This window comes from Ekhidna sp. ABH4_415, from assembly GCF_056161305.1.
The window spans coordinates 1-57,671 of the sequence record NZ_JBSWYW010000011.1 but is presented as its reverse complement, the minus strand read 5'-3'; the positions used below and the strand labels follow the sequence as shown (position 1 = coordinate 57,671).

General features: G+C 41.2%; 51 protein-coding genes (1 of these 51 running past the window's edge). 27 read left to right on the top strand and 24 right to left on the bottom strand.

Annotated features, from left to right (window positions below; all coding sequences use genetic code 11):
* Window positions 1-921, top strand: the 3' portion of a protein-coding gene (locus ACXAH9_RS16795; protein WP_474896007.1) for an ABC transporter ATP-binding protein. The gene continues 819 nt to the left of window position 1, outside the view; 921 of the gene's 1,740 nt are visible here — the last part of the coding sequence; its start codon lies off the left edge, out of view; the stop codon is at window positions 919-921.
* 170 nt (window positions 922-1,091) lie between these two features.
* Complete coding sequence (locus tag ACXAH9_RS16790; RefSeq protein ID WP_474896006.1) at window positions 1,092-1,295, top strand: YgaP family membrane protein; 204 nt, start codon at window positions 1,092-1,094, stop codon at window positions 1,293-1,295.
* Window positions 1,296-1,298: 3 nt separating this feature from the next.
* Here ACXAH9_RS16790 and ACXAH9_RS16785 read toward each other — a convergent pair whose 3' ends face one another.
* Together ACXAH9_RS16785 and ACXAH9_RS16780 are read right to left on the bottom strand one after the other, a co-directional pair.
* The gene (locus ACXAH9_RS16785) at window positions 1,299-1,994 is read right to left on the bottom strand and encodes a LytR/AlgR family response regulator transcription factor (RefSeq protein WP_474896005.1); all 696 of its coding nucleotides are present in this window, start codon (window positions 1,992-1,994) and stop codon (window positions 1,299-1,301) included.
* On the bottom strand, window positions 1,991-3,025 hold the full coding sequence (locus ACXAH9_RS16780) for a sensor histidine kinase (protein WP_474896004.1): 1,035 nt from the start codon (window positions 3,023-3,025) through the stop codon (window positions 1,991-1,993). Before ACXAH9_RS16780 ends, ACXAH9_RS16785 begins: the two co-directional genes overlap by 4 nt.
* A gap of 204 nt (window positions 3,026-3,229) precedes the next feature.
* Here ACXAH9_RS16780 and ACXAH9_RS16775 point away from each other — a divergent pair, with 204 nt between their 5' ends.
* On the top strand, window positions 3,230-4,930 hold the full coding sequence (locus tag ACXAH9_RS16775; protein ID WP_474896003.1) for a serine hydrolase domain-containing protein: 1,701 nt from the start codon (window positions 3,230-3,232) through the stop codon (window positions 4,928-4,930).
* The gene (locus ACXAH9_RS16770; RefSeq protein ID WP_474896002.1) at window positions 4,923-5,774 is read left to right on the top strand and encodes a CPBP family intramembrane glutamic endopeptidase; all 852 of its coding nucleotides are present in this window, start codon (window positions 4,923-4,925) and stop codon (window positions 5,772-5,774) included. Before ACXAH9_RS16775 ends, ACXAH9_RS16770 begins: the two co-directional genes overlap by 8 nt.
* Window positions 5,775-5,909: 135 nt before the next feature.
* Here the strand turns inward: ACXAH9_RS16770 and ACXAH9_RS16765 are convergent, their stop codons facing one another.
* Complete coding sequence (locus ACXAH9_RS16765; RefSeq protein ID WP_474896001.1) at window positions 5,910-8,507, bottom strand: ABC transporter permease; 2,598 nt, start codon at window positions 8,505-8,507, stop codon at window positions 5,910-5,912.
* Window positions 8,500-8,838, bottom strand: coding sequence for a PadR family transcriptional regulator (locus tag ACXAH9_RS16760; protein ID WP_474896000.1), 339 nt, complete (start codon window positions 8,836-8,838; stop codon window positions 8,500-8,502). The genes ACXAH9_RS16765 and ACXAH9_RS16760 overlap by 8 nt, the downstream gene beginning before the upstream one ends.
* Before the next feature lie 115 nt (window positions 8,839-8,953).
* Here ACXAH9_RS16760 and arfB point away from each other — a divergent pair, with 115 nt between their 5' ends.
* Window positions 8,954-9,361 carry an alternative ribosome rescue aminoacyl-tRNA hydrolase ArfB gene (gene arfB, locus ACXAH9_RS16755; protein WP_474895999.1) on the top strand — a complete coding sequence of 136 codons (408 nt, stop codon included), beginning with the start codon at window positions 8,954-8,956 and terminating at the stop codon, window positions 9,359-9,361.
* A gap of 256 nt (window positions 9,362-9,617) precedes the next feature.
* Window positions 9,618-10,478: a DUF6089 family protein gene (locus tag ACXAH9_RS16750; protein WP_474895998.1), complete on the top strand. Its 861-nt coding sequence runs from the start codon at window positions 9,618-9,620 to the stop codon at window positions 10,476-10,478.
* Here ACXAH9_RS16750 and ACXAH9_RS16745 read toward each other — a convergent pair.
* Window positions 10,469-11,578, bottom strand: a complete 1,110-nt coding sequence (locus ACXAH9_RS16745) for a DegT/DnrJ/EryC1/StrS family aminotransferase (protein ID WP_474895997.1) — start codon at window positions 11,576-11,578, stop codon at window positions 10,469-10,471. The genes ACXAH9_RS16750 and ACXAH9_RS16745 overlap by 10 nt on opposite strands.
* Window positions 11,575-12,177, bottom strand: coding sequence for a sugar transferase (locus tag ACXAH9_RS16740; protein WP_474895996.1), 603 nt, complete (start codon window positions 12,175-12,177; stop codon window positions 11,575-11,577). Before ACXAH9_RS16740 ends, ACXAH9_RS16745 begins: the two co-directional genes overlap by 4 nt.
* A gap of 100 nt (window positions 12,178-12,277) precedes the next feature.
* On the opposite strand from ACXAH9_RS16740, the gene ACXAH9_RS16735 reads away from it, so the two are divergent.
* Both ACXAH9_RS16735 and ACXAH9_RS16730 read left to right on the top strand, forming a co-directional pair.
* Complete coding sequence (locus ACXAH9_RS16735) at window positions 12,278-14,716, top strand: penicillin acylase family protein (RefSeq protein ID WP_474895995.1); 2,439 nt, start codon at window positions 12,278-12,280, stop codon at window positions 14,714-14,716.
* A complete protein-coding gene (locus ACXAH9_RS16730) occupies window positions 14,716-15,087 on the top strand; it encodes a hypothetical protein (RefSeq protein ID WP_474895994.1) in 372 nt (123 codons plus the stop codon). The genes ACXAH9_RS16735 and ACXAH9_RS16730 overlap by 1 nt, the downstream gene beginning before the upstream one ends.
* 2 nt (window positions 15,088-15,089) lie before the next feature.
* Here the strand turns inward: ACXAH9_RS16730 and ACXAH9_RS16725 are convergent, their stop codons facing one another.
* Window positions 15,090-15,521: a DUF4920 domain-containing protein gene (locus ACXAH9_RS16725; RefSeq protein WP_474895993.1), complete on the bottom strand. Its 432-nt coding sequence runs from the start codon at window positions 15,519-15,521 to the stop codon at window positions 15,090-15,092.
* A gap of 215 nt (window positions 15,522-15,736) precedes the next feature.
* Here ACXAH9_RS16725 and ACXAH9_RS16720 point away from each other — a divergent pair, with 215 nt between their 5' ends.
* The gene (locus ACXAH9_RS16720) at window positions 15,737-15,916 is read left to right on the top strand and encodes a hypothetical protein (protein ID WP_474895992.1); all 180 of its coding nucleotides are present in this window, start codon (window positions 15,737-15,739) and stop codon (window positions 15,914-15,916) included.
* Between the two features lie 93 nt (window positions 15,917-16,009).
* On the top strand, window positions 16,010-17,254 hold the full coding sequence (locus ACXAH9_RS16715; protein ID WP_474895991.1) for a tetratricopeptide repeat protein: 1,245 nt from the start codon (window positions 16,010-16,012) through the stop codon (window positions 17,252-17,254).
* On the opposite strand, the gene ACXAH9_RS16710 is transcribed toward ACXAH9_RS16715, so the two are convergent.
* Entirely contained in the window at window positions 17,251-17,664 is a 414-nt protein-coding gene (locus ACXAH9_RS16710; RefSeq protein WP_474895990.1) for a hypothetical protein, read from the bottom strand. The two genes, ACXAH9_RS16715 and ACXAH9_RS16710, sit on opposite strands and share 4 nt — an antisense overlap.
* 260 nt (window positions 17,665-17,924) lie before the next feature.
* Window positions 17,925-18,932 (bottom strand): quinone oxidoreductase family protein, encoded by a 1,008-nt coding sequence (locus tag ACXAH9_RS16705; RefSeq protein WP_474895989.1) that lies wholly within the window; start codon window positions 18,930-18,932, stop codon window positions 17,925-17,927.
* A gap of 85 nt (window positions 18,933-19,017) precedes the next feature.
* Here ACXAH9_RS16705 and ACXAH9_RS16700 point away from each other — a divergent pair, with 85 nt between their 5' ends.
* Both ACXAH9_RS16700 and arsS read left to right on the top strand, forming a co-directional pair.
* Entirely contained in the window at window positions 19,018-19,353 is a 336-nt protein-coding gene (locus tag ACXAH9_RS16700; protein WP_474895988.1) for an arsenosugar biosynthesis-associated peroxidase-like protein, read from the top strand.
* Window position 19,354: 1 nt separating this feature from the next.
* Entirely contained in the window at window positions 19,355-20,392 is a 1,038-nt protein-coding gene (gene arsS, locus ACXAH9_RS16695) for an arsenosugar biosynthesis radical SAM (seleno)protein ArsS (protein ID WP_474895987.1), read from the top strand.
* Window positions 20,393-20,467: 75 nt separating this feature from the next.
* On the opposite strand, the gene ACXAH9_RS16690 is transcribed toward arsS, so the two are convergent.
* Window positions 20,468-21,094, bottom strand: a complete 627-nt coding sequence (locus ACXAH9_RS16690; protein ID WP_474895986.1) for a pentapeptide repeat-containing protein — start codon at window positions 21,092-21,094, stop codon at window positions 20,468-20,470.
* Between the two features lie 417 nt (window positions 21,095-21,511).
* Window positions 21,512-22,384: a hypothetical protein gene (locus tag ACXAH9_RS16685; protein WP_474895985.1), complete on the bottom strand. Its 873-nt coding sequence runs from the start codon at window positions 22,382-22,384 to the stop codon at window positions 21,512-21,514.
* A 576-nt stretch (window positions 22,385-22,960) separates the two neighbouring features.
* Here ACXAH9_RS16685 and ACXAH9_RS16680 point away from each other — a divergent pair.
* Window positions 22,961-23,284: an HPF/RaiA family ribosome-associated protein gene (locus tag ACXAH9_RS16680; RefSeq protein ID WP_474895984.1), complete on the top strand. Its 324-nt coding sequence runs from the start codon at window positions 22,961-22,963 to the stop codon at window positions 23,282-23,284.
* Window positions 23,285-23,341: 57 nt separating this feature from the next.
* Here ACXAH9_RS16680 and ACXAH9_RS16675 read toward each other — a convergent pair whose 3' ends face one another.
* Window positions 23,342-26,206, bottom strand: coding sequence for a PD-(D/E)XK nuclease family protein (locus ACXAH9_RS16675; protein ID WP_474895983.1), 2,865 nt, complete (start codon window positions 26,204-26,206; stop codon window positions 23,342-23,344).
* Between the two features lie 272 nt (window positions 26,207-26,478).
* On the opposite strand from ACXAH9_RS16675, the gene ACXAH9_RS16670 reads away from it, so the two are divergent.
* From ACXAH9_RS16670 to ACXAH9_RS16640, 7 genes are all read left to right on the top strand, one after another.
* Window positions 26,479-27,696 carry a hypothetical protein gene (locus ACXAH9_RS16670; RefSeq protein WP_474895982.1) on the top strand — a complete coding sequence of 406 codons (1,218 nt, stop codon included), beginning with the start codon at window positions 26,479-26,481 and terminating at the stop codon, window positions 27,694-27,696.
* A 252-nt stretch (window positions 27,697-27,948) separates the two neighbouring features.
* Complete coding sequence (locus tag ACXAH9_RS16665; protein ID WP_474895981.1) at window positions 27,949-29,136, top strand: DEAD/DEAH box helicase; 1,188 nt, start codon at window positions 27,949-27,951, stop codon at window positions 29,134-29,136.
* An 18-nt stretch (window positions 29,137-29,154) separates the two neighbouring features.
* Window positions 29,155-29,367 carry a cold-shock protein gene (locus ACXAH9_RS16660; RefSeq protein ID WP_349562451.1) on the top strand — a complete coding sequence of 71 codons (213 nt, stop codon included), beginning with the start codon at window positions 29,155-29,157 and terminating at the stop codon, window positions 29,365-29,367.
* A gap of 2 nt (window positions 29,368-29,369) precedes the next feature.
* Window positions 29,370-29,711 carry a hypothetical protein gene (locus ACXAH9_RS16655; protein ID WP_474895980.1) on the top strand — a complete coding sequence of 114 codons (342 nt, stop codon included), beginning with the start codon at window positions 29,370-29,372 and terminating at the stop codon, window positions 29,709-29,711.
* A 91-nt stretch (window positions 29,712-29,802) separates the two neighbouring features.
* Window positions 29,803-30,024 carry a VanZ family protein gene (locus ACXAH9_RS16650; protein ID WP_474896038.1) on the top strand — a complete coding sequence of 74 codons (222 nt, stop codon included), beginning with the start codon at window positions 29,803-29,805 and terminating at the stop codon, window positions 30,022-30,024.
* 226 nt (window positions 30,025-30,250) lie between these two features.
* Entirely contained in the window at window positions 30,251-30,904 is a 654-nt protein-coding gene (locus tag ACXAH9_RS16645) for a DUF4386 domain-containing protein (protein WP_474895979.1), read from the top strand.
* A 263-nt stretch (window positions 30,905-31,167) separates the two neighbouring features.
* Window positions 31,168-32,262: an alpha/beta hydrolase family protein gene (locus ACXAH9_RS16640; RefSeq protein ID WP_474895978.1), complete on the top strand. Its 1,095-nt coding sequence runs from the start codon at window positions 31,168-31,170 to the stop codon at window positions 32,260-32,262.
* Between the two features lie 144 nt (window positions 32,263-32,406).
* On the opposite strand, the gene ACXAH9_RS16635 is transcribed toward ACXAH9_RS16640, so the two are convergent.
* Complete coding sequence (locus ACXAH9_RS16635) at window positions 32,407-35,523, bottom strand: UvrD-helicase domain-containing protein (RefSeq protein WP_474895977.1); 3,117 nt, start codon at window positions 35,521-35,523, stop codon at window positions 32,407-32,409.
* 223 nt (window positions 35,524-35,746) lie between these two features.
* Between ACXAH9_RS16635 and ACXAH9_RS16630 the strand changes: the two genes are divergently transcribed.
* The 7 genes from ACXAH9_RS16630 to ACXAH9_RS16600 all read left to right on the top strand — a co-directional run bounded on the left by ACXAH9_RS16630 (window position 35,747) and on the right by ACXAH9_RS16600 (window position 42,055).
* Window positions 35,747-36,106: a TonB family protein gene (locus ACXAH9_RS16630; RefSeq protein WP_474895976.1), complete on the top strand. Its 360-nt coding sequence runs from the start codon at window positions 35,747-35,749 to the stop codon at window positions 36,104-36,106.
* A gap of 198 nt (window positions 36,107-36,304) precedes the next feature.
* Complete coding sequence (locus ACXAH9_RS16625) at window positions 36,305-36,688, top strand: PadR family transcriptional regulator (protein ID WP_474895975.1); 384 nt, start codon at window positions 36,305-36,307, stop codon at window positions 36,686-36,688.
* Window positions 36,640-39,327 carry an FtsX-like permease family protein gene (locus ACXAH9_RS16620; protein WP_474895974.1) on the top strand — a complete coding sequence of 896 codons (2,688 nt, stop codon included), beginning with the start codon at window positions 36,640-36,642 and terminating at the stop codon, window positions 39,325-39,327. Before ACXAH9_RS16625 ends, ACXAH9_RS16620 begins: the two co-directional genes overlap by 49 nt.
* A gap of 80 nt (window positions 39,328-39,407) precedes the next feature.
* Window positions 39,408-40,100 (top strand): CoA transferase subunit A, encoded by a 693-nt coding sequence (locus tag ACXAH9_RS16615; protein WP_474895973.1) that lies wholly within the window; start codon window positions 39,408-39,410, stop codon window positions 40,098-40,100.
* Window positions 40,101-40,128: 28 nt separating this feature from the next.
* Window positions 40,129-40,536, top strand: a complete 408-nt coding sequence (locus ACXAH9_RS16610) for a four helix bundle protein (protein ID WP_474895972.1) — start codon at window positions 40,129-40,131, stop codon at window positions 40,534-40,536.
* Window positions 40,537-40,538: 2 nt separating this feature from the next.
* Window positions 40,539-41,195 carry a 3-oxoacid CoA-transferase subunit B gene (locus tag ACXAH9_RS16605; protein WP_350205081.1) on the top strand — a complete coding sequence of 219 codons (657 nt, stop codon included), beginning with the start codon at window positions 40,539-40,541 and terminating at the stop codon, window positions 41,193-41,195.
* A 35-nt stretch (window positions 41,196-41,230) separates the two neighbouring features.
* Complete coding sequence (locus ACXAH9_RS16600; RefSeq protein WP_474895971.1) at window positions 41,231-42,055, top strand: CvfB family protein; 825 nt, start codon at window positions 41,231-41,233, stop codon at window positions 42,053-42,055.
* A 50-nt stretch (window positions 42,056-42,105) separates the two neighbouring features.
* On the opposite strand, the gene ACXAH9_RS16595 is transcribed toward ACXAH9_RS16600, so the two are convergent.
* The 11 genes from ACXAH9_RS16595 to ACXAH9_RS16545 all read right to left on the bottom strand — a co-directional run.
* Window positions 42,106-42,594, bottom strand: coding sequence for a hypothetical protein (locus ACXAH9_RS16595; protein WP_474895970.1), 489 nt, complete (start codon window positions 42,592-42,594; stop codon window positions 42,106-42,108).
* 136 nt (window positions 42,595-42,730) lie between these two features.
* Window positions 42,731-43,087, bottom strand: a complete 357-nt coding sequence (locus ACXAH9_RS16590) for a sll1863 family stress response protein (RefSeq protein ID WP_474895969.1) — start codon at window positions 43,085-43,087, stop codon at window positions 42,731-42,733.
* A gap of 37 nt (window positions 43,088-43,124) precedes the next feature.
* Window positions 43,125-44,054, bottom strand: coding sequence for a mechanosensitive ion channel family protein (locus ACXAH9_RS16585; RefSeq protein ID WP_474895968.1), 930 nt, complete (start codon window positions 44,052-44,054; stop codon window positions 43,125-43,127).
* Between the two features lie 182 nt (window positions 44,055-44,236).
* Complete coding sequence (locus tag ACXAH9_RS16580; RefSeq protein WP_474895967.1) at window positions 44,237-44,449, bottom strand: response regulator transcription factor; 213 nt, start codon at window positions 44,447-44,449, stop codon at window positions 44,237-44,239.
* 102 nt (window positions 44,450-44,551) lie between these two features.
* Window positions 44,552-46,132 (bottom strand): 7TM diverse intracellular signaling domain-containing protein, encoded by a 1,581-nt coding sequence (locus tag ACXAH9_RS16575; RefSeq protein ID WP_474895966.1) that lies wholly within the window; start codon window positions 46,130-46,132, stop codon window positions 44,552-44,554.
* A 106-nt stretch (window positions 46,133-46,238) separates the two neighbouring features.
* Window positions 46,239-49,346, bottom strand: a complete 3,108-nt coding sequence (locus ACXAH9_RS16570; RefSeq protein WP_474895965.1) for a ligand-binding sensor domain-containing protein — start codon at window positions 49,344-49,346, stop codon at window positions 46,239-46,241.
* The gene (locus ACXAH9_RS16565; protein WP_474895964.1) at window positions 49,336-50,313 is read right to left on the bottom strand and encodes a hypothetical protein; all 978 of its coding nucleotides are present in this window, start codon (window positions 50,311-50,313) and stop codon (window positions 49,336-49,338) included. Before ACXAH9_RS16565 ends, ACXAH9_RS16570 begins: the two co-directional genes overlap by 11 nt.
* Before the next feature lie 2 nt (window positions 50,314-50,315).
* On the bottom strand, window positions 50,316-51,581 hold the full coding sequence (locus tag ACXAH9_RS16560) for a PKD domain-containing protein (protein WP_474895963.1): 1,266 nt from the start codon (window positions 51,579-51,581) through the stop codon (window positions 50,316-50,318).
* Window positions 51,562-53,718, bottom strand: coding sequence for an OmpA family protein (locus ACXAH9_RS16555; RefSeq protein ID WP_474895962.1), 2,157 nt, complete (start codon window positions 53,716-53,718; stop codon window positions 51,562-51,564). The genes ACXAH9_RS16560 and ACXAH9_RS16555 overlap by 20 nt, the downstream gene beginning before the upstream one ends.
* Window positions 53,715-54,629 carry a PorP/SprF family type IX secretion system membrane protein gene (locus ACXAH9_RS16550; RefSeq protein ID WP_474895961.1) on the bottom strand — a complete coding sequence of 305 codons (915 nt, stop codon included), beginning with the start codon at window positions 54,627-54,629 and terminating at the stop codon, window positions 53,715-53,717. The genes ACXAH9_RS16555 and ACXAH9_RS16550 overlap by 4 nt, the downstream gene beginning before the upstream one ends.
* Window positions 54,629-57,671 (bottom strand): Ig-like domain-containing protein (locus tag ACXAH9_RS16545; protein ID WP_474895960.1); only part of this gene is annotated, 3,043 nt, incomplete at its 5' end. The genes ACXAH9_RS16545 and ACXAH9_RS16550, both read right to left, overlap by 1 nt.

Below are 57,671 nucleotides of genomic sequence, written 5' to 3'. Positions count from 1 at the left end.
AATGAACTTACATCGGGCGAGTTAATATCCTTCATCTCTCTGCTCGCCTTCATGATTGCTCCGATCGTTCAGATGAGCAACATTGGCAGTCAACTCACTGAAGCATTTGCCGGACTTGACCGGACAGAAGAGATCATGAAGATGGATCCGGAGGATATGACCGAAGATCGTCCAATCATGCTGGAGGAAGTCAAGGGTGATATCAAATTCATTGACGTTTCGTTTTCCTATGAAGAAGGTAAAGAGGTACTTAAAAACATATCATTTCATGCCCCTCCGGGTTCAGTCACTGCATTGGTTGGTAGCTCAGGCTCAGGTAAATCAACCACCGCAAGTTTGGCAGCAACGTTTCTAAGTGCCAAAAAAGGAATTGTTTCGATTGATGGATATGACATTACGAAAGTAAACCTCTCGAGTTATCGAAAGCATTTGGGTGTCGTGCTTCAGGATGACTTTCTATTCGAAGGTACTATTAGGGAAAACATTCTTTTCCCACGTCCTGATGCCTCAGAAGCTGAATTGCTCGATGCAGTTAAAGGTGCCTATGTTAATGAATTCACCGATCGATTTGAGGACGGTCTGGATACCGTAATTGGCGAACGTGGAGTGAAACTCTCCGGAGGACAAAAACAGCGAATTTCCATCGCACGCGCATTATTGGCAAATCCTAAGATTATCATCCTGGATGAGGCGACTTCTAATCTGGATACTGAAAGCGAAACCTATATCCAAAAGAGTTTGGATGGGCTGATGAAAGACCGAACCACGTTTGTGATTGCGCACCGTCTGAGTACCATCAAAAAAGCAGATCAGATATTGGTTATTGAAGACGGTGAAATCGTCGAGCGAGGCACACATGATGAGTTGATATCCAAAAAGGGTCGCTACTTCGATCTGTATACGTATCAAAGCAGAATTTAATTAGCTTCTGACCTGACATAAATCAGATTTTTAAATGCATTTCCTGTCTACGTTTGAATTGTGAGCAGGGAGAAACTAGCAAAACTTATCGGCGTATGCATTTTATGCGTCACTATCGTATATGGTATTACCCTGATCACAGAATTTTTATCAAACTAAATATCAATGAGATGAAAAAGAACATGGGATCAGTGGATCGGGTTATTAGAGTGATACTTGCCGCAATTATGTCATACCTCTATTTCACTAATGTGATCACAGGTACATTAGGACTAGTATTGATCATATTGGCAGGCGTATTTGTTCTTACCAGCTTCATCAGTTTCTGCCCGTTATATGCTCCTTTTGGAATTAAAACCTGTAAGACTCAGTAGAGACTAATTTGAAAATTTCTCTAAGACTTCCTTTCGATAAGATGATCCTATCGGAATAGCCTTGTCACCTACCTGCAGTTGGTATGCCTCTACTTTATTCACTTTTGAAGTGGCTACTGCGTACGAACGGTGTGTTTGAATGAACCGATCGTCAACTTTGCTCAAAGCGTCTTTCATCGTGCAAAGGACCATGATAGATTCCTCACCGGTCACAAACTTGGTGTAGTTGCCATCTGCTTCCAGGTACAAAAGATCTTCCAAGTTGATCCGATGAATAGTGGTGCCACTTTTGACAGAGATCACCTTGTCATGGTTTAGTGATGGAGCTGTAGGTGCCGATTCCACGCGCTTTCCAACTGTGCCAGCTTTATTCACTGATTTCAGAAATCGACTAAAGGATATCGGCTTCATCAGGTAATCCAGCGCATCTACTGAGTAGCTTTTGACGGCATATTCACTGTAAGCAGTGGTGAATATAACCTGCGGCTTTTGCGTGAGAGATTCCAACAATTCAAACCCATTCAGGCTCTGCATATTGATATCCAGAAAGATCAGATCTACCTTATTCTTTTCGAGGAAGTCTGCCGCCTGAACCGGATCAGTAAACGATGCTACCATTTCCAGTTTCTCTACCTTCTCGGCATGCAACTCAATGACCTTGAGCGCATGTACTTCGTCATCTATGGCAACACACTTCATAATGAATTCAAAATAACTAATCTAACCCGAAATAAGTCATCGCTCTCGTTCACACTCAGTGAATGTTTATCATTGTAAATTAGGCTCAATCGCTTCTTCACATTGTTTAACCCCACTCCACTGGAAGGAATGGTTTCTGTTCGCTCAGCCTTTTGATTCTTTACTTCAAACACAAAATGACCTTCCTCAAGGGCAATTCGAATCTCAATCGTGGTTTTGGCGTGATTGGAAACACCGTATTTAAAGGCATTCTCCACAAACGGAATCAATAGCATCGGAGCAATGTAGAAATTAGATATAGTTTCAGGATGATCGAATTGAACCTTAACCTGCTTATTGAAGCGCAGCTGCTGCAGATAAAGGTAATCGCTGATGTATTGAATCTCTTCCTGTAGTGCGACCTTATCCTCCCCTGTTTTATCAAAGACATATCGCATCATTTCGGACAATACACTGATCCCTTCGGCGGTTTTCTCATCTCCGGATTGCAGCGACATGGAATAGAGATTATTAAGTGCATTAAACAGGAAATGGGGATTGATCTGACTTTTCAATACATCCAATTCCGAACGCAGTTGATGTTCATTGATCTTTCGCTTGGTACGTTCATTGGCAAACCAGTCTTTGGAAAACCGATAGGCAAAAGCAACAATCACAACCAAAACATGTGTGAATAGCACCATCACCACCAACTCAGACCAAATACCACTATCTATCGAATTTCCACTTGAACGATAAAAAGTAGAGTCAATCAATACCTCCACTGTAGAAACGAATGAAAATAAAACGATCAGCCGGATGATAAATATTCCCGTGCCCCTTTTCAATGTGATCGGGATCAGATAAAAGGCAATACCGTAGAAGAGAATCAGATTAAACACCGTACCCAAAACGGATGGCCACAGCAATGAGCCATCCCCAGAATTGAAGACACCAAACGTCAGGTCAAATGCAGGATAATTGAGAAGCAATAGCCCCAGTACAATCACCAACACATGGATTAGCCACTCAAATGGTTTGATTTCTTTCATTTCCAGCCAAAAATAAGCGGTATCTACTTCTGAATAGTCTTTGGTTGATCAGTACTTACTCACTCTTGACGAACACCCTTAAAAACTACACGAACGCTTTCATCAATTACTTTTCAATGTTCATCACGAATACTTGATGGCTGGTGTATCTCATTTTATTGGGTCAGGAATTCAGCCGAACCTTGGATTAAACTCATAAAAACGATGAAAAAATCCATCCTATTCTTATTGCTCATTGCTTCACAGATGTTGCTACAGGCACAGTCTGATATGGAAGCCATTCGCTCAGAATTTAAGGAGCGTATTACCAAAACCATGAAAAAAAGTAAAGTGGTTGGCGCCTCAGTTGCCGTTGTTTCCTCTGAAGGAATTCTTTGGGTCGACAACTTCGGATATGAAGATGTCGAAAATGAAAAACCAGTCACCGATGAAACCATCTTTGGAATTGGATCAGTAACCAAAGTATTGACTTCAACTGCGGTCATGCAACTAGCTGAGCGAGATAAAATTGACATTGATAACCCATTGAGTCAATATTTGCCTTCTTTCCGGATGCAAGATAACAGCGATGGAGTCACACCTAGAAATGTGATGACTCACCACTCCGGCTTACCTTCTGACATCTTCAAGGGTATGTTCAGTGAACAACCGGAAGATTACAAGTGCCTGGTCAATTACATCAACGATGAGTACATGGCCGGACCACCCAATCAGATTCGGACTTATTCAAATCCCGGCTATACCCTACTCGGGCATATGATTGCTGAGGTCAGCGGCATGGAGTATCCGGAATATATTGAATCAAGTATCCTTCAACCGCTCGGAATGAACAACACAGAATTCAACGCATTGGAAAAAGCAAGCAAGACCTACGATGGAAAAGGAAAAAGCCAATCAGATGTGAATTTGAGGGACACTCCTGCAGGTGGATTATTCACTTCCTCAAAGGATCTTTCTAAATTCTTACAAGCATTCATGAGTGAATCTAAAGATTTATTAAAGCCTGATACCTATCAGCAAATACTGGAGCAGCAGCACAAAGACACTCCGTTGGATTTTGGTGACCGATACGCGCTGGGGTGGAGCATGACGAGTCGTCCGCATGCCGGTGACATCTATTACCACACAGGTACCACGCTTTACTTCAATGCTGCGATGGCCTTCTCTCCTACAGCTGATGTTGGTGTGATCATTCTCACCAATTCTGCCAGAGGGCGAAGTGTATACCGGGAAGTGCACAACATCATCGATAAGGTGGCGGAAAGCAAAGGGCTGGCGCGAGCAGAACAGAAATCGACAGAGTTAGGAGCAAAAGATCGAATAAAGGTAGCATCAGAAGAACTGGATCAATACACAGGCATTTATGCCGCACCAGGAGCGTATATTGATGTTTATCGCAAAAACAAAAAGCTGTTTATGAAACTGCAAGGCTTGCGATTGGAGTTGATTCCTGTAGAAAACAACCAATTCATTCCGAAGGTAATTCTTCTGCATCTCATCCCTATTCGGTTGGGTGATCAACGAGTGATGTTTGAGGAAGTGGACGGCTACCCGCTCATGACCAGCCTGGAGGAAGGTAATCCTAAAGAGCTGATTGCCGCTCGATTTGAAAAGCAAGAAGTACCGGAGGCATGGAAATCAAGAACGGGGGACTATGAGATCATCAATCCCCTGCCGGGAGAAATTCCATTCTTCGGAGACTTCAGCATTGCTGAAAAAGATGATTTAATGGTCTTCTCCTTCAAGACAACTACTGACGGTCAGAACATCGAAATGGTGATGGATTTCATAAGTGATGACCGAGCGAAAGTAGCCGGACTGGGCAGATACGGTGGGCAGTCCATCACCTATAAAGATGGAATCATCAAAGCATTTGGAAACGAACTAAAGAAGATCAATGAATAAGCTAAAACAACTCAGCAAAAAAGGATGGCAGTTTGTAGGACTTACTGTTGTTCTATCTGCCATCCCCTACTTCTTCATCATTACTGATGGAGATACAGGCTCTAGTTGGACGCTCCTCCTAATGTGGATGCCCGGACTGGCAGCCATCATCCTTCGACTGGTTCATAAAGAAGGACTGTTTAGTAATTTGGTTTGGAATCCACTCAAAGGGTGGAAATGGATATTACTGGCTGCATTCATTCCGTTTACGATCGAGATTCTGACAATCATCCTCAGTGTGTTGACAGGTGCAGCAGAGCTGAAACAAGGATTCATTACACTGGAAGATGGTCAGGTTGGTTTGAAAGGTATGGCCATGCTAATGGGTGCTTCCGCACAGCCTTGGTATGTGTTCATTCCCAATTTCATCCTCTCCTATTTTGTAGGAATGCTTTTGTATAGCCTGTTCATTGCCTTTGGTGAAGAGTTGGGTTGGAGAGGCTACCTACAAAAAGAATGGGCATCAACAAACTCATTAGTTGGATTCCTGATGATCGGTGTGATCTGGGGTTGGTGGCACCTTCCCGGTATCCTATTAGGCCATAATTATCCGGATTATCCGGTGCTAGGCGGAATTGTATTGATGCCGATGGTGACGATCTTATTCTCGATTGCTTTTGGTGTGGCTTTCAATAAGCAACGTGTGATCTGGGTACCGGTGATCTTCCATGGAGCTGTTAACATTAGCGCAGAGATTTCCAATGTAGGATTAGTAGAAGAAACCATGAATCGTCCATTGAACGATGTGATATGGACCGGACTTTGGGTAATCGCGGCGTTTGTCGTTTGGGTTAAAAGGAGGTGACGGAGGTCACCTCTTTGTTTATTCTTTCGAAGCGATTACATGATTTAGTATAGATGGTTCACTCCGCTGCGCTGCGTTCAGAATGACAAGTTCCATAAATAAATGAGTGCGTGTCACCCTGAGCCTGTCGAAGGGTTACTCATTCCTTATACTCTCCGTCGGATCTGAAATAGCAGCACCATAGGTTTTGAAAGCAACTGTGATCAATGCAATCACGACTGCCAGCAGTCCACCAACAACAAACACATACCAATAGTCGAGGATATTGATCCGGTATGCATAACCTCCCAACCATTGGCTGATGAAGTACCAGGCTACTGGGATAGCCACTACAGAAGCAACTATCACTAACCAAACAAACTCTCTCGATATCAATCCGATGATTTGTTGTGCAGTGGCACCAAGCACCTTTCGAATGCCTAGCTCCTTTTGTCTCCTCTGAGCTGAGTAGGTAGCTAGACCAAAAATTCCTAAGCAGGCTAGAAAGATCGAAAGCCCTGAAAATGTACTGAAGACCCGTGCTTGTTTCTGCTCATTTTCATACAATTCCGCTAATCGATCGTCCATAAACTGATACGACATAGGAAATCCGGGAGCCAGTTCTTCAAACGTCTGATCGATGAATAGCAATCCCTCTTTGACATTTTGCATATTCATTTTTACCAACATCTTTCGGTGAAATCCACCCGACAATATTGCTAATGGCTCTATTGCATCTTTCAAAGTATTGAAGTGATAGTCTGCTGCCACGCCTATCACGGGAGCATCGCTGATGTCCCAGTTGGGCATGGTCACCTTCCTACCTATTACCTCATCAGGAGTTAGTCCAAGTTCTGTCACCGCGCGCTCGTTAATGATCACACGATAATCTTCATCGGAAGTAATCTCTTTTGAAAAATTTCGACCCGCTATGATGTCAATACCAAGCAAGTCAAAATACTCCGTATCAGTAAACAGGGTGCGCATTCTATATGGTTCATTTAAGCCGGTCACCTGAAAGCTAGATGCGTCATGAAAACCTCCGGGTTCTCCCGAAACCTGCGTTACTCCATGAATGTTGGCATTCGCCATCAGTCGATCCTTCAACTGCTCACGTTGACTTCTTATTTCGCTATTGTTGAGATCTACCAGTACCAGCGCTTCTTTGTTGAAGCCGAGATCTTTCGCGTTGAGGTATTGGGTTTGTACTCCAATGAGAATGGACGCTACAATCAAAAAGATTGAAATGGCAAACTGCGTTACTACCAGCGCTTTTCTAAGTCCCACTCTTTTTCCTGATGAAAGCTTCCCTCCTCTTAGGATACTCACTGGTTTAAATCCCGAAAGCAACATGGCAGGATACACCCCGGCACACAGTAGTATAATGGCGGTCAACCCGAGAAAGAATAGTATGACATTTATATCAAACCATTGAAGTGTCACATCCAGACCGAAGTAATTATTGAAAGCAGGATTAAGCAGTTCGCATAATCCCACGGACAAAATCAATGATAGCAACAATATCAAAAATGACTCTGACAAAAACTGAACAATCAATCGAGATTTACCTCCTCCTAGCACCTTACGCACACCTACTTCCTTGGCACGCATAAATGACTGTGCAATGGAGAGGTTGACATAATTGAAACAGGCGATGAACAAAATAGCTATGGCCACCGCTGAAAGGGTAAGAATGGATGAAAGGTTTCCATGCTTAGCCGGATCATAGCGCGTCTCATCATTGAAGTAGACATCTGTTAGTGGCTCAAGTTCCAGATCAATTCGCTTACCAGATCGGGCAAAGTCCTCTCCCAGGTATTTATCAATGAATGGGACCAGGTTATCCGTTACATTTTGTGCTCGCTGAGGGCTCGGGATTTTAACATAGGTCATCAGGCCATTATTCCACCATCCGCCAAACCACTCAAATCGCTCCATTAATCCGATGGAGAAAGCCATACTAAAGTCGATGTGTGTTTCTCCCGGCAGCTCATCCATAATGCCGGATACAATAAACTCAAACTCATTATCAACCTCGAGCACCTGTCCCATTGGATCCTCATCCCCGAAGTACTTTTTAGCTGATGCCTGTGTGAGAACTACTGCATTTACTGTCGAGAGGACTGTTTCAGGATTTCCTGTTTTCAATGGATATGAAAAGAACTCGAAGAAGTTCTGATCTGCGAATAATAAATTATCCTCAACAAATCGCCTTTCACCTACAGCCACTAGCCCCTCCTCAGGTAATACTCTCACGGTTGCAGTTATATCTGAAGGAAAATCTGTTTTAAGAGCCTCCGCATAGGGTACGGATGTCACTCCAATCCGATAAGGGGTTCCATTCATTTCTGAAACTCTTATAACACGATAGATTTGGTCTTTATCCGCATGGAAATCGTCTGTTGTGACTTCTCCGACTAAGTAGAAATACAGAAAAATGGTGGCAACCAATCCCATGGAAAAACCAAAGATGCTAATAAGGGAGGTTGATTTATTTCGATAAAGGTTCCGAAATGTGAGGATTGGATTGAAAATTAACATAGGTCCAGCGTTTGAGTTTTTGAATGATTTCAGTGTAGATGGTCGCAGGTAGGTTAACACCTGATACCAATATTTTAGTCCTTTAAAATTCGATTGGCTAAGAATGGTATAATATTCATGAAGGTTACCTTCAACCTCCTCCACCAACTCACTTTTACATAACCAGCGAACCAGTTTCAATGAAAGTTTCGGTGGTTGGAGATCCTTAGGCATGACTGAATTTTAATTCGACTGCCGGCACCTGATTCCACAGATTGGCCCGCATTTCCTTTACTTCATTTAGTGCCAACTTTCCTGCAGCAGTCAGTTCATAAATACGCTTTCTTCTTCCACCTCTTTCATTAGTGGCTCCACCCATCTCTGATTTTAAGAAATCTTTTTGCTCCAAGCGAGCAAGCGTGGTATGTAGTGCCCCCATAGAAATGGAACGATTAACCTGATTTTTAATCTCATCCTTGATACGAAGCATGTATGCTTCTTCCTGTAAGATGAGCACGACAAGCAATAGCAGCTCTTCAAATTCTCCTAGATTGGTTCCCTTCATGTCTATTAGTTTCTATTTTGCAGACTAATATACGAAAGGAATAATTTATTTGTTTCGATAAAGTAGAAAGAAATAAAATATAGGATCTAAATAATCCAAATATTGTTAATGTGATATGAGTCGTATAACAGCAAGCCAAATAAGAAAAGAAGTAGAAATCTCGACTGCCCGAAGTGGGGGTCCAGGTGGTCAAAACGTAAATAAAGTAGAAACGAAAGTCATCCTGCGATGGAATGTTGGAAAATCAGCGGTTATGTCCGACCTGCAAAAGCAAATGGTCCGTACAGCTCATTCAAGCAAACTCACGAAAGAAGATGACCTAATCGTCACAGCAGATGGCAAACGATCACAACTCAAAAACAAAGAAATCGCCTTCAAAAAGCTGGATCGGATGCTTGCCAAAGCTTTCACTAAAAAGAAGAAACGAAAGCCCACACAACCTACTAAAGCTGCAAAAAGGAAACGCCTAGAGTCCAAGAAAAAGCATAGTGAGAAGAAGAAATGGAGGCAAAAGCCTGTTTGAACTGAAAATAAGCATAATACTTAAATAATTATAAGATTTTACCCCAGCATAACAAGGTGAGGCTCTTTCGTAATATTGTATAAGTATTTGCTAGTTATGGCAACATTAATTTTCTCATTAATATTAGTAGCCGTGTTTGTGACGTTAGAACAAACATGGTTTACACGCAAAAGCAAACGATTAGGGTGATTATTTGTAGAAATTGTTTTCCGACCAGCACTGGTCGGAAACTTTTCTGCAATATTTTTGAGTCCTAATGAGAACGCTCCTCACTTTAGCTCTGCTCTTCTGCTGCCTCGCAGCTAGTTCCCAAAACTTTTTGTCCTGGCAATACAACGACCGATACTTCTCTCTATCAGTAGGTACGGGTACTTCCACCTATTTTGGTGAGCTCAATCAACGGAACAGCATCAATGACGACCTTTCTCAATTTAGTTTCGGAGTAGAAGCCCGTTTATTAAACCGGGTGGGGGCGCGAATAGAGGGTTCTTTTTTTACGCTATCCGGTGATGATAAAAATGCCCCGGACAGTACTTTTCAAAGGCAAAGAAATCTCTCGTTCCAATCGAGAAACATGCATTTCCAATTTCATGCAATCTATTACCTGAAGCCCTACCAAGGTGATTATTATAAGCGATGGACGTTTGACCCCTACCTATTTACAGGGGTTGGCTATATGAAATTCACCCCTACTGCTGAGCTAGGTGGAGAGCGCTATAAGCTTAGAGAAGCTCGTACGGAAGGTGTTGATTATAAAAAGTGGGTAACGACCATTCCTGTTGGTATCGGGGGGAAATTCAAAGTGAATGAGTTTCTGAATGTCAATCTGGAAATCTCCTACCATTATGCTTTCACTGACTATCTGGATGATGTCTCCAACACTTATGCTTCGGAATTTACAAATTCCACCGCTGAATTGCTGGCCGACCGAAAAGATGAGGTGGGTGTAGTTAACCCTGAATTCTATGATCAAATTCAACCCGGGGCAAGAAGAGGTGACCCGGATACCAATGATAGTTTCCTTCAAATAAGCTTAAAGGCTGAAATTTTTCTTCCTCCTGATCTATTTTCCAGAAAAAACAAGGCCATTATTAAGAAGCCCTCAGCCTACGACTGAAACCATTTTTTCACTGTGGCTATCACATCGTCCTGCTCATCAGTAGTCAGCCCAGTACCTGAAGGTAAGCAAATGCCTTTTTCAAATATTTCTTCACATACTCCACTTCCATGAAAGGCATAATCATCATACACCTTATGTAAATGAAGCGGTTTCCATAACCTGCGCGACTCGATGTTTTGATTATCCAAAAATTGGATTAAGTCCATAATGTTCCTGGTGGAATCATTTAGGGTGCAGGTAGTCAACCACCTGTTAGAAAAGCTGTTAGTGGGTTCCTCCAGAAATTCAAAATAGCTATTTAGCGCATCTTTGTACCGATCAAAAATCGCTCTTTTCTTTTCAATGAAAGATTCAAGCTGCTTCAACTGACCTATCCCAATACCAGCCAGAACATTACTCAGCCGGTAATTGTATCCTACTTCCTTATGATCATACGTTAGTTGGCCACTATTCGCTTGAGTTGCAAGATGAATGGCTCTGTTTTTTTCTTCAGCATGGCATATAAATGCTCCACCCCCACTAGTTGAGATAATTTTGTTTCCGTTGAAAGATAAAATGCCATAGTCACCGAAAACACCCACTTCTTGATTCTTCAATCGAGCTCCTAAGGCTTCAGCTGCATCTTCTATAACGATGATATTGTGTTCTTTAGCTATTCGGATTATTTCATTCATCTGGGCAGGCATCCCATATAAGTGCGTGACTATTAGTGCTTTGGGTATTTTTGTACAATTAACCAGATATTCAGCCAATACCTCCGGATCCAGGTTCCAGGTTTCCTCTTCACTATCAATAAAAATCGGGATAGCTCCCTGGTACAACACAACATTCGCACAAGCTGCAAACGTAAATGAACTAACAAGCACATGATCATTTACTCCAACCCTTGCCATAATCAATGCCAGATGCAAAGCTGAAGTACCAGAGTTGAGAGCAACCACCTCTCTACCCTTATATTTCTTAGCAAGTTCAGATTCAAACGCATTAATAGACGGGCCTACTGGTGCTATCCATCCACTGGCCAGAGATTTTAAGACCTCTTCCTGTTCCTTCTCTCCCACATTGGGTGGAGATAAATATATGCGTTGATCTTTCACCTTTTTTGTGCGTATTCACTAAAGGTAATGGTCTTTTCATCTTTGTATGAAGTCAAATCCCTTTTAAAAACTTCAAGAAATGTTTTTAGCAAAATTTTCATATCCAGCTTGAATGAGATGTTATTCACATAAAAAATATCCAGCTTCATTCGTTCTTCCCAGTTTATCGAATTTCTACCATTTACCTGTGCGAATCCGGTGACCCCCGGTAAGACCAGATGTCTTGTTTTCTCTTCGTCATTATAGTGCTTAAGGTACTCAACTAATAGTGGCCTGGGACCCACAAGAGACATATCTCCCTTCAGAACATTTAACAATTGAGGCAATTCATCCAGTGAATAAGAGCGAATTAATCGGCCTAACCGAGTCATGGACTTTTCATCAAAGTCAGTTCTAAACGTACGGAATTTCAAAAGCTTAAATTTAGATTCATTCCTACCTACTCTTGTGTGCAAAAACAATGGTGATCGCATAAAGTGAAACGATAAAACTACGGCGATAATAATTTGAAACGGCAATGAAACGAGCAGGAAAATCAGCGCAAACAATCGATCGAAAACAGGCTTGATCCCTCTCTCATAAAATTTACTGCGCCTCATAATGCTAAAAATAGGCATTACCCTATTTATTTGATATTTTTCACCTCAAATTAGTTTTTATCAATCAGTAAGAAATAGCCGAACAGGCTCCATCGGTTTCATGAAAACATTTCGTTTCGTCATCTCCTTCAGTATCGCCTTAGCCATTGGAATCGCATTAAACACCAAAATAGGTGCCATTCCTCCCCTAGGTAAATTTCTTAGCCCCTTCCACGGGTTTTGGCAAAACGCAGAAAATGTTGCAATCGATATAGAGTCAGAATCAGTGGAGGGATTATCCGATAGCGTGAATGTTTATTTTGATGAGCTACTAATCCCTCATGTTTTTGCCAGTAATGAAAAAGATCTTTTCTTCACTCAGGGATATGTTACCGCCTACCATCGTCTGTGGCAAATGGAATTTCAACTCTACTCAGCAGCCGGAAGGTTAGCAGAAATCCTGGGGCAAGAAATTGGAAATACCAGCCTGGTTGATATCGATCGCAGGATGCGTCGCATTGGACTAATGCATGGTGCCAGAAAATCTGAAGAGTTGTTTAAAAAGGAAGAGCCGGAGGTTTACAAACTTATTCAATCATATAGTGCTGGTGTTAATGCCTACATCGAATCCTTGTCCTATGCAGACTTACCAATTGAGTACAAGCTGTTAGATTATGAACCTGAGGAATGGACACCATTGAAATGCTTCCTGTTAATTGCAAACATGAACAATATGCTATCTCGGGGTGAGCGTGATCTGGAACACACAAATGCACTAAAAAAATGGGGCCGTGAGGTGTTCGAAATACTCTATCCGGAAAGACCCGATGTAGTAGATCCGGTTATTCCAGTCGGTACTGCATTTGATTTTGATCCAATTGTTGTTGAGAAACCGGATGTGACCTTTCCACTCTATTTCACTGATCCTATGATCGAAAATCCAAATCCAGATAATGGTAGCAACAGCTTTGTGGTTAATGGAGAGAAAACGGCAAACGGCAAAGTAATTCTGGCAAATGAACCGGATTTGAGTCTTAACCTTCCAAGCATCTGGTACATTATGCAATTGAATAGTCCTACGCTCAATGTCATGGGTGCCACTTTACCGGGAGGTCCGGGTGTCACCATCGGCTTTAATGATTCGATCGCCTGGGGTAACACCAATGCTAAGAGAGATTTGGTTGACTGGTACTACATCCAGTTTAAAGATGACTCCAGGGAGGAATACCTCTACAATGATAATTGGGTGCCTACCAAAAAGGTAATAGAGGAGATCAAAGTTCGAGGATCATTCAGCTATTATGATACCATCATTTATACCCATCACGGTCCGGTGGTTTATGATCGAAATTTCACAAATGATCGAAGTGAGATTACAAACCTGGCAATGAAATGGATCGCACATGATGCGAGTAAAGAGATAAAAGCTCTTTATTTAGGTAATAAGGCAGAAAACTATGACGAATTTGTTGAATCATTCAGCTATTTCAGTGGGCCACCACAAAACTATTCGTTTGCTGCGGCAAACGGCGACATTGCCCTGTGGATCAATGGAAAGTTTCCTGTGAAATGGGAAGAGCAAGGGAAATTCTTGATGGATGGAAGTAATATCGATCATGAATGGAAAACATATATGCCCAGATCGCACAATCTTCACGTGAAAAATCCACCTCGAAATTTTGTCAGCTCAGCCAACCAACATGCTGCGGACACCCTATACCCTTACTATCAATATGATTATAACTATGAGTATTACAGAGGTAGACGGATCAATGATCGTCTACGAGTGATGGATGAAATCACGGTGGAAGATATGATGAATTTGCAGCATGACAACTTTAATTACAATGCATCAGAGGCATTATCCATGATGCTGGATAGCCTAGATTCAGCTTCATTTACTGATAGAGAGTGGGATTATTACAATAAACTGGCTGGTTGGGATTACTTCAATAATCCGGATTTACAGGCTCCAACTATCTATGAAGTTTGGTGGAGAAAACTGAATAGCAAGCTTTGGGACGAGATTGACAGTAGCGAAGTGGCGGTTTACAGACCCAATTGGTATACCACGGTTGAGATATTAAAAAGTGAAAGAGACTTTTTTATGATTGATAATCAATCCACTTCTGTAACGGAATCTAGAGGTGACCTAATCCGACAAACATTTAAGGAAACGATTGAGAGCCTGGAAGAATACCTTGAAGAAGAAGGCAACTCGCTGCTCTGGTATCAGTATAAGAATACGACAATCAGACACTTGCTAAGAATTAAACCTTTCAATGAAGGAAAAGTAAAGATTGGCGGGAATCGTCATATTGTAAATGCAGCTTCCAGCTCTCACGGCCCTTCCTGGAGAATGATTGTGGAACTCGGCGGTGGAGAAGTGAATGCCTGGGGTGTTTACCCGGGAAGTCAGTCTGGAAATCCGGGAAATCCTACCTATGGCCATTTGATTGATGATTGGGCAAGCGGTGAATATCATGAACTATTATTTGAGCGATCACTTTCTCCAAATCAACCAGAAATAACACATAGCATTACACTTAAATCGAAATAATGAAGCTAATAATCCGACTGATCGTAATAGGCGCACTTACGTATTTTCTGTCACCATTTTTTACCTGGTGGACGGCTATGGTGGTGGCTTTTCTGGTATGCTACATTTCCCCTTCCTCAGGATTGAATGCTTTTGTAGCGGGATTTCTGGGAGTGGGCCTGGTCTGGATGGGGCATGCATGGAACATAGATGTGCTTAATGAATCAGCATTCAGCACCAAGGTGGCTGAAATCATGCAAGTCAGCGACCCGATTTTGTTGGTTTTTGCGACGGGGCTTATAGGAGGGCTGGCCGGAGGATTTGCTTCTCTCTCCGGCACCAGCTTTAGATCACTATTTATTAAGCCAAAACAGAGGAGTCTGTATAGCTGAATTTAGCCTTCTTTTACAAGAACTCCATTTGCCACAAAGCTGATGGAGTTTCTCATCGATTCATCATACTCCTTTCCCCCATCTTCTGCGTAGTGTCGTGCTTCATCCTCATCCAGTATTTCTTTCTTTGCTATTCCTTCAATGATTACCTCACTCCCGCTTATGTCCTTTGGGACAAAAAAGCCATAATCTTTAAATGTTACCCGGATGTTAGCCCCTTTATCATTTTTGAGGGTCATCCAGCAACCTTTCATTTGACAAACCTCTTCAATAGTACCACGCACTTTAAACTCCTGATCTTCTTCATTTACTTTAGATAGAAAAGAATCTGTATTCAAAGCATTGTCTGAGGTAATCTCAGCACCATGACTTGAAAACTTTTCTGCTGGGGCCGTGCAGGCAATAGCTATAAGTGCAATAACAAAATATTTCATGCGTATGATTTTTTATTTCAGCGAATATAAATCCCTTATGAGCTAAAACAATTCTCTATCAATAATCAATATTACAAATAATTTTGTTTACACATAACTGTCTTATAATCAAAACGTTACCGCGACAAAAATAATTTATTAAAAAAATATAATAGTTATGTGTAAAATAATTTTTTTTTCTATATTTGAATCATCATTAAAAACCTTATTGAGTTATGAAAAGAAAACTATTTACAGCCCTCGTAATTGTTGGAGCAATGGCATTCACTGCTTGTTCAGAAGATGCAGCTATGGAAGAACTAATTCAAGATACTGAGCTAAATTCACAGCTTACAGACCCAGATGGTGATGGAGGTGATGATCCAGATGATCCAACTGGCGGAAGCATCAGTTAATGTAAGCAATGGCTATATTTGACGAAAGATTCCTAAAACGCTGAGTAATTTCAGCGTTTTTTTTTATCATTGTTGTAAGAACAGTTATTAGGAATGGTCAAGCACCTGTTGCTTTTTACTTATTTACTCTCAACTTTGTCGGTGTTTTCTTTTTCATTAAAAGAAAAGGAACTTCAATCAATCTATTCCCTAACAAAAACCAACATTGATTCTGCCTATTCGGTATCCTATGATTATTTGAACAGATGCAATGAAGAAAATGACTATTACGGAATAGTCAAACTCAATTATTTGCTAGGTTTTATGCATTATAGAGATAATGACATTGGTAAATCTGTTCTGCACTACCTGGAAGCTATACGATATAGTGATAAAGCGACTTACGAAGGTGTTATAAATGACAAAATATCTGTCAGAAAAAATCTCGCTCACATATATCGGATATATAAGGTTAATGACCTAGCCGTTAATTATTATCTGGAAGCAATACAGATTGCAGAGGAAATTAATGATCAAAATAATATTGTAGCTTCCAAATTCAATCTCGCTCTCACTTACATTGAGAATGAACAAACCGATCTAGCTATTTCAACTTTCGAAGAAATTTTTGAGCTTTCATCGACGGAAAGAAAGAAACGTATTCTTAATGAAATTGGATTAATCCATTGGAAGTCTGGTGACCTGGAAAAGGCTAAGAATTATTTTTCAGAATTACTTAATGATGATGGGAGCTTTATACTTTACACAGCCAAAGCACTACATAACTTAGGCGAAATTGAATATGAACTAGGTAACAGTATTGAAGCAATTAGATTAATTGAAAGCTCAATTGAGTTAAAAAATGAAATAGAAGAAGTGGATAAAAGAAGCTTATTTATTTCATATAAGGCATTGGGTGACTTCTTATTTCAAACAGGCTCCTTCAAAGAAGCAAAAAAGGCATACGCTTATGCTGAACCTTTGGTCTCATCTGTACAAAATGAAGTTTTTTCATATGAGCTATTCAGATCTTTATCACAATTAAACTATGAACTTGGTAATCAACCTGAAGCAAGGGAATATAGCTCGATATACTCCAACAGTGTAGACAGTTATTTGGAGATGCAGCTAAAAATTCAAGAGACTGATAAGCAGTATAACATAGACCTGATTACCAAAAGATATATGGATGAAGTTGCCAGGCAAGAACGAATCGCTTCCATCCTGTTTTACTCCAAATTAATTTCAGGAACATTACTTGCACTTCTACTATTCTCAGTAGGATACAACTGGTATCAGAAAGTGAGATTGAGAAGGAGTATCGTAAGGGAGTTGGTAGATCTGAAGATTATCGATTAAACCTTCAATTTTAGCTTTTCTTTCAAAACATTTAGCATACCCTCCTGGCGTTCATGCAATAGAATGAGTTTATTCTTTTGCTCAGACGCCTCATCCATCAAAAAAGAAACTAATTCTTCCAATTCAAGTACTTCATGAGAGTCAGGTTGCTCCAGTCGCATCTTTACAAATAGCTCCTTAATACGCGCCTGGAGATTTACATGTGTAGGTGCAAATTCCTTGGAGGTAACAATATCATCGTTCCACATCGATCCCTCTCCCTTGATTAGCCAATCTGCATTTAGCTTGTCATAGGTTTTAAGGATATTGTGAATAAGGTCGTAGCTTGGCTTGCTTCTTCTTCCTTTGATAATATTAAAAATGACCGTTACACTTACCTCCAAACTTTCAGAAAATGAGGTTGGATTCATATCAAGAACCCTAATCAATTTATGTATCCGATCATTTATCATGTGATAAAAATAATGAATTGTTTTAAATCTTAAAAAAAAGAAGGGATCCCGGCGGGGAACCCTTCATCATTAAGAACCAGCTATGGAAAATAGATACTCACTATCTATACTCGAATTTATAAGCTTTTAATTACCTAACAAAGGTTTTTTCAATTTTTTTTATCAATTGATAATACCAAAGAGGTATTGGGAATAATTCAACATTTTTCTACGAACAATTAGAACCGGACGACTAACTTTCCAACTGATTCACGTGATTCCATATATGCATGAGCTTCAGGTAGTTGCGAGAAATCGAAAACCTTCCCCACAACAGGTTTCAGTTTATGCTCTTTTACAAATGTGAAAAGCTCATCCCAAATTTCCGCTGTTAATGCTTCGTTTTCTGTCAAATAACCAATGTGTGACGCGAATACTCCCTTGCTCTCAGTAGCCATTTTCATCATGTTTACCTTCGGTGCATCCAGGTATGTTTTTACCCAGGAAAAGGGATTCCAGATTTTAAGATTCATGCTTGCAAACCCAATGACAACTAAGCGACCAAAAGAATCAAGCAGTTTCATACTCTTCTTGAACACCTCCCCACCTACGGTTTCCAAAACACAATTAACCTTACCTCCATCATTTATTATCTCCTGATAAAAGTCCTTTTCCCTGTAGTTTATTGGAATTCCTCCTAGCTCTTTAATTAAATCCAATTTATAATCTCTACTTGCTGTCCCATAAACCTTACACCCTAATGCTTTCCCTATCTGTACCGCAGCGGTCCCTACACCACCGGCAGCCGCTTGTATCAAAATGCGCTCACCTGACTCTACTCTGCAAAGTTTTTTTAGAGCCACCCAGGCGGTCATAAAATTCACGATATATGCTGCATTTTCTTCAGGAGTGAATTCATCAAAAGCAGGAAAGCATAGGTGTTCTGGAGCGCAAACATATTCTGCATATGAACCATACTGCTGACCTACAATCACCTTATCTCCTATTTTGTATTTCTTAGCGTTCTCTCCTAGCTCAACTACTTCACCAAAGCATTCCATTCCCATAACGTAGGGTTTTTTGGGTGCCCAGCTGTACTGCCCCTTGCGCGAAAGTATCTCTGCATAGTTGATCCCTATTGTTTCCACTTTCACCTTTACTTGACTAGAATCCGGTGAGGGCTCAGAGATATTTTCGATCTTTAAAATCTGAGGTTTACCTGTTTTTCGTAATTGATATGCTTTCATACGTAATGATTATGACGTTTGGCCTGATTTGTAAAAACGCAGGCAATTTAATGTTTTAACTTCACGAGTATAACTAACAGCAAAAATGAAAGAGACTTATTATAACAGAGAAGATCTAAAAAAATTCGGTAAGGTTTCTGAATGGCAGAAAGAACTTGGTGACAAATTCTTTGATTACTACAGTAGTGTATTTGAAGAAGGGGCCCTGACCGCAAGAGAGAAGTCGCTGATTGCTCTCGCAGTGGCCCATGCCATCCAATGCCCATACTGTATCGATGCATATACGGATGATCTGCTGAAAAAAGGGGTGGACGAAGAACAAATGATGGAAGCACTGCACGTAACAACAGCGATTAGGGGTGGTGCTTCATTGGTACATGGTGTACAAATGATGAACCAGGTGAATGACAAATTGATGTAATATGTTAAAGTCGCTAAAAAGGCAAAACCACAAACTATCCTCTCCAGAGGGACAAATCGAGGTGTTGGAAGATGTTGATTCAATCAATATCACAAAATTTGAAGATAGGGTTTCGGATATCGGTTTATTTCCTTTGAAGCCTACCAACATAGAGATTTTTCAAGTGAACGTTGGAAAGATGTGCAACCAGGTGTGTGCGCATTGTCATGTAGATGCAGGACCAGACCGAAAGGAGATCATGACCAGGGAAACAATGCAGCAATGCTTGGATGCAATTCGAGACACGGATATAAAAATAGTAGATCTAACGGGAGGTGCTCCGGAAATGAACCCCGATTTTAGATGGTTTGTAGAGCAGATTACTGCTATGGGTAAGCAGGTAATCGTCCGTTGTAACCTTACCATTATCCTGGCCAATCCTAAATACAATGACCTGCCTGACTTCTTTAAAAAACACCAGGTAAACGTTGTGTCAAGTCTACCCTATTTTACAGCTAAAAGAACAGATGCTCAACGGGGTGATGGGGTTTTTGATAAGTCGATCAAAGCACTCCGAATGCTCAATGCAGTAGGGTATGGCAAAGCAGGTGCGGACCTAAAACTTGATCTGGTATATAATCCTGCAGGGGCTTTCTTGCCTGGAGATCAGGCCTCTCTTACTGCTCAATTCAAAAGAAAGTTACGTGAATATGAAATTGAATTTAATGACTTATTTGCAATTACCAACCTGCCGGTAAGCCGATTCTTAGAGTATCTGGTAAAAACGGAGAAGTACGAGGATTATATGAATGAACTGGTCAATGCATTCAATCCAGCTGCAGCAGAGGGGGTCATGTGTAGAAACACGCTTAGTGTAAGCTGGGATGGATATTTATATGATTGCGACTTCAATCAAATGCTGGAGCTCAAAGTCAATGCACCCAGTCACATCAGCCAGTTTGATATTGCAGCTCTGGAAAAGCGTGAGATCATTCTCAATCAACATTGCTATGGATGTACCGCAGGTGCCGGATCCAGCTGTGGTGGTGCCACTACATAAAAAAAGTCCATCCTTAATAAGACAGACTTTATAGTAGAGTCACGAGTTGGTATTCGTGTATATATGAAGAGAGAATTAGTTTCTCGAATTCACCAGGTAGTTTGTAAAGCTTTTCCCATTGATCCTGGTATACTTTGCATCAATATCATCACCGACTTCCAGCCCGGCTATATCAAAATCACCGCGTGCTTTCAGGTATTTAATGTTCCATGATTCTTCAAATACGGTATTTTTGAAACTCACACCTTCATCAAATTGAGCATACTTAAATGTAGCGTCATCATCAAAACGAGTGCTGGAAAAATCTGCTCGTTCATCAAATTTGGCATATTTAAAGGTGGTCTTTCTTTGGAAGTCAGCCCCTGAAAAATCAGCAACATCATCGAAATCAGAGTATTTAAACATAGCATTTTCCTCGAATGTGCAGTTAGCAAAAACAACCTCTTTGTCAAAATCTGCTACGAAAGTGTATCCGGATTTATCATCATGAATGTAGGCTAGTACATCACCTGTGAACGTGCAATTTCTAAATGATATTGCTACATCAATGGATTCTTCTACCGTATTAGAATTACCATTATTCCACCACCTGGATTTACGGGGAAGTTCCGTGAGTTTTTCTTTCATGTAAGTGAAGTCCAGCTCACCAACTATCGTCTTATTTTCATATGATATTTCTTTTCCCTCCCTTATGTCTTCCATGATCTGAGAAGTTTTAACAGCGTTTTGAGCAAATCCGCGAAGAAGAAAAAGACTAAAAAGAATCAGCATGGCGATTCTAATTTTTGTGGATTGAGAAGCTGAGAGTTCCATATTTTTTACAAGTGTTTGATTATATGATGCGATACATTTCAAAAAGTTGCATCGTCACTAATAATACTCCGGTAAAAGACAATGGTTACTCCAGACGAGAGATCGGCAAATATGAAAACTGAGTGGGGTCTATATAAGCCAAAAGGCGAGGGACGCTCGCCTTTGGGTTGGTGTGGCCTTGAAATCCGTAAATCACAAGGTCCAAGCTAACCACCTGATGGACTTAGTTGTTATTACTAAACCCGAAATTAAGTTAACATTTTACCGCTAGTAATCAAAGCAAGTGATGGAGATTATTTTTCCACATCAGGATTTTTCCTGCTCATCCAGTGACCTGCCAATCTCCTTGATCACGTCATCCAAACTCGTGGCAGAAACTTTTACTATATCCAACAGTTCATCAGCAGTAATCTGATCTGTCTTATCTTCTAAGTGCTGGATCGCTCCCAATATATTCGCCAATGGAGCACGAACCATGTGTGAATTCATGAAAGCATATTTCTTTAGTTTCTTGTTTCGTTCTTCTATATCCTTCGTTCGCTCTCTCACTACCTTTTCAAGTGACCCGTTCATAGCTTTGAGCTGACTTATCAACTCTATCACTTCCCTATTTTTTGACCTTAATCTACTGTATGCTTTACCAAGCAGATTGTAGAGCAATGAAAAGCAAGCAACTAGTGTGATAGTAAATATGGTTCCGGCGAATGCATAAGGTAGATAAGGTATGTTGGCCTCATAGGCATTACCCATTGTCTTAAAACCATAAACAGTATCAACACAAATGGTAACAAGAATAACTACGAGCCAAATATGCGAGGTGCGAAGATTTCCAAAAATAAATGCCAACAGAGGGATAGAAACCATCCAATAGATAAAGACATGAAACACACCAGGTAGTAAAAAGAAACTTATCTGAAACATCACATATAAAACGCCTAACTGCATATTTCCTATGAGGCGGGTGTTCACTCCTCTTTTGGCCAGTATGAGCAAAATCACATTGATAACAAGCTGTGTGAGTATGAGTGGTAGAGATGTTGCCTTTAAATCAACAATGTATTCTCCTAAAGCGATCAGTCCGGTAAGAATAGTGAGAATTAAAATAGTAATAAACTGTACTCCTTCAGATTTCGGTACTCGATAATCTTTCAGGAGCCAATCCTTGAGTCTTTCATGCATAGTCTCCATAGCTGATGGTAGATGCCAATATATAGAGAATATTAAAAAGCGCCCAAAAAACAATTTGATAAGCACCATTAAAAAAGTCTTCACCAAATAGATGAAGACTTAGTTCAAATAAATTAAGTATGAAGAGATTTTTAGCAAGTAATCATACCTGCTTTTAATATTTAGAAATTGGATTCTCAAAGTAGTGTTTCTGCATATGCTCTTAAGATGAACATACCGATCAAAACCAGCATCCCTATCCGTATTTTTATCGAAGTAGATTTAGACATTTCCATGGCGGTGGATCGTTTTATTTTGTGATTTACAATGCAAAGATGAATCACATAACGGGAAAGTTGCAAGCATGTTTCTACTATTCATAAATTCTTAATAAAGTTAGAATAACAAAATATTCGTTTAACAAAATGTAAATATCAACTTATCCACAATATTTTATTCTTAATTAAATGTTAACATTCAAAGCATTTGGCAAACGTCTTTTAAGACAAAATCTAATATTCCTTCACGCAGATACATCCTTTTTTATATTTATCTGAACACTTCGACGAATTGATGGATTATATAGATATGGATATACAAGTAACTCCCGTAAACTTCAATGCAAGTCAGGATTTAATTAGTCATATGAAAGACTACTTCAAAAAGCTGACTAAATACAATGATCAAATCACCTCTATGGATGTTTTTATGGAATCCATCAGTGATGATAAAGTTGACAAATTAGTGAAGCTAAAAGTTTTGGCTCCAGGGCATGAGCTCTACTTACAAAGCAACAAAGGAGACTTTGTAACAGCAGCGCAGGACGCTTATGATCGAATGAAAAGGCAATTGATTGATCAGAAAGAAAGGGATAAAGAAAATCACCAAGACAGGCCAGACAAAGTGTATTAAAAGAAAACCCTTGCCATCTTTGGCAGGGGTAATTCATTTGATGGATTTTTACAGAATCTACCTCCCACAAATACCCTTAAAATCACAGAATATACAGCGCCTTTCATCTTCCGTTTGATCAAATGACTGAGCCGTGTCAAAAATTTCAGCCAATAGTTCGGAGAGTTTCGATTCGAAAGTTTCCAGGTAAGGACGTGCATCTATGAGTGGATTGCCCCCTAGCGTCAGTCGGTAATCAAAGTCGGGCTGGAAAAGCTCCTGCATATTCAATAGACCCGGGATCACGGCATGGTTATCTCCATTATTCGAAGTGTAGAGCATGGCATAGAACAGCGTTTGAAAGCCGGCTTTATTTCTCCCCTTTTTCCATGTAGTGCCAGGTGTAGGATCGAAAACCTTTTCAATGCTTTCAATTTCCTTGGCGTCTTTTCCGCTTTTATAATCGATCACGCGCACAGCCCCATCTTTCTGATCGACCCGATCAATATCCGCTCCTAATCGAATGTTGTATGTCTGCCCATTGGATTGAATTGGCAGGTTCGTCTCGTACTTACCCTCTAAACTCAAAATGGAAAACGGCGCATAGCTTTCATCCATGTCGATGATCTTATTCACAAATTTTCTGATGAGGTCCGCCATCACCACATTTCGGTCTTTGAGCTCAAACTTTCGCTTCTCTCCCATTCCGAAATGTTTTCTAAAAGCCTTCTCTATCGCACCGTCTACAGAATTTCGAATCTTGAAGAAGTCATTTTCTGTCACCACACCATCAGGCTTTCCCTCGATCGCATCTTGATATAGGAACTCGAGCGTTCGGTGCAGTACGTTTCCAAAGTTTCGCTTGTCTAATTCATCACTCAACTCATCCCCGGAGAAGAGCCTGAGCACATACTTAAAGTAGAATTGTAGCTTACAGTTGTAATAGACATTCAAAGCAGAGGCCGATAGCTTCTTTTGATCTTTCGGTGGTACTACATCCGTGTAGATGGATAATCGATCTAACACCTCCTGGGTCTTCTCTATGGAAATAGGTAATCGTTCCTTTACCTGGATGGAATTTGAGAGTTTCTTGCGTTTGATAGTAAGCTTACTTTCCTGCTCTAGCTGTCGGATAAACCGACTTACCTCTCCGCTCATTCCAAAATCTGCATACATGTTATAGTAGAAAGAAAGTCGCTCCGATCGCTGGAATAATCGATAAAACAAATAGGCATAGATGGCATCCTGCACTTCAAAGGTTGGGAGATCAAAGGCTTTTCTGATACGATATGGAATGAACGATCCATCGCGCTGAGCAGCAGGAAAAATATCCTCATTCATATTCAGCATGAATACATGCTTGAAATCCAGGTTTCTTGTTTCCAATACCCCCATCACCTGTAAGCCCTCTACCGGCTCCCCACTAAAAGGAATTTTAACGGATCGAGTAGCTTTTCTAAATAGACCCTTAAATGTTTTCAAATCTACCTTTTCCGTCTGCTTTTCCAGGATTTGATTCAAGCGGCTCAACAACTGCTGAAAGTGATAGAGATACTCCCGCTCCAGACCAAAACGCTCTACAACCTGCTGGCCAAGTACCTCTACAATACTAATTAGGTAGGCTGCATAATTCTCCGTTTCGTTTACCTGTCTGAAAATGGTGTTTAGCACCGTAGATCCTACCTCCAGTATATCCTTTTGAAAAACCCGTACTTGATTCTTCTTTTTTATGTCTTTGATGAGTTTATCGAGCGGATTCTTTTCCTCCTTGTAGAGGTATGGATGGCTGAGGATGTCTAAGGTAGGTTTATAGTAAAAGGATAGCCCATTCTCTGCTGACAGTTGCATATGCTCTTGAACCTCAAGAGACGCCTCCAGTAAACCAAACAATGGAGTTTCCTTTAGCGGATACCCCATGGTGACATTCAACTTTTCCACCTGCTCTGGAATAGCATTCAACACCGGAAAAAGCATATAGTCCTGAGGGAGAATTATGACAATCTCCTCAAGGGACACTCCCCGGTCAACCAACTCTGCTACCTGCTCCCCGATTGCTTTGGCCTGACCAATTTCAAGAGATACTCCAGTAACATTTACTTGCTTCTCCTGATTTATGGTGGTGGGTATTTCCTTCGGAAAACGCTTCCCAAGAATCGGATCTTTTTGATACTGACGCAGAAATCCTCCAGCCTCCTGTACCTCGTTCTCCAAATAATATGAATCAATATCCCAAAGCACTTCTGCTTCATGCTCTGCCACAAAGTGCTTGATCAATATTTCCTCGACAGGGGTTAGCGCATTGAAACCGGCAAAGATTACCGGGCCATCGATCGACAATTGATCACGCTCGATACTTCCTACCAACTCACGGTAAATGTGCGAAGTATATCCTATTCCATCTTTGGTAAGTCGTTCTTTAAAGCTCTCATAGACTGGGGCTAGAATCTTCCAGGTCTCAACAAACTGCTCCTGCGACTTAGTGGCAGATGGGAAAAACTCCTGCCAGAACTTCTGGATCAATCGCTCCTGTTCTTCATCGAGGAAGTAGAAATCTTCGGCAATCTGTCGGTCACTCTTGATGTGATGAAACAACTGCTTTGGATTGACCAGGTAATGATCCACTTCTTCAAAATCACGCAACAGCATTTCTCCCCAGAAGTAAAATGTTTCAAACCCTTCACTACCAGGTTGATGTTCCTTAAACGCTTCGTAGAGTTCAAATACCAGTGCAAGTGTATCTGCCTTTTTAATCTTCGAAAACCGAAAAAGAAAATCCTCCAAACTAAGTACCGTAGGCGACCATACCGGTTTATCCACTTTCTTGGAAAGGTGTTTCTTTAGAAAAAGACCTGCTCTACGGTTAGGAAATACCACCGTGCACTCACCTAAATGACTGGTATGATTGGTGAGTAAGTGATCAGCAACTTCTGAAAGAAACGTCATGCGGCAAGGTTAGTAAATTCTCTATAAACTTGATTGCACTGAATAGTGTGGTACCTGAAGATTCCGGAATAAATCCGGCAAACTTGTAACCCTGGCTATCCCGGCCTTGTGCCGGGATCTTCTATAAAAAGTGAATGAGTCAGCAAATCGAAGAATGGTTGACTTCTATCTGATAAGTTTATTAATAGAATTTTCCGCATATCTCAAGGCTATTTACATCCTGTTAGTAGAATCATCATTTCAATTGAGTTATTCTTACGTTAGATTGAAATATGAATAAAATCCTAATTACTCTTATAATCATTCTATTATTGCCACTTTTTACTACTGCTCAGGATATTGACAGCCTTCTTACGGCAGAAATGTTTTCATTCAAAGACACCAGTCGGATCGTTTTGAAGAACGGAAGGAGCATGGTTTTTAAACACATTGAAAAAGACAATCCGGAAAAGGTTATTCAGATACTCAACTATATGGATAGAAAGCTAAACCGTTCGATCTATCCTGTCTTTACCAATAATGAACAAACACTGCTGAATTTTTACATCGGAAATTATTCCCCATCACTAAATCAACCCACCACCCGTCCTCATGATCGATTTTATGGCAGAGGTTGCGGATGGAGTGTTTCCTACACCGATTTCGAATTCGGTGAGGGCTATCCGGATGTAGACTACCGCTACCCTATTACACTCGATGAAATAATCTCGATGAAGGATGAGTACATCCTTGACCAGATCGACAACTCCGAACAAAGAGCAGATGATAAAGAATTTCTAACGCTATATTTTAAATACTATATAGATCGATGGGAAGACCATTCCATGGAAGCCGTTAAGTTTCTAAATGCCTATCCTGCATACAGGCACAATTATTTTATCAAGAGAAACATCAGAAAATGGTACGTAAGAGGTGATGAATCATGGAGTCTATACCTGGGCGGAGGATCGCCATTCTTTTCAGATGGCATCAATGAAACAATAAATTATAGAGGGTCCTTTACTTATGGTGCTGATGGCTATTTTAATCGTTGGTCAGTTGGTTTTCACGGCATGTCAAATTATGGAAACATCGAACAACCTTTTAATCACAAAGGAGAAACATTTTCAATCGATTGGAATATCTATACGCTCAATTATACTATCAATGTCGGCTTTTCCATTCTGGATTTTGACTTTTTACGTGTCACTCCTTCTATAGATTTCGGCGGAATTTATACCGGTATTCCGACCTCAAAAGAAGAGGAATATGGGGCTGACCCGTCCGTTGGAGCAATTGCGTATGGCTATGGTGGAGCAATTGATATTTTCCCATTCATCACTGCAGGTGGCTTCTATAATAACGTATTGCATCGTGTGGGTATCCGCTTGCATGGAGGTCGACTGTATAACCGTTTAGACCAAAAAGTCACCACTTTGACTGGTCACCAAGATTATTTTAGTATCTCTTTGATTTACGACTTTGGCGAGATGGTGATAGACATGAATTAATGTCTGCTCAAAATAATATTTGGTAAATTCCATTCAATTATGATAAACAATCACTACATTTGCAGCTCAATTCTCAAGCATCTCGCTTAGCAATCCTTTCTAAAGAGTATTTCTAATAGTTATCGGCTTTTGAATGACACGGGGATGTCCCCAGATTTTATAAAGCCGAAAAGCAATCCTTTATCCGTTCGGATAATTATGCCTCGATTTTATCATCTGAGTAAAATCCCCTTTACAGAGAGATAAAATTATATGCATAAAACACACACAAGAAAAAAGAGAAACTTCTCAAAAGGTAAGGGAAGACCATCTCGAAGGAGACAGCAAAGCACTCAAAAAGTGGACGTTTCCAGGTTTACCAATAAAGGAGCTGTAAACAATGAGCGTAAAGCTTATGTCAACCAGCACACCTTCGATGATTTTGAGTTAGATTCTCAATTGGTGTTCAAGATTAAAGACAAAGGGTTTAAAAACCCATCCGAGATACAGGACAAAGCGATCCTTCCGGCACTAGAGGGCAAAGACATTGTAGGAATAGCGGGTACGGGGACAGGCAAAACGTCTGCATTCCTCATCCCAATTATCCAACACATGATGGAGCACAAGCAGGATAACTATGCACTAATCATCGCTCCAACACGAGAACTGGCCACCCAGATCAACGATGAATTTCTATCACTGGCAAGAGGGTTGAATATCTTTTCTACCTGCCTGATTGGAGGATCATCCGTTGGAGAAAACATCAAAGCACTGAGAAGAAAGAATCACTTCATTATTGGTACACCGGGACGAATCCAGGACATGATGAAACGAAAGATTCTGAAACTGAATGACTTTAATGTTTTGATATTGGACGAATTTGATCGTATGTTGGACATGGGCTTCTCTAAGGAGATTCAGGAAATCAACAGACAGATGGTATCCAAAGATCAAACATTGTTATTCTCAGCAACGCTTGACCCTACTCAAAAGAAATTGGTTGAGGAAATGACCAATGATCCGGTTCATGTGAAGGCTGAGCAGGCGACACAAGATACCAATGCCATAGAGCAGGAAGTAAGACATGTTAAAGGACAGGATAAGATTCAGATGGTAAAAGGTCTGATCGATGGGGAACTAAAGACCCGTACAATTCTGTTCTCTGAGACCAAGCGTAAAGCTGACAAGATCTCTCAACTATTATGCAAGGCCGGAATTGCGGCTGATGCTATCCATGGAGATAAGTCCCAGCGGGCTAGAGAGATTGCATTACGCAAATTCAAGCGTGGACAAGTGCACGTGCTGGTAGCTACCGATGTAGTAGCCAGGGGTATCGACGTGAAAGATGTGGAGCTCGTGATCAACTATGAGGCTCCCCGAAACTACACCGACTATGTTCACCGAATAGGCAGAACGGGCCGAGCAGGAAAGACCGGCCGTGCTGTAACGTTAATCGATTAATTCACTTAAAAAGAATGTATGGCAAGATCCCAGAACAGTTTTATCAAAAACCAGAAAGCACAGAAAAAGAAGAAAAAGCGTCAGGAAAAGCTCCAGAAGAAAATTGACAAGAAGGAGCAGGAAACCAGCGGCAAGCTGGATGACATGATCGCTTATGTAGATGAATTTGGAAACATACTGGACGAGCCGCCTGAAGAACCTAAAGAGAAAAAAGAAAAGAAAAACGATTGATTATGGTAAGAACTGCAACATACGAAGGGAAATACACACACCTATGGCAAAAGTACAAGCCGGTACTTTTGAAACTGATGGTGGAGGCTCAAAATGAACCTCAAACCTACCAGTTTCAGCAGCATGAGTTTTCTGATTTGAACAACCAGAAGCGCACCGGCTATACCTTTAAAATGGAGGTATTCAAAAATCAAAAACAAAACAAGCTAAGCTCCAGTGTAGCCACTGATCTTTTGAGCATCCTGCAGTCTTCAGAGAAATCTGATGAGCTGACACAGGAAACCAAGTATCAGTTTCAGATGGATAAGAAGTTTGTGCTTGAGGTATCTCGGGTAGAGGATTAACCCTTACACAATACGTATTAAAAAAACTCCTTCTCAGCAATGGGAAGGAGTTTTTATTTATCTCTAAAAACCCAACCATTGGCCAGGCTAAATATCTTCCACGAATTCAAAATTAAAACCTGCCCTCCAGGCAATTCTGCTAGCCTTCTTTATTGGAGTAATGGATGAGAGCATTCAACTCTTCTTACCTCATCTGGTATTTGATGTTCAAGATATTCTTTTTAATGGGATGGTCATCGTGATGGCTATAGTGGGCAGTAGCACGCTGAGCTGGGTACGAAGACGATTCAGTGGAAATCCAAAGGGACATTAATACCCACGATTCCAAGCTCCTCACCAAAAATCACGGGGCTCACTTGGCGATGGACGGGATTTGATTTTGGCTAGTTCAATGCCTCGTTTCGTGTCCTCACGAAACGAAAACCTCTCGTCCTCGTTTGAAACGAGGATGACTATCGATGGAGTCGGTTAGGATGTTAAACACGATGCAACCTTTCCACTCATATAATCATCAAACCTGTAAATAACCTACATCCGCAATGGCTAACCAAAATATCATTCGTGTCATTGGAGTTTTATTCATTCTTCAACTTCTTACAGCCATCATAAGCTACAGTGTCATCTTGGAGCCCCTATTACATAGGGCTGATTTCTTAAATTATTTATCTAATAAATCAGCCATGGTCAACTTTGCTGTTTTTTTGGATCTTTCAGTTGGCTTAATGGTATTTGGGATTGCTATTCTGCTGTACCCCATCCTTAAAATGCACAACGAACGTATTGCATTATGGTATGTGGGATTGAGGCTAAACGAATTGGTCTGCTTTGTGCTAGCTGGAGTAATGTTGCTTGCTTTACTGAATATCAGTCGAAAGTACTCCCCTGAAGAGGCTTCATTATTAGACACCCTTGCGTACTACATTAGAAATGCAAGAGGAAGAGTACAAGACATCAGCCTGGTGATTTACTGTTTTGGTACGTTTACACTGTATTACCTTTTTTTCTCACACAAGTTGGTTCCACGATTTCTATCTGTTTGGGGTATGATTGCAGTGCTTTTATTACTAACTGAGATCACTGCTAATATTTTCAATACTTCAGCTGGAGGCATGTTGATTATGATGCCCATGGGTTTACAAGAATTGTTTTTGGGTGGGTGGTTGATTGTAAAAGGAATGAATTTGGAAGTTTAAGAATCCTTAAGCACACTATGATGCTTCTCCCAGCCTTGGTTCGTATCCTCTCGAATCAAATACCTAAAGTCCAATATACAAGTAAACGCATCCTCTGACTATTTTTTAAAACTTATATAACGTACGTAAGTATGTGTCATATTAATGATGGTAGCAATTGGGAGAAGAACTGGTAACTGAAGTCGTGAATGCAACCCTTCTGAAATTCTACAGTCCTTAGTGCAAAATAATTTTCCCCACGTGTTAGTCAAAAATCGAACAATATGATCAAGAGAAAATCAATTGCACTTACAACAATTATAATTAGCTCCTTATTATTTGTAATCCCAAAAGTGTTCAGCCAAACACTATCGGAACCATTTGAATTTCAGTACGAGAACAAGACATTAAGAGGATTGATTGAAAAACCACATGACCAAGAGTCTAAAGCCATTATAATCATCATACCCGGGTATGGCAGAACTGATTTTGTTGAAGGCCACTGGTATTCTTCCCTAAGGGAGAAATTGGTATCATCTGGATTAACCGTGGTTTTTTGGGATAAAATGGGATGTGGCGATAGCGACGGTGAGTTTGACATTAATCAACCCGTGGAAAATTCAGCCGATGAGGCGATTGCGGCAATTCAGGAAATCAAAAGTTTAAAAATTTCCGGATCTGAAAAGATAGGATTTTGGGGCATAAGTCGAGCAGGTTGGATTGTTCCATTAATCAATGAACAATTTCCAATTGACTTTTGGATTTCTGTCAGTGGTACAGATGACAAGGAAAACTTTGGTTACCTCCTGAAATCAAATTTAATTATTGAAGGAAAAAGTAAAGAAGTAGCTGCTAAATTATTTGAGGCATGGATGCTCGGACATAAAATATTTAGTACGCAAGGCAAGATTGAAGATTATGTGAGTGCAATTCGCCCATTAAGACTTGATAGTCTTAGCCGAAAGTTATTTGGGTACTCAAACGTTTCTATGATTACCGAAGAGGACAAGATAGAATACCTACAAGAACAGAAGCAATACACAAGTAAAGGACACTTTGATGTAGAAAGCGGATTATGGGCTTACATAGATGATTTTGAAAAATCATTGCTAAAGGTAAATGCCCCAGTTTTAGCATTGTTTGGAGCGAATGATTCACAAGTTGATTGGCGCAAAACGAAAAAATTATATGAAGAAACAATTGGAGTTAATCCAGATTCAAAATTAACCGTAAAAGTTTTCGAAAACTGTAACCATAATTTGCAAAAGTGTATCACATGTGGATGGCATGAAGATTTATCAGCTTTAAAATGGCAAGCTTGTGATAATTATTATGAAACTATGGAAGCGTGGCTAATGGAAACCAAAATTATAGAATAACTACCCTTCCGCTAGCACTCCTCTCGTCCTCGTTTGTAACGAGGATGAAGTAAACCTCCCACGGTTTGCGTCCTCATGAATTGAAAACCTAAAATCCAATATGATGCAGCCTCATACCCCGGCCCAGAGCCGGAATCTACCACCTTAAACTTCGCTTACCTCCCCAGACTTCAAATACAGGAGATACCCCTCCACCTCATAGCCCATCTCAGATAGCAATGCGGCGTATTTTTTAAGCTGTCGGTTATCTTCACTCTTCGGTCGGCCGGATTTAAAGTCAATCACGGTGGCTTTGTTGCCATCTATCACCACCCGATCCATGCGTTTGGTATCCCCATCTTTTGGTAGCACCACCACTTCGGTTTTCACTTCTCCTTTTCCACTGAACCAGCCTTTGATTGTTTCGTCTTTCCAGAGATTATTTATCAATGTTTCATATCGCTTGCGATCTTCCCGTGTAATCTGCATCGCTCGCTCATATCTGTCCAGCACATCTGCCGTCTGCTCCCAGTGGATGATCTCTGAAAGGATTTGATGCAATAGGATACCTTCATTTCGCTGCTTCTCCACCTCATCGTCATAGTACGCCTTTCCGGTCTTACGTACGGTCAGCTTCTTACTCCACTTGAAAGTCGGATAACCTTTCAGCACCATCAATTCATCTTTGTTCTCGCGATGCTTGATCGGCAGTGTTGCTTTGTGGAAGACATTAGCAGCAGCATTCCACCCTTCCGGCTGCTCCTGATCGAAGTACTTGAACAATAGCTTTGAGGCTGTACCAAACATGCCCTCCTGCTTTTTAGGAGGTGGCTCGCAGAAGGCATACATCCCATTTTCCGCTCGGGTGAAAGCCACATAAAGCACGTTTAAACTTTCCAGGTGCCACTTAGCAAAATCTTTTTTGTAGCTCTGAGAGAAGTGCGTCTTGTCCAGCTCGGACTTGTAGTCCACCGGCACAGCCTCGTTGATTGCATAAGGCGAGGTATACCAGGCAGGCTGGGTCATAGCATCAAAGCGATAATTACAAAACGGCACAATCACGATTGGGTACTGCAATCCTTTCGACTTGTGTGAGGTAATCACCTCCACCGCATCCAATGCTCCAGTCAACTGTACTGAGCGTTTCTTGCTTTCATCTTCCCACCACTCCAGAAACAATCGCAAATCAGAACGATGATTTTTGCTGTATTCCAGTACCGCATCCTGAAAAGCCTGCAAATAGGCATACTCAGAAGATACTTTGTCCAGCTCAAACGAACGGATCAACACCTCAGTTAACTCAAGGATGGGAAGATGCAAGAGGTGTTGTTTGTATTTGGTAAAGCTGGTGGGTAAGCCTCCCTTTGCCAGCTTTGAAAAATCGGTGTGCGATTCAAAGTGCTTGCTTTTGCTATCCTGCTGGTAACGAAACACCAAATCAGCCAGAATGCTGTCATCCTCCGGATGGATCAGGTGTTTGAAAGCAGAAAGTAACATTTGCACCACGGATGAGTTGGCTAGCAACATTCCCTCCGCAGAGATCACCTCCACCCGGGTTTCGTTATTTCTTCTATACTCTAGTACATGACTCACAATATCGGAGGCATCCTTATTCGATCGAACCAATATTGCAATGTCGTTCAGTTGATGTCCATCTTTCAGCAGCTGTTCGATGACTTCCATTGTTCGTTCCATCGCTCGTTGCTTCCATTCTCCCCTTTCGGTATCCAAAAATTCTACCTGCACCAATCCTTCAACGTTCTGATGTTTTGGAGCTACATTTTGTCTTACATCCTGATAGGTGGAAAGGATCGTATCACGTTCTTCGTCTGTGATGGCATCCCCCATCTCGTTTACCATGATCTCAGGGAGCTTGGAAAACAGCTCATTATTAAACTCCACTACATTTCTTGCACTTCGCCAGTTCGTGCTCTTTGAAGGGTCTACCTGTGCTGGCAGGTCCTGTTGCACTCCTTTTAATAATAGCGTTGGGTCGCCCCCCCTCCAGCCGTAGATGGATTGTTTCGCATCACCAACAATTACGTTTTCATTGCCGTTTGCCAGACTCTCTTCGAGGAGTGGCTTGAAATTGTTCCACTGAAACTGGGAAGTATCCTGAAATTCATCGATGAGGAAGTGAGCATAGCGGGTACCCACCTTTTCATATATAAAAGGTGAACCGGAATCGTCGATGATCTGGGAAAGGAAATCCGGCAGATCAGAGATCATAATCACCTCCTCTTCCCTTTTGTATTCTTGTAGTTGCTTAGATAGGTTAGTAATGAGACCAACGGTGAAAAGGTGCCGAAGAATCACTTTGGCGGTGAGGTAGTCTTTCTCATTTTCCTCCACATATTGAATAACCTTATTCAGCAGCGGCATACCCTGTTGATCCGCAAACTGCATAATCAGATCGCGTTTGGAACTGGTCTTCGTTGACCAGGCTGCCGCATCTTCACTGGCGTTGGTTAGCGTTTTGTTGATGGAAAAGTCCCCAGCCATCAGACGTTCAAAGAAATTCGGAATGGTCCGTTTCTTCCCTCCGGTAAATTCGTCCAACCCGATTCCGGAATTTCCCACCTGCTCAAAGAATTCCTGACCGTGTTTCTTAAGCGTATTTTCAAAGGTGATTTTCTTCTTCAGCAACTCACTCTTGAGCTCTTTAACCTTCTCACGCGCATGCTCATCCTCGAACTGTTCCTTTGGAAGTTTCTTAAATTCCTCCTTGAATAGCTGTCGGGCCAGCTCACTTACATCATCCTTAAATTCATAGCTGCTGCCATCCATTACCTTACTCATGGAAAAGTCTAACAGCCAATCGCGTAGTTGTTTGTTTTCTTCAACTCCCTGAAAAACATGAGAAGTGATGAACTCAGCTACTTTTTCCGTGTCCAGCTCTATCCCAAAACTACCCTGAAGTCCAATCTCTCGTGAAAAAGTTCGTATCACCCGATGAAAAAAGGTATCGATGGTAGTGATATTGAAGTACCCATAATGATGGAGCAAATGCGTAAGGGATTCCTTAGCAGCTTGTTGAATTTGATCCGCTGGTTTTCCGAGTTCTTCTTCAAACACTGGAATGAGCTCATGATCCCCTTTGGAAATATCTATCAGGAACTCCAATACTCGCTCCTTCATCTCTTCAGCAGCTCGGTTGGTAAAAGTAACTGCAAGAATTCGTTGATAGTAATCCGAGCTTCTTAAGGCCAGCTTCAGATATTCCTTGGCTAACGTATAGGTTTTCCCGGAACCCGCAGATGATCGGTAGATCGTGAGAGACATAACACGAAAATAACTTCATGATAGATTATCTGTGGCCTGATCGTTTAATAGTTATCCACAAAAAGGGCATTTAAACCATTCTAAGAGCTAATTCATCGATAAAGAATCCCAATATTATCTTAATGTTAACAAAAAGTTATCGAAATTTTGATTTTGCGTAAACATTAGATAACATTACATCCTTATTAGCTTAATATTTAGGAAACATTAAACGAGGGAGACTATGAAAAAGCAACTTTTAATTCTAGCAATGGTATTTTGTGTAATAGGTGTACAAGCTAGTAATGGCGATGGAAAAGCAGTAAACCCAAAGCCAATGAATTACAAGGAAGTAGTCTCCAACATTGAATATCCGCTTGTATGCAAAGAAAAAGGCATTGAAGGACAAGTTTTGGTTACTTTAAAAATCAACAAGGAAGGAAAAGTGATTAACCACCGATTCGAAAAATATCCATGCACTGACTTGAGAAATGCGGTAAAAGATATATTACCAAAGCTTAACTTTGAGCCGGCCAAAAATTCAAATGGGGATGCAGTTGTTGGAAGAATTGCAGTTCCTGTTAACTTTAAGCTAACAATCTAATTTAAGTAATTAAGTTAGATCAATTTGTAGACCGCCCTGATTAGTTGGGGCGGTTTTTTTGTGCCCTATCAGTTCTTCCGATCATCAGTCGTCCTACCACTTGAAGTGGTGGGACGACTTGTTTTAAACCTTTTAATATTATTTACGTTTAGAAATTTTATCATTTAATTTACATTTAGAAATTAAATATTGAACTAAATGAAAGAGTATCAACTGGGTGAATTTGAAGAGATCGTGCTGCTCACCGTAGCTATTCTCCATGACGATGCGTATGGGGTATCCATTAAGGAAGAAATAGAAAAACGTCTAAATCGCAAGGTAAGTGTAAGCGCACTCCAATCCGCACTAAGGAGGATGGAGAAGAAAGACTACCTAAGATCTGAGCTTGGAGAAGCTACAGCTATTCGTGGTGGAAAGAGAAAACGCTATTTTAAGGTTACGAAAACGGGGAAAGCAGCACTGGACTATACCAAAGAAACGCGCATGAAGCTTTGGTCTGCCATCCCTGATGTATCATACGAATACTCAAAAGCATGGATAAGCAGCGGCATACTCCCCCATCCTGGTCAACTAAATTCTTAGCATGGTTTCTAAAAGAAGACTACTATGAGGATGTGCAAGGAGATCTGGAAGAGGAGTATCAACTATTAATTAAAAGCAAAGGACTAAGCAGGGCCAGGAGGTGGTACAACTGGCAAATCATTCGGCTTTTTAAGCCAGACATGGCTAAGAAAATAGAAGCTCAAAACTCAATTGAAAAGGAAACGACTATGTTTAAAAACTACTTCAAAATTGGACTAAGAAACCTCTGGAAATACAAATCCAGTACGGTTATCAACGGTATCGGATTATCAACAGGTATTGCAGCATTTGTGCTCATAGCCTTATTTGTGAAAGATGAACTGAGTTATGACAAGCATCATGAGCATGCCGAAAATACCTATCGGGTAACGGTTAAAAACTACACTGCAGAAGGTGACGTAAGCAGGCATTGGGCATTTGCCTCTGCAGGACATGCAAGTCGCTTGAAAGAAGATTACAGTGAAATTACTCACGCTACTCGCTTCTTTCCATGGGCCTTTCCAGATCTGAAATATGGAGATCAGGAATTTCTGGGAGAGCCTGTCATCTTTTGCGATGAGGACGCTTTCGACATTTTCAGCTTTGAATTTCTGGCAGGCTCAGCAGAGAATGCATTTCCGGATATCTATTCCCTGGTGCTCACACGTTCGAGTGCGATAAAGATTTTCGGCAATGATTGGGAGGAAAAGAACATTATAGGTGAAACGGTCAATTTGGAGAGAGATGGACAGGGTGCGCCGTTTAAGGTGACCGCAGTGATGGAAGACATGCCAGAGCAACAACATTTCCATTTTGACTACCTCGCTCCTATCCGCTTTGTAGAAATGATCATGGGAGAAGATGCTGCAAACAATGTTGGTGGCAATTATAACTGGATGACGTTTATTCGAACAAGTCCAGATGCAAACATTCCAGCTTTGACTTCCTCTGCAAATGATGAATTTTGGGATAAATACATCGGTGAGTTCCAATCCGGGGTAAAGGCCAGGGATTATTATGATTTTGTTTTTCAGCCTTTACTGGATATACATCTAAAGTCCAATTTGGAGGGTGAATATGAAACAAACGGATCCATTGATCAGGTGTATATTTTTAGTATTATCGGCTTTCTTGTACTTCTGGTTGCTTGTGTTAACTACATGAACATTGCCACCTCCCATTACTCTCGCAGAATGAAGGAGGTTGGAGTAAGGAAAGTAATAGGAGCATTTAAGTCATCACTGGTAAAGCAATTTCTATCTGAGTCCCTTTTAATCGTACTGATATCTCTGCCTTTGGCGGTGCTGCTTATCATTTGGGCTTTACCATACCTGAATAATTTTATGGGCAAGGAATTGGTTTTTAATCCACTCACACAACCAGACATACTTTTCGGATTGCCCACTTTGATGCTGCTTGTTGGCATTATCGCCGGACTTTACCCTGCACTTTTCCTATCTAAGATAAATCTTGTACAGGCATTGAAGGGTGAGCAATCGATGAATGCAAACAAATGGAATTTCAGATCCATTTTAGTCACTTTCCAATACATCGTAACGATCGGGTTGATTTTCGCTATTGGAGTAATTGAAAGCCAAATGAATTTCATTAGAAACTCAGATCCGGGATTTGATCGGAAGTATATGGTGAGTATGTTTTTACCTCGAGGAGATTATCAAAACGAAACCCTACGAAACGAATTACTTAAGCATCCTAATATTCTGAAAGCGTCGTTTTCATCTCGCATTCCTACCGGGAGGCTGGCCGATAGCTGGGGATCCAGATTTTTTAAAGGAGACTCTGCCATAGCAACCAGTTTCCGTCTGCCAGTGGTTACTGTAGACAAATACTTTCTGGATACCTATGGAATAGACATTCTGGCAGGAGATAATTTCAGAGAAGGGATGGAAACCAACTTACAGGAAGACACGATAGTGACCGGATATTATATAGTAAATATGGCTGCCGTAAAGGCACTCGGCTTTAACGATCCATCAGAAGCTGTCGGGCAAAAACTGGGGTACGGGCCCTCAGAAGGAAGAATTGTGGGCGTAATGGAAGATTTTCATTTTGAGTCTCTGTACAGTCCAATTGTACCAACCTTATTCTTAACCCGAGATCGTTATCGAAGAGTGAGCTTAAAGTTGGCAGGAGAAAACATCAGAGAATCGCTCGACCACATTGAAAACGTGCATGCACGATTTGATCCGGAGGGAGAAGCCAACTATCGATTTGTAGACGATATGTTCAATGAGCAATATCAGAAGGAAGAACGCCTTGCAACCATGATCAAAGTTTTTGCTGTAATAGCCATCCTAATAGGCTGCCTCGGATTAGTCGGTATGGTTGGCTTCATCATTGAAACTAAGATCAAAGAAATAGGTGTGAGAAAAGTACTTGGAGCTTCTACAGGTAGTATCTGGATGATCATAAGCAACCGTTTCCTGATTCTTATTGGCATAGCATTCTTTATTGGCTTGCCTATCACCTACTGGTTTATGAGCGACTGGTTGGAAAGTTTTGTCTATCGCACTTCCATTTCAATTATGTTAATCATATTGCCTGTTATTGGAGCAGTGGTTCTGACATTAATAGCTATTGCTTACCAAACAATTAGGGCTACCCGGGTTAACCCTGTGGAGTGTTTGAAAGACGAATGATTTAGACTGAAAAATCAAAGAAGCCATCTGCTTTTTACAGATGGCTTTTTTTATTTGCACATTCGCAATAACTTCAAACCATGATTGACAAAGTAGTAGCCAATGCGGAAGAAGCCATCCGCGGAATTGAAGACAATATGACCCTGATGCTTGGCGGGTTCGGGCTTTGTGGTATCCCCGAAAACTCCATTGGTTCTTTAGTAAAGTCAAACATTAAAGGCCTGACCTGTATATCGAACAATGCTGGCGTTGATGATTTTGGCCTTGGACTTTTACTTCAGAAAAAGCAAATCAAGAAAATGATCTCATCTTATGTAGGTGAGAATGCAGAGTTTGAACGGCAAATGTTGAGCGGAGAGCTGGAGGTAGATTTGATCCCTCAGGGATCATTGGCTGAGCGATGCAGAGCGGGTGGTGCCGGCATTCCGGCGTTCTTCACGCCTGCAGGTTATGGTACGGAGGTGGCCGAAGGAAAAGAAGTGCGAGAATTCAACGGAAAGCCTCATATTCTGGAGTCAGCTCTTACTGCAGATTTTGCAATCGTAAAAGCCTGGAAGGGTGACAGAGCCGGCAACCTGATTTATAAAGGGACAGCCAGAAACTTTAACCCACCAATGGCTATGGCCGGTAAGATAACCATCGCAGAAGTAGAAGAGTTGGTTGAGCCCGGAGAGCTTGATCCTAACTTCATCCACACTCCGGGAATCTTCGTTCAGCGGATCTTCCAGGGTGAGAAATACGAAAAACGAATTGAACAACGAACTACTCGATGATTCGATTTGAGAATGAAACAATTTGAAAATGAGGAATGATAGAGAGAATATAATAGTTAATCTGAGTTTTCAATTTGCTTTGAAAATAATATCTCTATCAGAGTCATTGGAGAATGAGAAAAAATATGTGATCGCGAGGCAATTAATCAAGTCTGGAACTTCGATTGGAGCAAATGTAAGAGAAGCTCAAAATGCAGAAAGTAAAGCAGATTTTATTCACAAATTAAAGATTGCAGCAAAAGAGGCTGACGAAACTGAATACTGGCTTCTTCTGTGTCAGGAATCTGATAATTATCCAGATACTGAAGAACTAAGGGCCGAACTCAAATCAATTATTAAAGTATTATCAAAAATAATAGGTTCTTCTAAACGCAATCGCACAAATCGTAGCGTTAGTATATCATCAAATCACAAAATCGTAAAATCTTCAAATTGAAAATTATGCTTGATAAGGACGGAATTGCAAAGAGAATCGCACAAGAACTAAGAGACGGCTGGTATGTAAACCTGGGAATAGGTATTCCTACCTTGGTGGCCAATTACATTCCCGAGGGAATCAGTGTGGAATTCCAATCGGAAAACGGTTTGCTTGGCATGGGGGGATTCCCTACCGAAGAGCAGGTAGACGCAGATTTGATCAACGCCGGCAAACAAACAGTAACAACATTGCCAGGTGCCTCCATCTTCGATTCTGCCACATCATTTGCTATGATTCGTGGACAGCACGTTCAGCTTACAGTACTTGGTGCTATGGAAGTAGCTGATAACGGAGACATTGCAAATTGGAAGATTCCAGGTAAGATGGTGAAAGGTATGGGTGGGGCAATGGATCTGGTAGCTTCTGCAGAAAACATCATCGTAGCAATGATGCACACCAACCGGGCAGGTGAATCCAAACTTTTGAAAGAATGTACCCTTCCCATAACAGGAGTAAAGTGTGTGAGAAAAATTGTTACGAATATGGCCGTTCTTGATGTAACTCCGGAAGGGTTTAAACTCATTGAGCGTGCACCCGGCGTTTCCGTAGATGAAATCAAAAACGCTACAGCTGGAAGATTGGTTGTAGAAGGAGATGTACCCGAAATGAAAATTTAAGTTCTACAGAGACAAGTTCGCTTACCTTTGCAGATATGTATGTAGGCGAATATCAAACACTCATGGTGGATCGATTAACAGATCCGGGAGCATATCTGACCGATGGAACTACGGATGTTCTTTTACCTACCAGATATATTCCAAATGGCACAAAAAAGGGGGACAAACTCAACGTATTCGTCTATCGTGACTCTGAAGACCGTATCATTTGTACCACGCAAAAACCCTATGCTCAAGTCAACCAATTTGCCTACCTGAAAGTAACTGACACCAGCAATGTGGGAGCGTTTTTGGATTGGGGAATAGATAAGGATTTACTCGTCCCTTTTCGTGAGCAAAAAAACAAACTTAAGCAGGGTCAGTGGTGTCTGGTGTATCTATATCTGGATGGCAAGACAGATCGAATAGCTGCCACTGCTAAGGTGGCTAAATATTTTGATGAGGACATCACTGTTGAAGTAGGTGAAGAAGTTGACCTGTTGGTTGCCAACACTACAGACCTGGGAGTGAACGTGGTGGTTAACAATAAACACAAAGGGCTAATTTTTGAAAACGACCTCTTTCATGATGTGCTGGAAGGTGATCGCATCAAAGGCTATGTGAAAACCATTCGAACGGATGGCAAACTGGACATCAGTCTTCGCAAAGAGGGCCTTGAAAACCTGGAGGTAGGTGCGCAACAGATATTAGATGAGCTAAAGAAAAATGAAGGCTACCTCCCAATACACGACAAAAGTGATCCTGAGGAAATACAGTCTCTACTTCAGATGAGTAAGAAGAACTTTAAGCGATCTGTAGGAATATTATACAAGAAGAGACTTGTAGCACTTGAAAAAGATGGCATTAGAATAACTAACTAAAAAAGCCTCACCGAATGGCAAGGCTTCATAGTCTTTGCAGAGTTGCTAACTTATTCTTCAGTTTCGTCAGCTTCCTTTGCTGCAGATTGCTCTTCCTTCAATCCGTCGTAAACAGCCTGATATCTGGCTTTTAGGTCAGCGTCACCTTTCATGGCTTTTCTTAGTCTGTTGTAAAGACCAGCTCCAATGTCTTCTTTGATTTTACCTACGTAAACATCTTTGAAGGAAGTTGTCATCGAATCATAGTTTACCTGGATCCGCTCGAAGGCAACTAACTCCTCATCCGTTACTTCAATTTCCTGCAGCTTGACAGAGTCACCTTTTGCTGACTTGATCTTCACGAATCGAGCTGCTTCCAATGTTTCATCATTGTTGATCCAGTCGTTGTAGGTCTCGGTCATTCGTTCTTTCTCCATTTCTGCCCACACCATCACAGTGGCATATTTCGTTAGTTCTTCATCAGTGAATGAAACCTCTTCCTGGGCTTTCGCCAGTCCCATACCTGCTACTAAACATACCAACAGTACTACTTTCTTCATCTTATTCTAGGGTTTGATTTTTCTAAAAAAGGCAAGTATATAAAAAGGAATTTTATGAAATCAACCTCTCAATAGAACATTTTGAAATGCATAAAAAAAGCCGACTAAAATGTCGGCTCCTAAAATTTTATAGATTTTAATTTTTGAACTTACCAAAGAGGTATGCAAATCCATCCCGTATTCCGGTATAAGCAGTCTCCGTTTCCTCACGGATTTCTTTTACTTTCTCAGAGGCCTCCTCTTTGATCTCATTCCACTTACTCTCTCCTGTGTTCCTGATCTTCTCGTATTCTTTAGTGAGGGCTTCTCGTTTTTCCTTCAGCAACTCAATACGGTTGTGATAGGTATCTTTTGCGGATTCTTCCACATCGTTCGCTTTGCCTTTCAAAAAGTTGATTTTCTCCTCCAACTTATCAGCAAAAGCTTTGATGCTTTCCTCATATTTATTCTTATGATCAATATCTGCTTCGTCTAGTATTTTAGCTTCTTCCATATTCTCTTTTTATTTTGGTTCTTATATGTAACACACATCAGGCATCTTGAGTTTGCAATTGCTTGCCATTTTTGGCTCCAATATGCATTTTCATGTCTGAAAGTGCCTCTCCACCTTTTATACCAAAATCTAATGTTCTGATTGGGAAAGGGATGGTGATATCATTATCATCAAAAGCCTTTTTTACCGCCATAATAGCCTGACTTCTGGCTTCCAAAAACCCTGGCTGATCCGGATATTCAATCCATAGATGCAACACAAAATTGATTGAGCTGTCACCAAATCCGGTATAAAACAGCTTAACCTCTTTATCCTTTTTGATCCATGGTTTGTCCTTAACGGCAGCTATTGCAAGCTGCTTTGCTTTTTCCAGATCATCTCCATAAGAAACACCCACTTCCAGATCAATTCTTCGTTCTTTGGTTTTGGTGTAATTGGTTAACGGATTCTGGAAAATTTCCTTATTTGGTATGATGACATGTAAACCCTGAAAGGTACGGATGATCGTCACCCTCAGATTAATTTCTTCCACTGTTCCCATGTAATCATTTACCTCAATGATATCACCAACTTGAATTGGTTTTCGAATAGCGATAAGTACACCTGAGATGAAGTTTGCAGAGATATCCTGAAATGCAAAACCCAGAGCCAAACCTATGATCCCGGCACCTGCTAAAAGTGAAGAAACGGTCTGTTTTAGGTGAAGTACGTTTAAGGCAACCATCAACCCAATTGTTAATACAGCTATATAAGTAATGGTGCTGAACAGATTTCGAATAGCAGGTTTATCATAAAATCGTTTTAAGATTTTTGTGGCGATAAGCTTTGCAGCCCTGGCCATAAAATAAAACGTCACCAGCACAAGCACTGCAACTACAAAGTTTGGCAGCATGGCGGTCAGTGACTCAAGCCATCCCTGAAGTTTATCTGTTAGAATATTTATTGCTTTAGTAATTCCAAAATCCATTTTCAATTAGTTGTTTGTTCAACTAGTTAAAAAGAGAATATCGTTCCTAAAGCAAGAGTCTGATATTAACTAACTGGTTTATAGCATTTTACAATAATAAAACCTTAATTCTACAGAAAACATTTTCTCAAAACAAGAATGTATTTCTCAGGACGAGAATTAATTATTACCAATCTATAGTATTATGCCACTTGCATCAGCACCTGTGCCCAGTCTGCCTGATTTCGGATTTGAAGTTTAACTCGGATATTTTTTCGGTAACCGTCGTAGGTGTGAACGCTCATTGCCATTTTATCTGCAATCTCGCTACGCGTATAGCCTTTTCTTAACCAGCGTATCAATTGAATTTCTCTGTTGGTTAAATGATCTTCGATTGTATTTTTGGTGACTTTCATAACTCCTATCAATTTGTGATGATACCCCTAATTAAGTATCCTTAATTCGGTATTACCAAGTTTTTGTCGTGAGTAGCACAAAGCCTGTCGTGAAATGCAGGTTTAATTCGCTAGCCGTTCCTCCAGCTGAGGTTTATAGGTTCGTGAAAGTTTCAGCTCTTCGCCATTCTTGAGTAGCAAATAGCTACCATATATGGTTTTAACATACTCCAGATTCACGATAGTAGAACGATGAATCTGCACAAACTGCGGGGGTAGTATTTCCAGGATAGCACTTAATTTATTTCGGTCTACCTCTGGGCGTTTCTTATCATTTAAATGAAACTCCAGGTAATGATCATCCGACTGAATGTATCGAATACGATGCGGATCTACCACTGCCTTACTCTTCAAAATAACATACGACTTTTCCTCTTCCGTTTTTTCATTTTTTTCCAACTCAGCCACTACCTGTCGAAGTTTTTGATTGGTATCAAAAAGCTGATTCTTCTCTTTCACAACCTCCACCAGCAAAACCACCATTGCATATGATAGTACACCAACTTCGAAAAAGAAGCCTGCGAACAGTGGGTCTCCAGGCACAAGCGAAGAACCGATAGCTCCATACTCCATCAGGATCTGACTAAGAACTCCCAGGAAAAAGAGCGAGTATCCAATCAAAAAGATTCGCGCTCGAAAAGTATCAATCTTCAGGTAATTTATTCCACTACTATATGCAAAAGCAATTATTGTAATGATCACCACGTATCGCATGGAGATTAGAATAGGGCCAGCTGCAACAATAAAGCTGGGTAAAAACGCCCAAACAATGGTGCTCACCAAGAATAGCCATAACCAAAAATCCATCAGTTTGTGGAAGCGTGGCATGGTTTGTTTAGTATCAAAATACCTTTGGATATACATGATGAGGAACACCATGGAAAGCTGGGTGGTCAGGGGAAAAAAGTGCGTGTTGAATTCTGGAAAATTGGCGGTTATGTATTGAAAGCCGTATCCCAGCTTAGCGAAGCACCTCAATCCAAATGTCAGCACATAACCGGCATACCAAAGAAAAATGTACATTCTAAGTCTGATCCCTACTAGTAGGGAAATGAGTGTAACAAGTGCAAGAAATCCGAAGCAAAATCCATAAAAGATCGTCTCACGATTGTACATACTCCAGAAAGAGGAATCAGAGTAGAGGTACATGGGAAAACGTGCTGCAGAAAGCCGTTTGTCAATATTTAGAAGGTAAGTTGCAGAGTCGCCAGCCTCCAACGCAAGTGGAAAAACGAAATTGCGGTACTGAACTGGTCGTTGTTCAAATGGAAACCTATCCCCAGTTTCAAAAAGAGAAATCGCCGAATCATGTGTGATTTGGTATAGATGTAGATAGTCCAGCTGTGCATAGTCTATCTCTAAATACAACGCATATTTCCCAGTGGCGTTTGTGACTTTAGCTACAACCCAAAAAGCTGAAGAGGTAATGCCCGGATTTACTTTCTTGTTTATCCTCTTGAGATCACCAGATTGAATGCCCGTCCAGGCTTGTGATCCATTGAGGGTATCTGGGGTATGATAGACCACCACATAATCATTGATCCTTCCTACATGGCTACCGTCAAAGGTGATTATCTCCTGAGAGTTAGCATGTTGAAAAACCAGAAATATAAACGCCAGTTGAAAATAAAAACGCTGTATCACCCTTGGCTCAATCTTTCACCCATAAAAGCCAATATAATAACCAAACCAATACAATGGATGGTGACAACCAAAATATATAAAACAGACTTTAAGAAAATTATAGAGTTTAGCTAACCGAAATTTCAGTTTTCAATAGGTAGATGGTTATTCTAGTTCCTTTTTCGGGCGTGCTCTCTATTCCAATCTTGCCACCCATCCCTTCTATCTGGTTTTTAGATAGAAACATACCTATACCATCCCCTTGCTCAATATTTGTATGAAATCTCGAACCCAGAACAAATAACTTATCTGAAAACTTATCCAGATCGATACCCAGACCATTATCTTTGATAGAAATTATTACTTCTTTTCTTTCATCTCTAGCCTCAATTGAGACTTGTTTTGCATCCTCTGTTACGCCATATTGTAAAGCGTTTACAATCAAGCTGGTAAGTGCACTCTCAAGGTAGGTCGGAACGGCCTTAACATACAGATCCTCTGGTATATCCAGATGGACTTCAACCTGTTTCCTATTGATCAATTCCTTTTGAGTAGCGAGTACCCGATCTACAGATTCTAACACATTACATGGTTCCTTACTTAAATTTTCACGGTCGTTTTCAAAATTCAGAAGCTCATTGATATTCCGAATAGTACCATTCAGTCGGTCTGAAGATTTCTTCAGCATGTGAATAAACTCTTTATTCGTGGGGTCCGTTTCTATGGCACTGATCAGGCCCATGATATTGGATGCAGAAGACCGGGTATTGTGTGAAGTGATAAAAGAAAATTCTTTCAGGCGCTTATTTTGGCTTTCTGCAATCGAAATAAGTCGCTGTTTTTCTTTCAATCTCTTATTTAATCGGTCTGTTCGAATTCTGATGTATCCATAAATCAATCCACCACCTGCGAGTGCAAATAAGGTAATTGCCCACCAGGTGTTCCACCATGGTGGTGTTATTTCAAAAGTGATGCTGCTAATGTTGTCACCCCAATGATTGGGATTGTCTGACTGTCTAACCTGAAACGTGTATTCGCCGGGACTTAAATTACTAAACGTATTTTGTGTACTGCTTGTCGTGGGAGACCACTGTTCTTCTAACCCAACAAGCTGATACTGATATAAATTGGCTTCCGGTTTTCTTAGATTAATTGCAACAAATTTAATAGTGAGGTTATTGTAGTTGTAGGGAAGTTCAATATAGTTGGGTACCCTGCCTCCACTTACCGAATCCGACGAATAGCGATAGAGGTCTATCGACTGATAATCCACCTGAATATCGGTTATAATTGGTTTGGCGATCTTAGATTCAAACACTTCATCCGGCGTACTTAAAAAAGTTACCCCACTCCTATTGCCGATCCATATGTTATGATCCTGATCCGTGTAAATTGAGTTATGAATAAATTCAGCTACAACTAATCCATCTTTCTTCTGAATAGTTGATACCGCCTCCGTAAACTCATCAATACGACTTAGCCCTGTTCTGTGAGTAGCCCAAACATGATTGCTTTTGTCACTTATGACAGAAGAGCAGAAGTTATTCAGAAGCCCTTCTTGAGTCGAGAATCGAATAAATTCTTCACCATTGTACTCATATACTCCATCACCGTGTGTTCCGATCCATATATTTCCATATTCATCTTCGGAGATATCATTGATATCGTGCGAGGGAAACCTCCCATCTTTAGTTAAGTACATGATCTGTCCATCTGGTCTCATCACAGCTAAACCCGCACCGTGTGAAGCAAACCAGGTATTTCCTTCTTTATCAAAATGTATATGATAAATTTCATTGTGATAGAACCTGGCACTATCTCTTTCATCCACTGGAGTGCTTGTTGAGTAATTTTTCGTCAAATTTCCCAGAGAATCAATGACAAAAACTCCTTTCTGCGTCAAGGATAGCCACAAGTTCCCTTTTGGATCCTTTGTAATTTGACGGGCTAAAAGCTTGCCTCCGCCATAATCAAAATCAATCTTTTTAATGTTTTTCCAACTGGGGTCGGCAGTGAAGATGCCCAGGTCTTCCGCACAATAATAAATTCTGTCGTTTTTATCTACATAAACAGCAGTGATGTTGTTTCCTTCGCTGCTGTAGTGTGGGATCATCTCAAAATTGAGACTATCTAATTCTCCTGAATAGAACCCCCTGATCAAGCCCTTATCTGTTCCGAAAAAAAACTCATGCCTGGAATTTCCGCTGATTCCATTGACTGACCGAACTCTAAAACCTTCAAAGCTGTAATATAGGAGTCCTTTTCTCGCAACCTGAATCAATCCATCTCCAATAGTCCCCACCCAAATACTTTCATCTTCATCCATATTGATGGTGTTGATGAGGTTGCCTGGAAAGTCGTGCTTCTTATCTAAATGGGTAAACTGGATCGACTTGGTATTGTCTCTGTTAAAGTCAACTTTGACTAAGCCATTGTATTTTGTACCTATCCACAGATCCAAATTTCCTGTCTCTTTTATGGCGCTGATCGATTCCTTTTGTAAAAAATCAGCTTTAAAGACTTCACCTGATATTAGTCCGTCTTCATGGAACAAATCCAGGTGATACAAACCAAAATCCGTACCAACCCAAAAGGCATTCGATTTCGCTTTGTTTCTTTCAAGGGTTTGTATCGCCATGTAGTCCAGGTCCTCAATACTTCCAGCATACACTAACTGATCCCCTTCGGGTTTAAAAGCCAATAATCCCTCATTTGTGCCTACTAAAATGAGATCATTAAAAAGCTGAGCAAAGTTTGTTTTCTTAAACTTTAATTCGTTCGGCATTACAGACAATACGGTATCCTTCTTCAGGATAAGGAACCCCTTATTTTGGGTGACGGCCAGCAATCGATCATTACTTCTCAAAATTGCGGTAACAGGACTCTGGTCATCTTTAGGGTCAAACACCGTTTCGAGTTGCACCCCATTAAATGCCTTGATCTTTCCATTGTAGTAGCCAAAGAACAATTGACCTGAGTTGTTGAATGCTGTGGTTGAAAAATTCTTTTTTGTGGAGTCATTGGGATCCATCAACTCAAAACTGTGCCCATCGAAGCGAGTCAAACCATAATCCGTACCCACCCATTTATAGCCCAATGGACCCTGAATTGTGGTGTATACATAGGTGCCGTCCAATCCATTTTCGGGGTGGAAGTGCCTTATTTCATATTTCTGAACGGTGGCTTCAACCAAAAAACATGAAAGCAGAGCTATAAATGTTGATCTAATTCTCATCTTTCTGGTAGTATTTCAAATTTACCTGGTACTTGTACCTTGGAGGACCACCGATGGGTATACTGTAAAACCGAACCACTTCCTCGTACTGGTTTCTTAGATAAAACACCATATTGTTGTTGGGCTTTCCTTGTTTGATTATTTGAATTTCAATGGTTGTATTTTGCTCTTCAGGCGTGATCTCATGCATGGAACTGGCCCACTTTAAATCAGCAGATTTTTTGATTTTATGCCTGTTTTTAGACACAGAGTAAATCACCAATTCACCATCATAATCAAAGTCAAAATTGTGCTGTGTAATAGATACCACATTTTTATCAATGAACGGATAAATGTGGCTGATCTCACCGCTGGCTACTGGTAGTCTAAATGAATATTCATACGTAAAAGCATTTGAGCCCTCTACTTCCTCATTTACATCTGGATCCGCGCTGAGGAAATATTGGTAGAGGTTGCCATCATCACCTTGCAACCCTTCCATGATCACCTTGAAAATTCTACCATTGGGTATTTCAGGATCTTCTTCACCTTCAATCGGGTTGAATGGTCCGAATGTATACCATTTTCCATCAAACTCAGGATTGTCTCTAAATACTTTGGAAGCCAGCAGGTTTCCACTTTTAAATTCTCCAACAGGATCAACTTTCCTGGCATCTTTATGAGAATGTGCTCCTTTTCCACCAAATATTGAAATTCTGTGTGCTGAATTCCAATCACCTTTTATTTCATCGATTGTACCCCCTACATCGGGATCAAATACTCTCAGGTAGATAGGGTCTGTAAACTCATTGGGTACCAGAAAGAAAAATATCTGGATGTGATCATCATCGCCCCAGGAGGCTGGTGCATTTCCGCCAAAAGTCACCAGATAATCAATATTCTCAATTTCGTTTGGTATACGCTGACCGTGAGAAATGTGAGAAAAAGTCAGAAAACTTACCATCAAAAGTACATGTGCTGTCTTCATATTCACCTCCTCATTTTTAGTTTGAAGTCTGCCCTCCGATTAAGGGATTCATCTACATACTCACAATCAGACCCTGTCAGACATGAATTAATCAAAGATCTGGCAGAATTAGGGTTGCTCACCATGATTCGGTCGTTAGAAATTCCTTCATCCACCATGTACTGTCTGATCAATTGGGCCCTCCTGAGAGATAGTGCCACCCCTCTTTCAAATGATCCACCTGAAGTGGTATAAACGCCCAATTCAACATTCATCATGGGAAGCCCTTCTAGAAGCTCAATATGATCATCCAGCGTTTTCTTCATTTTCCTGGATAGCTCATTCTGATCCAATTCAAAAAAAAGAGGAGCTAAACTTAAGGCCTCTTGCTCAGACAGTTGCCTGGTTACATCGCTTATGGACTGCTGAATACTTTTTTGATCACTATCCGCAGGCACTACAATATCTCCGGAATCGAATATTCGATTACCTCGAAAAGCGACAATTCGATAATTACCTCCCCCGATCAAATCCTCTAATGCTTCAACTTCGTTATAACCACCAGATGTTTTCTTCAGAAGAAAATAGCTCGACTTGTCTTCAAGAAAACGTGAGTCAATGGTCAATTGATCCAGCGCATCTGTCAGCATTCCAGCAGTAGGATCGGCAAGTTTCACTCTGACGCTATCAGCCGCACAAAGGATTACATTATCAATATCAGATTTCAATCCAACAAGCAATGACCGATAATATACTCCGGTTCGATTATACGTATGGTTTGGCTTTTTCTCGCATGAGAAATTGCCATCACCAAAATCCCAGTAGGTGTAGCTTACCTGATAGGCTGAGTCAGGGTAGTCCAATGCAAAAGAGGTGGTCTCCTCAATGTTCGTTCTTACGTTTGCCCAAGACTCCAAACTTAATTCAAATGAACCTTTGATGATAATATCGATAGTGGTTTCTTCTTGAATCACTGCTTTTGTAATTGGATCTTCAAGACTTAACGTGGCGATATAGAGCCCGGGGTTTTCATAACAATGATTTATGTTCAGCCCTCTGAGCGTGGTGCCGTCTCCCATGTCCCATATGAATTCAAATTCTTTACCTTCAAAATCATAAGAATCTGTGATATCCAGATTCACGCAGTTATTCGAAGCGATTTTACTTATGCATGCTCCATTAAATTGTAAAAATTTATTCTTTGCAGCTTCACAAGGAACTTCCTGACTGTGAGCAACGGACCATAAGACACAGCATGTCAGGATGATATTAATTCGCTTGTTCATCATTTGAATATAGTTTTCTCATCACTAATTCCAGTTCAGATCTTCGATTTACTGCATGAAATCTTTCTTCACACTCGTTCTCATCATTGCAGTCATTGAGTAGTCCTTGCTCCCCATAACTATCAAGAATCAATCTACTACCAGCAATGTCATTTGCGATAAGGTATCTGGCTATTTTTTGGGATCGCCTGAACGCAAGCTCATCATTATACTTCATACTACCTCTGCTGTCTGTGTAAGAGTTGATAGAAAATGCGATGTGTGGATCTACGGTCATAATCTTGACAACTTTATCCAGTTCCGCTTTACCTGCTTCTGTCAACTCATTGGAATCCAGATCAAAATATATATTCTTAAGTGAATACATTTCTTCCATATTCAATCCTTTCTCCTCAACAGCCAATTTTGCTCGTTCTTCAATAGACTGATCCTGATCAGGAGGCGTACTGGACAAGAAGATTTTTTCATCAGCATTAACAATGAATCGACTATTCCCTACTTCTCTATATTCATATACACGTCCATTTACCTGCACCATTGCCTTTCTTCGGTTGTAAAGCGCCTCCAATTCTTTATCTGGATCTGGTCTTTTAGCTACCTTTTCCTCTTCATTTTTCAATGTTAAGATTGTGGTCAGCGCCATTCCCGCAAACAGTTCGCCGGACCCAATTGTATCTACCCCATTTAAATATCCTTCTTTACTTGCTTCTATCAAAATCTTCTCTCCGGGTAATGCCAAAAACTCAACGCCTCCAGATCCATCTGTATATCGGGTATCCTTGATAGCTCCATTTGCACGAAGGACCACTTTAACGTTCTCCAATGGTGCAGCGGATAGGTCTTCTTTCACAGTGCACCTAATGCGAGACCATTTCACATGAAAACGAAACAGGTCATCATCTAAGCCTCCATTGATCCGATTGGAAGTAAAATATCCAGATCGACCCAGTGAATCCGAAATAAAGCCAAAATCTGCATAGGAAGAGTTAAATGGGTAACCCAGGTTTTCGATTTCATCATGTGAGCGTGCACTGATAGGTGCTCGGAATAGGTCGAGTTCACCTAATCCTCCATGGCCATTTGATGAAAATATTAATTCATTTTCACTAATCATAAAAGGAAACATATCATCTCCTTTGGAATTAATGAATCCTCCCATGTTCACCGGATCTGTCCACTGACCATTAATTTTTTCAGAAATATATAAGTCAGCACCGCCATAACCACCAGGCATATTTGAAGTGAATATCAGTGTGTTTCCATCTTTGGAGATGGCTGGTTGGCCTACAGAATAGGTAGGATCATTAAATGGTAAAGCCTGCATATTCACCCACCGGTCTTTCTTCCGATCATACTCCGCATAATAAAGTTCAAGGTGGCTTTCATCGCTGTTCTTAGCAGGCACTCCAGCACGAGTAAAAATGATCTTGTTACCACCATAAAAGACAAGCGGGCCTTCATGGTAGTCTGAATCAAGACCACTATGGAATGCAACAGGTTGTCGCATTCGGCCATTTTCCAGTTCCTCGGTGTAAAACAGCGAAGTGTATTCCTCTTCGTTCCACCCCATCACATTTGTTACATCATTGCTATGATGATCGGATAAATAAACAATGCCGAAACCATAATAATAAGGACTAAACTCTGCATATTTTGTATTTATACTGAGAGGTTCGATTTCAACCGAAGCAGAATCTTCAAAGTGCTCATGAATATTTTTTATCGAGGAAATTTTTTTCTCTGCAATCATATCTGAACCTTCCATGGACTGATATTTCAGCAGCCATTTTTCCGCTTCAGCATACTTTTGGTTTGCCATCAGCACTTGCGAAAAATCTAGGATCGTTTGAGAACCTGGTTGCGGATCCTGTGAAAGTCCTATCCTGTACCACTTTTCTGCATCACCGAAATAATCAATTTGATAATAGCTCTCTGCTATCTTTATAGCAACTTCATATTTGGATGTGTCCTTTTTAAATACACGCTCATAGAACCCGGCGGCCTCTTGATATTTTCCATTTTTGAAGGATCGATCACCTCTCTCCTCTATGGGATCAAGGCTATTCAATATCTTAATAGACTGGCCATGAACCCCATTACATAAAGCGATCATTAACAAAACATACTGTACGTGCTTCATCTAAACCTCCTTGGATGATTAACTCGAGGATGCTTTTTCTTTATTCTGTAGTTCAATACAATTTCATGAGAACCAGTTGTTGCTTGCCCCAGTTCAGAAGTTACTAAACCATATGAATATCCAAACCTAAGATTATCAGTAAATTGAATCTCCAGTATAAAATCTATTGAATTTTTGATCCGATACGTTGCTCCTAGCCATATGATATCTCGGAATAGAAAACTGGTAGTAATATCAATATCAGCCACCCCTCCGGCATACCTAAATAGGAAACTGGGTTTATATTTCACATCATGACTCAACTGAAAAATTCCTCCTCCGGTAAAATAATAATGACGCACCTGCCGGCTTAAATCCCTTTCATTTTGATTCAATCGGTTATTTAGTAAAAAAGGAACAGATATTCCTGCGTATAGTTTAGGGCCATTATAGAATATCCCAGTACCGAAATTGGCCATAGTAGAGCTAAAATCATTATTCAGTACTGGATCATCCGGGTCAATCAAGTCATCTCTAGAGAGGTCAACATTAAATAATGAGACACCTCCCTGTAAACCCATTGATAAGTGATGTCTTCCACGATCAAAATTCATCCGATACGCATACACTCCATACAAATTATTAAATGATATAGCTCCAAACCCATCACTGGATATGATTAAACCTGCAGAAGATTCGTCGTTCCGGGTGATCCCGCCATGTACCGTAAATGTCTGAGTGGATGGAGCCCCCGGTATTCCTCGCCATTGACTTCTGGTCATCAATGTAAAGCTCCAAGATTCATGCGTGCCCGCATACGCAGGATTTAATACCAATCCATTGAACATGTATTGTGAAATAACGTATTGCTGCTGACCCATAGAATGCCCAACTGTAAGGAAGGTTAAAACAATAAATATGAGTCGAGCCATTACCTACTGATTAAGATGTTTCCAGCTATGGGCTTAGAGCCATCTTTTAAATCTATAATAAAATAGTAGGTTGAATAAGGAGCATCCGTAGAAGAGCCCATACTAGCATTGTTCTCCCCTCTCCACACCTTACTATTATTATCATAACCTTCCATTTCAAATATTTTCACTCCCCATCGATTAAAGATGGTGACTTTATTCTCCGGGTAGTTTTCAATTCCTTCTATGACCCACTCATCATTTTTTCCATCCCCATTGGGTGAGAATGCATCTGCAATTTTCATGTTGCAGACATCATCACTGTCAATATAGTTCAGAATACCGTCTCTATCACAATCAGCGACTCCTTCATCAATATCGAGTTTTCCGTCATTATCACTATCTAAATCTACAAAATCCGGAATACCATCTCCGTCAGTATCAATGGGATTATTTGGGTTTGCTCCTGCTTCCTCTGAGTCAGGAATATTGTCATTATCAGAATCCACATCCAGATATTCCGGAGTACCATCCTGATCGACATCATCGAACTGAAACTCGAAAGAATCAGGAATTCCATCAAGATCCTGATCACCATCTTCAACAGTGATAGTCAGGGTAGATTGGGAACATTCTGATGGATCCCCATTATCACAAACCACATAATCAAGTGTGAACGTACCTACAGCATTGGCTCCATCGTAGACATAGCTGCCATCAGGTTCAAAAGTCAAACCATTGATTAAAGGATTGATGTCTGTTAAAGTCAACGCATCGCCCTCTACATCTGAATCATTATCGAGAAGATTTCCATTCGCAGTACTTCCCAGAGAAATATTTATCGCATCAGAAACAAGTACCGGTTTATCATTCACAGGTGTGACATCAGCTGTATATTCAAAAACATCCGACTGGTTTACTCCATCACTCACCCTTATGTTGACCGTCAGTGATCCATAGAAATCTGTTGATGGGACGACATCAACTCCACTCGATGAATAATTAGTCCCGCTTTCAATAATTAAAGAATGATCAACGGGGAATGTATCATCCGGATCAGTAACATCCAGGCTGGCTAGAGAAATACTTAATGGTGAATCTTCGCCGATAGAAGGTATGGATAATTGACTAACAATAACTGGCGTACCATCAACCGCATTCACCGTGATCGTGAAGGTTTGATCAGCACTCGTGTCTATCCCACCATTCGCAGTGCCACCATCGTCGCTGATGCTCACCGTCACCGTCGCACTGCCGTTAGCATCTGCTGCCGGTGTGTAGCTTAAATCTCCACTCCCATTGATACTCGGCTGTACCGAGAATAATCCATTGTTGTCGTTGCTAACATTGAAGCTTAGGTTCTGGCCGCTCTCATCTGCAGGGCCCGGACTCATCCCTGTCGCCCAGCCGGTCACACTCTGTGCACCGGCATCCTCGTTAACGCTCTCATCGGCTCCCTTTGTGAAGCTTGGTGCGTCGTTGACAGCCGTGACCGTGATCGTAAAGGTCTGCGTTGCATACGTGTCATCTCCACCATTCGCCGTGCCGCCATCGTCACTTAACACCACATCTACATTCGCTACCCCATTGGCATCCGCCGCTGGCGTGTAGCTTAAATTCCCGCTCACATCAATCGCAGGCTGGCTGCTGAAAAGCCCGTTGTTGTCGTTTGTCACCGTAAAGGTCAATGTCTGGCCACTCTCGTTCGCTGCGCCTTTGTCAATACTGGTCGCCCAGCCCGTCACGCTCTGTGCGCCCGCATCTTCCAGTACGCTTTCATTCGATCCCTTCGTGAAGCTTGGCTCGTCATTCACCGCATTCACCGTGATCGTGAACGTTTGGTCTGCACTCGTATCCACACCCCCGTTCGCCGTGCCGCCATCGTCGCTGATGCTGACCGTTACCGTAGCTGCACCAAATGCATCGGCTGCAGGCGTGTAGCTTAAATCTCCACTTGAGTTAATAGTCGGCTGTACCGAGAACAAGGCATTGTTGTCGTTGCTAACATTGAAGCTTAGGTTCTGGCCGCTCTCATCTGCAGGGCCCGGACTCATCCCTGTCGCCCAGCCGGTCACATTCTGTGCACCGGCATCTTCGTTAACGCTCTCATCGGCTCCCTTTGTGAAGCTTGGTGCGTCGTTGACAGCCGTGACCGTGATTGTGAAGGTCTGCGTTGCATACGTGTCATCTCCACCATTCGCCGTGCCTCCATCGTCACTTAGCACCACATCGACATTTGCTAATCCATTGGCATCCGCTGCTGGCGTGTAACTTAAGTTCCCACTTGCATCGATCGCCGGCTGGCTGCTGAATAACCCGTTGTTGTCGTTCGTCACCGTAAAGGTCAGCGTCTGGCCACTCTCATTCGCTGCACCCTTGTCCAGGCTTGTCGCCCAGCCCGTCACGCTCTGTGCGCCAGCGTCTTCCAGTATGCTTTCATTCGCTCCCTTCGTGAAGCTTGGCTCGTCATTGACTGCATTCACCGTGATCGTGAAGGTTTGATCAGCACTCGTGTCTATCCCACCATTCGCAGTGCCACCATCGTCGCTGATGCTTACCGTAACTGTGGCACTTCCAAATGCATCTGCTGCCGGTGTGTAGCTTAAATCTCCACTCCCATTGATACTCGGCTGTACCGAGAATAATCCATTGTTGTCGTTGCTCACATTGAAGCTCAGGTTCTGGCCGCTCTCATCCGCAGGACCCGGACTTAATCCTGTAGCCCAGCCGGTCACACTCTGGGCACCTGCATCTTCATTGATACTCTCATCCGCTCCCTTCGTGAAGCTCGGTGCATCGTTCACAGCCGTAACCGTGATTGTGAAGGTCTGCGTTGCATACGTGTCATCTCCACCATTCGCCGTGCCTCCATCGTCACTTAGCACCACATCGACATTCGCTAATCCATTGGCATCCGCCGCTGGGGTGTAGCTTAAGTTTCCACTCGCATCAATCGCCGGCTGGCTGCTGAATAACCCGTTGTTGTCGTTCGTCACCGTAAAGGTCAGCGTCTGGCCACTCTCATTCGCTGCACCCTTGTCCAGGCTTGTCGCCCAGCCCGTC

Excerpts from the sequence above, each read along its gene's own strand:
- ACXAH9_RS16775 (WP_474896003.1), top strand. The coding sequence starts at position 3,230 with ATGAAAAAATCCATCCTATTCTTATTGCTCATTGCTTCACAGATGTTG.
- ACXAH9_RS16555 (WP_474895962.1), bottom strand. The coding sequence starts at position 53,718 with ATGAAGCACGTACAGTATGTTTTGTTAATGATCGCTTTATGTAATGGG.
- ACXAH9_RS16655 (WP_474895980.1), top strand. The coding sequence starts at position 29,370 with ATGGTAAGAACTGCAACATACGAAGGGAAATACACACACCTATGGCAA.
- ACXAH9_RS16790 (WP_474896006.1), top strand. The coding sequence starts at position 1,092 with ATGAAAAAGAACATGGGATCAGTGGATCGGGTTATTAGAGTGATACTT.
- ACXAH9_RS16735 (WP_474895995.1), top strand. The coding sequence starts at position 12,278 with ATGAAAACATTTCGTTTCGTCATCTCCTTCAGTATCGCCTTAGCCATT.
- arfB (WP_474895999.1), top strand. The coding sequence starts at position 8,954 with ATGAGTCGTATAACAGCAAGCCAAATAAGAAAAGAAGTAGAAATCTCG.
- ACXAH9_RS16585 (WP_474895968.1), bottom strand. The coding sequence starts at position 44,054 with ATGGATTTTGGAATTACTAAAGCAATAAATATTCTAACAGATAAACTT.
- ACXAH9_RS16550 (WP_474895961.1), bottom strand. The coding sequence starts at position 54,629 with ATGGCTCGACTCATATTTATTGTTTTAACCTTCCTTACAGTTGGGCAT.
- ACXAH9_RS16630 (WP_474895976.1), top strand. The coding sequence starts at position 35,747 with ATGAAAAAGCAACTTTTAATTCTAGCAATGGTATTTTGTGTAATAGGT.
- ACXAH9_RS16635 (WP_474895977.1), bottom strand. The coding sequence starts at position 35,523 with ATGTCTCTCACGATCTACCGATCATCTGCGGGTTCCGGGAAAACCTAT.
- ACXAH9_RS16615 (WP_474895973.1), top strand. The coding sequence starts at position 39,408 with ATGATTGACAAAGTAGTAGCCAATGCGGAAGAAGCCATCCGCGGAATT.
- ACXAH9_RS16565 (WP_474895964.1), bottom strand. The coding sequence starts at position 50,313 with ATGAAGACAGCACATGTACTTTTGATGGTAAGTTTTCTGACTTTTTCT.
- ACXAH9_RS16685 (WP_474895985.1), bottom strand. The coding sequence starts at position 22,384 with ATGCATGAAAGACTCAAGGATTGGCTCCTGAAAGATTATCGAGTACCG.
- ACXAH9_RS16620 (WP_474895974.1), top strand. The coding sequence starts at position 36,640 with ATGGATAAGCAGCGGCATACTCCCCCATCCTGGTCAACTAAATTCTTA.
- ACXAH9_RS16660 (WP_349562451.1), top strand. The coding sequence starts at position 29,155 with ATGGCAAGATCCCAGAACAGTTTTATCAAAAACCAGAAAGCACAGAAA.
- ACXAH9_RS16760 (WP_474896000.1), bottom strand. The coding sequence starts at position 8,838 with ATGAAGGGAACCAATCTAGGAGAATTTGAAGAGCTGCTATTGCTTGTC.
- ACXAH9_RS16600 (WP_474895971.1), top strand. The coding sequence starts at position 41,231 with ATGTATGTAGGCGAATATCAAACACTCATGGTGGATCGATTAACAGAT.
- ACXAH9_RS16640 (WP_474895978.1), top strand. The coding sequence starts at position 31,168 with ATGATCAAGAGAAAATCAATTGCACTTACAACAATTATAATTAGCTCC.
- ACXAH9_RS16595 (WP_474895970.1), bottom strand. The coding sequence starts at position 42,594 with ATGAAGAAAGTAGTACTGTTGGTATGTTTAGTAGCAGGTATGGGACTG.
- ACXAH9_RS16610 (WP_474895972.1), top strand. The coding sequence starts at position 40,129 with ATGAGGAATGATAGAGAGAATATAATAGTTAATCTGAGTTTTCAATTT.
- ACXAH9_RS16665 (WP_474895981.1), top strand. The coding sequence starts at position 27,949 with ATGCATAAAACACACACAAGAAAAAAGAGAAACTTCTCAAAAGGTAAG.
- ACXAH9_RS16590 (WP_474895969.1), bottom strand. The coding sequence starts at position 43,087 with ATGGAAGAAGCTAAAATACTAGACGAAGCAGATATTGATCATAAGAAT.
- ACXAH9_RS16725 (WP_474895993.1), bottom strand. The coding sequence starts at position 15,521 with ATGAAATATTTTGTTATTGCACTTATAGCTATTGCCTGCACGGCCCCA.
- ACXAH9_RS16770 (WP_474896002.1), top strand. The coding sequence starts at position 4,923 with ATGAATAAGCTAAAACAACTCAGCAAAAAAGGATGGCAGTTTGTAGGA.
- ACXAH9_RS16670 (WP_474895982.1), top strand. The coding sequence starts at position 26,479 with ATGAATAAAATCCTAATTACTCTTATAATCATTCTATTATTGCCACTT.
- ACXAH9_RS16765 (WP_474896001.1), bottom strand. The coding sequence starts at position 8,507 with ATGCCTAAGGATCTCCAACCACCGAAACTTTCATTGAAACTGGTTCGC.
- ACXAH9_RS16720 (WP_474895992.1), top strand. The coding sequence starts at position 15,737 with ATGAAAAGAAAACTATTTACAGCCCTCGTAATTGTTGGAGCAATGGCA.
- ACXAH9_RS16715 (WP_474895991.1), top strand. The coding sequence starts at position 16,010 with ATGGTCAAGCACCTGTTGCTTTTTACTTATTTACTCTCAACTTTGTCG.
- ACXAH9_RS16580 (WP_474895967.1), bottom strand. The coding sequence starts at position 44,449 with ATGAAAGTCACCAAAAATACAATCGAAGATCATTTAACCAACAGAGAA.
- ACXAH9_RS16645 (WP_474895979.1), top strand. The coding sequence starts at position 30,251 with ATGGCTAACCAAAATATCATTCGTGTCATTGGAGTTTTATTCATTCTT.
- ACXAH9_RS16785 (WP_474896005.1), bottom strand. The coding sequence starts at position 1,994 with ATGAAGTGTGTTGCCATAGATGACGAAGTACATGCGCTCAAGGTCATT.
- ACXAH9_RS16690 (WP_474895986.1), bottom strand. The coding sequence starts at position 21,094 with ATGGAAGACATAAGGGAGGGAAAAGAAATATCATATGAAAATAAGACG.
- ACXAH9_RS16700 (WP_474895988.1), top strand. The coding sequence starts at position 19,018 with ATGAAAGAGACTTATTATAACAGAGAAGATCTAAAAAAATTCGGTAAG.
- ACXAH9_RS16705 (WP_474895989.1), bottom strand. The coding sequence starts at position 18,932 with ATGAAAGCATATCAATTACGAAAAACAGGTAAACCTCAGATTTTAAAG.
- ACXAH9_RS16680 (WP_474895984.1), top strand. The coding sequence starts at position 22,961 with ATGGATATACAAGTAACTCCCGTAAACTTCAATGCAAGTCAGGATTTA.
- ACXAH9_RS16560 (WP_474895963.1), bottom strand. The coding sequence starts at position 51,581 with ATGATGAACAAGCGAATTAATATCATCCTGACATGCTGTGTCTTATGG.
- ACXAH9_RS16710 (WP_474895990.1), bottom strand. The coding sequence starts at position 17,664 with ATGAATCCAACCTCATTTTCTGAAAGTTTGGAGGTAAGTGTAACGGTC.
- ACXAH9_RS16625 (WP_474895975.1), top strand. The coding sequence starts at position 36,305 with ATGAAAGAGTATCAACTGGGTGAATTTGAAGAGATCGTGCTGCTCACC.
- ACXAH9_RS16750 (WP_474895998.1), top strand. The coding sequence starts at position 9,618 with ATGAGAACGCTCCTCACTTTAGCTCTGCTCTTCTGCTGCCTCGCAGCT.
- ACXAH9_RS16730 (WP_474895994.1), top strand. The coding sequence starts at position 14,716 with ATGAAGCTAATAATCCGACTGATCGTAATAGGCGCACTTACGTATTTT.
- ACXAH9_RS16570 (WP_474895965.1), bottom strand. The coding sequence starts at position 49,346 with ATGAGAATTAGATCAACATTTATAGCTCTGCTTTCATGTTTTTTGGTT.
- arsS (WP_474895987.1), top strand. The coding sequence starts at position 19,355 with ATGTTAAAGTCGCTAAAAAGGCAAAACCACAAACTATCCTCTCCAGAG.
- ACXAH9_RS16675 (WP_474895983.1), bottom strand. The coding sequence starts at position 26,206 with ATGACGTTTCTTTCAGAAGTTGCTGATCACTTACTCACCAATCATACC.
- ACXAH9_RS16780 (WP_474896004.1), bottom strand. The coding sequence starts at position 3,025 with ATGAAAGAAATCAAACCATTTGAGTGGCTAATCCATGTGTTGGTGATT.
- ACXAH9_RS16740 (WP_474895996.1), bottom strand. The coding sequence starts at position 12,177 with ATGAGGCGCAGTAAATTTTATGAGAGAGGGATCAAGCCTGTTTTCGAT.